This is a genomic window from Oscillospiraceae bacterium (assembly GCA_031265355.1).
Lineage (GTDB): Bacteria > Bacillota > Clostridia > Oscillospirales > UBA929 > JAIRTA01.
Window position 1 is genome coordinate 1 of record JAISCT010000045.1, and the last position, 57,671, is coordinate 57,671.

54 protein-coding genes (1 of these 54 running past the window's edge) are annotated in these 57,671 nt (G+C 61.1%); 36 read left to right on the forward strand and 18 right to left on the reverse strand.

Annotated features, from left to right (window positions below):
• Positions 1-119: 119 nt before the first annotated feature.
• The 19 genes from LBK75_06370 to LBK75_06460 all read left to right on the forward strand — a co-directional run bounded on the left by LBK75_06370 (position 120) and on the right by LBK75_06460 (position 20,854).
• Complete coding sequence (locus LBK75_06370; protein ID MDR1157917.1) at positions 120-689, forward strand: AraC family transcriptional regulator; 570 nt, start codon at positions 120-122, stop codon at positions 687-689.
• A 299-nt stretch (positions 690-988) separates the two neighbouring features.
• The gene (locus tag LBK75_06375) at positions 989-2,497 is read left to right on the forward strand and encodes a sugar ABC transporter ATP-binding protein (protein MDR1157918.1); all 1,509 of its coding nucleotides are present in this window, start codon (positions 989-991) and stop codon (positions 2,495-2,497) included.
• Positions 2,494-3,474: an ABC transporter permease gene (locus LBK75_06380; protein ID MDR1157919.1), complete on the forward strand. Its 981-nt coding sequence runs from the start codon at positions 2,494-2,496 to the stop codon at positions 3,472-3,474. Before LBK75_06375 ends, LBK75_06380 begins: the two co-directional genes overlap by 4 nt.
• Positions 3,471-4,571 carry an ABC transporter permease gene (locus LBK75_06385; GenBank protein MDR1157920.1) on the forward strand — a complete coding sequence of 367 codons (1,101 nt, stop codon included), beginning with the start codon at positions 3,471-3,473 and terminating at the stop codon, positions 4,569-4,571. Before LBK75_06380 ends, LBK75_06385 begins: the two co-directional genes overlap by 4 nt.
• A gap of 45 nt (positions 4,572-4,616) precedes the next feature.
• Positions 4,617-6,446: a substrate-binding domain-containing protein gene (locus tag LBK75_06390; GenBank protein ID MDR1157921.1), complete on the forward strand. Its 1,830-nt coding sequence runs from the start codon at positions 4,617-4,619 to the stop codon at positions 6,444-6,446.
• A 222-nt stretch (positions 6,447-6,668) separates the two neighbouring features.
• Positions 6,669-8,207: a bifunctional phosphoribosylaminoimidazolecarboxamide formyltransferase/IMP cyclohydrolase gene (gene purH, locus LBK75_06395; GenBank protein ID MDR1157922.1), complete on the forward strand. Its 1,539-nt coding sequence runs from the start codon at positions 6,669-6,671 to the stop codon at positions 8,205-8,207.
• Positions 8,208-8,289: 82 nt separating this feature from the next.
• On the forward strand, positions 8,290-9,540 hold the full coding sequence (purD, locus tag LBK75_06400) for a phosphoribosylamine--glycine ligase (GenBank protein MDR1157923.1): 1,251 nt from the start codon (positions 8,290-8,292) through the stop codon (positions 9,538-9,540).
• Between the two features lie 92 nt (positions 9,541-9,632).
• Complete coding sequence (locus LBK75_06405; protein ID MDR1157924.1) at positions 9,633-10,424, forward strand: hypothetical protein; 792 nt, start codon at positions 9,633-9,635, stop codon at positions 10,422-10,424.
• On the forward strand, positions 10,388-10,570 hold the full coding sequence (locus tag LBK75_06410; GenBank protein MDR1157925.1) for a hypothetical protein: 183 nt from the start codon (positions 10,388-10,390) through the stop codon (positions 10,568-10,570). The genes LBK75_06405 and LBK75_06410 overlap by 37 nt, the downstream gene beginning before the upstream one ends.
• Positions 10,571-10,917: 347 nt before the next feature.
• On the forward strand, positions 10,918-11,937 hold the full coding sequence (locus LBK75_06415) for a DUF1385 domain-containing protein (GenBank protein ID MDR1157926.1): 1,020 nt from the start codon (positions 10,918-10,920) through the stop codon (positions 11,935-11,937).
• An 88-nt stretch (positions 11,938-12,025) separates the two neighbouring features.
• On the forward strand, positions 12,026-12,925 hold the full coding sequence (gene prmC / locus LBK75_06420; protein ID MDR1157927.1) for a peptide chain release factor N(5)-glutamine methyltransferase: 900 nt from the start codon (positions 12,026-12,028) through the stop codon (positions 12,923-12,925).
• Between the two features lie 54 nt (positions 12,926-12,979).
• Complete coding sequence (gene recA, locus LBK75_06425; protein MDR1157928.1) at positions 12,980-14,110, forward strand: recombinase RecA; 1,131 nt, start codon at positions 12,980-12,982, stop codon at positions 14,108-14,110.
• 71 nt (positions 14,111-14,181) lie between these two features.
• Complete coding sequence (locus LBK75_06430; GenBank protein MDR1157929.1) at positions 14,182-14,676, forward strand: recombination regulator RecX; 495 nt, start codon at positions 14,182-14,184, stop codon at positions 14,674-14,676.
• Between the two features lie 17 nt (positions 14,677-14,693).
• Positions 14,694-16,007 (forward strand): 30S ribosomal protein S12 methylthiotransferase RimO, encoded by a 1,314-nt coding sequence (gene rimO / locus LBK75_06435; GenBank protein ID MDR1157930.1) that lies wholly within the window; start codon positions 14,694-14,696, stop codon positions 16,005-16,007.
• 71 nt (positions 16,008-16,078) lie between these two features.
• Entirely contained in the window at positions 16,079-16,624 is a 546-nt protein-coding gene (gene pgsA / locus LBK75_06440) for a CDP-diacylglycerol--glycerol-3-phosphate 3-phosphatidyltransferase (protein MDR1157931.1), read from the forward strand.
• Between the two features lie 92 nt (positions 16,625-16,716).
• Entirely contained in the window at positions 16,717-18,123 is a 1,407-nt protein-coding gene (cysS, locus tag LBK75_06445; GenBank protein MDR1157932.1) for a cysteine--tRNA ligase, read from the forward strand.
• A gap of 157 nt (positions 18,124-18,280) precedes the next feature.
• Positions 18,281-19,333: an inorganic phosphate transporter gene (locus tag LBK75_06450; GenBank protein MDR1157933.1), complete on the forward strand. Its 1,053-nt coding sequence runs from the start codon at positions 18,281-18,283 to the stop codon at positions 19,331-19,333.
• A 60-nt stretch (positions 19,334-19,393) separates the two neighbouring features.
• Positions 19,394-20,029 carry a DUF47 family protein gene (locus LBK75_06455; GenBank protein MDR1157934.1) on the forward strand — a complete coding sequence of 212 codons (636 nt, stop codon included), beginning with the start codon at positions 19,394-19,396 and terminating at the stop codon, positions 20,027-20,029.
• Positions 20,030-20,242: 213 nt separating this feature from the next.
• Positions 20,243-20,854: a hypothetical protein gene (locus LBK75_06460; protein MDR1157935.1), complete on the forward strand. Its 612-nt coding sequence runs from the start codon at positions 20,243-20,245 to the stop codon at positions 20,852-20,854.
• 13 nt (positions 20,855-20,867) lie between these two features.
• Here the strand turns inward: LBK75_06460 and LBK75_06465 are convergent, their stop codons facing one another.
• Together LBK75_06465 and LBK75_06470 are read right to left on the reverse strand one after the other, a co-directional pair.
• Complete coding sequence (locus tag LBK75_06465) at positions 20,868-21,488, reverse strand: single-stranded DNA-binding protein (protein ID MDR1157936.1); 621 nt, start codon at positions 21,486-21,488, stop codon at positions 20,868-20,870.
• An 83-nt stretch (positions 21,489-21,571) separates the two neighbouring features.
• Positions 21,572-22,120 (reverse strand): hypothetical protein, encoded by a 549-nt coding sequence (locus LBK75_06470; protein ID MDR1157937.1) that lies wholly within the window; start codon positions 22,118-22,120, stop codon positions 21,572-21,574.
• Between the two features lie 299 nt (positions 22,121-22,419).
• On the opposite strand from LBK75_06470, the gene LBK75_06475 reads away from it, so the two are divergent.
• The 17 genes from LBK75_06475 (at position 22,420) to LBK75_06555 (ending at position 42,675) form a co-directional block, all read left to right on the forward strand.
• On the forward strand, positions 22,420-23,265 hold the full coding sequence (locus tag LBK75_06475) for a sulfide/dihydroorotate dehydrogenase-like FAD/NAD-binding protein (protein MDR1157938.1): 846 nt from the start codon (positions 22,420-22,422) through the stop codon (positions 23,263-23,265).
• Positions 23,255-24,646 carry an NADPH-dependent glutamate synthase gene (gene gltA / locus LBK75_06480; GenBank protein ID MDR1157939.1) on the forward strand — a complete coding sequence of 464 codons (1,392 nt, stop codon included), beginning with the start codon at positions 23,255-23,257 and terminating at the stop codon, positions 24,644-24,646. Before LBK75_06475 ends, gltA begins: the two co-directional genes overlap by 11 nt.
• A 46-nt stretch (positions 24,647-24,692) precedes the next feature.
• Positions 24,693-27,125: an endopeptidase La gene (gene lon / locus LBK75_06485; GenBank protein MDR1157940.1), complete on the forward strand. Its 2,433-nt coding sequence runs from the start codon at positions 24,693-24,695 to the stop codon at positions 27,123-27,125.
• The gene (gene yihA / locus LBK75_06490) at positions 27,098-27,721 is read left to right on the forward strand and encodes a ribosome biogenesis GTP-binding protein YihA/YsxC (GenBank protein ID MDR1157941.1); all 624 of its coding nucleotides are present in this window, start codon (positions 27,098-27,100) and stop codon (positions 27,719-27,721) included. Before lon ends, yihA begins: the two co-directional genes overlap by 28 nt.
• Complete coding sequence (locus LBK75_06495) at positions 27,718-28,479, forward strand: fumarylacetoacetate hydrolase family protein (GenBank protein MDR1157942.1); 762 nt, start codon at positions 27,718-27,720, stop codon at positions 28,477-28,479. The genes yihA and LBK75_06495 overlap by 4 nt, the downstream gene beginning before the upstream one ends.
• A gap of 109 nt (positions 28,480-28,588) precedes the next feature.
• Positions 28,589-29,890 carry a diaminopimelate decarboxylase gene (gene lysA, locus LBK75_06500; protein MDR1157943.1) on the forward strand — a complete coding sequence of 434 codons (1,302 nt, stop codon included), beginning with the start codon at positions 28,589-28,591 and terminating at the stop codon, positions 29,888-29,890.
• Positions 29,891-29,942: 52 nt separating this feature from the next.
• Complete coding sequence (locus tag LBK75_06505) at positions 29,943-30,353, forward strand: Asp23/Gls24 family envelope stress response protein (protein ID MDR1157944.1); 411 nt, start codon at positions 29,943-29,945, stop codon at positions 30,351-30,353.
• Complete coding sequence (nusB, locus tag LBK75_06510) at positions 30,350-30,799, forward strand: transcription antitermination factor NusB (protein ID MDR1157945.1); 450 nt, start codon at positions 30,350-30,352, stop codon at positions 30,797-30,799. Before LBK75_06505 ends, nusB begins: the two co-directional genes overlap by 4 nt.
• Positions 30,796-31,752: a hypothetical protein gene (locus LBK75_06515; protein ID MDR1157946.1), complete on the forward strand. Its 957-nt coding sequence runs from the start codon at positions 30,796-30,798 to the stop codon at positions 31,750-31,752. Before nusB ends, LBK75_06515 begins: the two co-directional genes overlap by 4 nt.
• Positions 31,753-31,795: 43 nt before the next feature.
• Complete coding sequence (gene xseA, locus LBK75_06520) at positions 31,796-32,998, forward strand: exodeoxyribonuclease VII large subunit (protein ID MDR1157947.1); 1,203 nt, start codon at positions 31,796-31,798, stop codon at positions 32,996-32,998.
• A gap of 20 nt (positions 32,999-33,018) precedes the next feature.
• A complete protein-coding gene (gene xseB, locus LBK75_06525; GenBank protein ID MDR1157948.1) occupies positions 33,019-33,267 on the forward strand; it encodes an exodeoxyribonuclease VII small subunit in 249 nt (82 codons plus the stop codon).
• A gap of 2 nt (positions 33,268-33,269) precedes the next feature.
• Positions 33,270-34,163, forward strand: coding sequence for a polyprenyl synthetase family protein (locus LBK75_06530; protein ID MDR1157949.1), 894 nt, complete (start codon positions 33,270-33,272; stop codon positions 34,161-34,163).
• A 501-nt stretch (positions 34,164-34,664) separates the two neighbouring features.
• Complete coding sequence (locus tag LBK75_06535) at positions 34,665-39,677, forward strand: glycoside hydrolase family 3 C-terminal domain-containing protein (protein ID MDR1157950.1); 5,013 nt, start codon at positions 34,665-34,667, stop codon at positions 39,675-39,677.
• Positions 39,678-39,699: 22 nt separating this feature from the next.
• Complete coding sequence (locus tag LBK75_06540; GenBank protein ID MDR1157951.1) at positions 39,700-41,106, forward strand: hypothetical protein; 1,407 nt, start codon at positions 39,700-39,702, stop codon at positions 41,104-41,106.
• A 229-nt stretch (positions 41,107-41,335) separates the two neighbouring features.
• Positions 41,336-41,608, forward strand: a complete 273-nt coding sequence (locus LBK75_06545; GenBank protein ID MDR1157952.1) for a type II toxin-antitoxin system RelB/DinJ family antitoxin — start codon at positions 41,336-41,338, stop codon at positions 41,606-41,608.
• The gene (locus LBK75_06550) at positions 41,598-42,017 is read left to right on the forward strand and encodes a PIN domain-containing protein (protein ID MDR1157953.1); all 420 of its coding nucleotides are present in this window, start codon (positions 41,598-41,600) and stop codon (positions 42,015-42,017) included. Before LBK75_06545 ends, LBK75_06550 begins: the two co-directional genes overlap by 11 nt.
• Positions 42,018-42,231: 214 nt before the next feature.
• The gene (locus LBK75_06555) at positions 42,232-42,675 is read left to right on the forward strand and encodes an S-layer homology domain-containing protein (GenBank protein MDR1157954.1); all 444 of its coding nucleotides are present in this window, start codon (positions 42,232-42,234) and stop codon (positions 42,673-42,675) included.
• Here the strand turns inward: LBK75_06555 and ispF are convergent.
• The 16 genes from ispF to LBK75_06635 form a co-directional block, all read right to left on the reverse strand.
• On the reverse strand, positions 42,642-43,151 hold the full coding sequence (gene ispF, locus LBK75_06560; protein MDR1157955.1) for a 2-C-methyl-D-erythritol 2,4-cyclodiphosphate synthase: 510 nt from the start codon (positions 43,149-43,151) through the stop codon (positions 42,642-42,644). The two genes, LBK75_06555 and ispF, sit on opposite strands and share 34 nt — an antisense overlap.
• Entirely contained in the window at positions 43,148-43,879 is a 732-nt protein-coding gene (ispD, locus tag LBK75_06565; GenBank protein MDR1157956.1) for a 2-C-methyl-D-erythritol 4-phosphate cytidylyltransferase, read from the reverse strand. The genes ispF and ispD overlap by 4 nt, the downstream gene beginning before the upstream one ends.
• Before the next feature lie 143 nt (positions 43,880-44,022).
• Complete coding sequence (locus LBK75_06570; GenBank protein MDR1157957.1) at positions 44,023-44,499, reverse strand: CarD family transcriptional regulator; 477 nt, start codon at positions 44,497-44,499, stop codon at positions 44,023-44,025.
• Positions 44,500-44,898: 399 nt separating this feature from the next.
• Positions 44,899-45,435, reverse strand: coding sequence for a 2-oxoacid:acceptor oxidoreductase family protein (locus tag LBK75_06575; GenBank protein ID MDR1157958.1), 537 nt, complete (start codon positions 45,433-45,435; stop codon positions 44,899-44,901).
• On the reverse strand, positions 45,428-46,201 hold the full coding sequence (locus LBK75_06580; GenBank protein ID MDR1157959.1) for a 2-oxoglutarate oxidoreductase: 774 nt from the start codon (positions 46,199-46,201) through the stop codon (positions 45,428-45,430). The genes LBK75_06575 and LBK75_06580 overlap by 8 nt, the downstream gene beginning before the upstream one ends.
• On the reverse strand, positions 46,201-47,265 hold the full coding sequence (vorB, locus tag LBK75_06585; GenBank protein MDR1157960.1) for a 3-methyl-2-oxobutanoate dehydrogenase subunit VorB: 1,065 nt from the start codon (positions 47,263-47,265) through the stop codon (positions 46,201-46,203). Before vorB ends, LBK75_06580 begins: the two co-directional genes overlap by 1 nt.
• 10 nt (positions 47,266-47,275) lie before the next feature.
• Positions 47,276-47,482, reverse strand: coding sequence for a 4Fe-4S dicluster domain-containing protein (locus tag LBK75_06590; GenBank protein ID MDR1157961.1), 207 nt, complete (start codon positions 47,480-47,482; stop codon positions 47,276-47,278).
• 89 nt (positions 47,483-47,571) lie between these two features.
• On the reverse strand, positions 47,572-48,249 hold the full coding sequence (locus LBK75_06595) for a hypothetical protein (protein MDR1157962.1): 678 nt from the start codon (positions 48,247-48,249) through the stop codon (positions 47,572-47,574).
• Between the two features lie 149 nt (positions 48,250-48,398).
• Entirely contained in the window at positions 48,399-48,641 is a 243-nt protein-coding gene (locus LBK75_06600) for an IreB family regulatory phosphoprotein (GenBank protein MDR1157963.1), read from the reverse strand.
• 174 nt (positions 48,642-48,815) lie between these two features.
• The gene (gene pheT / locus LBK75_06605; protein MDR1157964.1) at positions 48,816-51,185 is read right to left on the reverse strand and encodes a phenylalanine--tRNA ligase subunit beta; all 2,370 of its coding nucleotides are present in this window, start codon (positions 51,183-51,185) and stop codon (positions 48,816-48,818) included.
• A gap of 117 nt (positions 51,186-51,302) precedes the next feature.
• On the reverse strand, positions 51,303-52,322 hold the full coding sequence (gene pheS, locus LBK75_06610; protein MDR1157965.1) for a phenylalanine--tRNA ligase subunit alpha: 1,020 nt from the start codon (positions 52,320-52,322) through the stop codon (positions 51,303-51,305).
• Between the two features lie 51 nt (positions 52,323-52,373).
• Positions 52,374-52,667 carry a chorismate mutase gene (locus tag LBK75_06615; protein ID MDR1157966.1) on the reverse strand — a complete coding sequence of 98 codons (294 nt, stop codon included), beginning with the start codon at positions 52,665-52,667 and terminating at the stop codon, positions 52,374-52,376.
• 465 nt (positions 52,668-53,132) lie between these two features.
• A complete protein-coding gene (locus tag LBK75_06620; protein ID MDR1157967.1) occupies positions 53,133-53,759 on the reverse strand; it encodes a stage II sporulation protein R in 627 nt (208 codons plus the stop codon).
• 83 nt (positions 53,760-53,842) lie between these two features.
• The gene (gene ispE / locus LBK75_06625) at positions 53,843-54,727 is read right to left on the reverse strand and encodes a 4-(cytidine 5'-diphospho)-2-C-methyl-D-erythritol kinase (GenBank protein MDR1157968.1); all 885 of its coding nucleotides are present in this window, start codon (positions 54,725-54,727) and stop codon (positions 53,843-53,845) included.
• Between the two features lie 67 nt (positions 54,728-54,794).
• Positions 54,795-56,567, reverse strand: a complete 1,773-nt coding sequence (locus LBK75_06630; protein ID MDR1157969.1) for a GGDEF and EAL domain-containing protein — start codon at positions 56,565-56,567, stop codon at positions 54,795-54,797.
• A gap of 491 nt (positions 56,568-57,058) precedes the next feature.
• Positions 57,059-57,671: the 3' portion of a hypothetical protein gene (locus LBK75_06635; GenBank protein MDR1157970.1), read on the reverse strand. It continues 215 nt past the right edge of the window; only the last 613 of its 828 coding nucleotides appear in the window; its start codon lies beyond the right edge, outside the window — the gene reads right to left on this strand; it ends in the stop codon at positions 57,059-57,061.

Sequence of the window (57,671 nt, forward strand, 5' to 3'; positions counted from 1 at the left end):
GGAATAATGCTTCAGCATAAAAAGCCTTACAGTGCGATATTTCAACTGGCTTTAGCCTGAAAATACGACTTTCAGTCGTTTACCATCCCCTGCACTTCAGTGCAGGTGTGGTTGAGTGGATGCACATCAACTGTCAAAACTGCGACTATTACTACGAGAGTCTCTTTCCAGACGGATTCTCTCTCCTCACCCCTGGCATGGATTACGAGATGAAAGAGATGTTTGAAACACTCATCGCATCCTACGACGACACACACCCAGATGCGCTCTGCTTTATGAGCAATCATGTGAGCGGATTGCTGACAAAAATGCTCACATACCGAGACATTCAGAAAAGGCAAGACTCTGAACATCGAGATATTATCGATGCGGTTGTGACCTATATCAAAGAGCACTTTCACCAGCCAATTGACGTGGAGGATATGGCACAGCGAGTCGGTTTGTCCAAGTATTACTTCATCAAACTGTTTCGGGAACGACTGCACACTACGCCCTATCAATACCTGCTGATCCATCGCATCAATGAATCCAAAAAGATGCTGATCTCGACGGAACGTAAGATTTTAGAGATTGCGTTTGCTGTGGGATTCTCCGAGAGCGGACATTTCAGCAGGACATTTCGGCGTGTCACTGGGGTCGCGCCCTGCGAGTATCGGCGGCAGTGGCGCGACCAAAACGAGAGACTGTGAGGAGTGCCGTGTGTCTCCCACCAAGGAAGATGGTGTGTATGCGCGCTTCAACAGTATTTGGCATATATGTTGCTGTAAAAGTAAGAAAGAGGAGAAACACCCCGTTTTTTGGCGTCGATGAGGCGGCGCGCAGCCAAGCGTCGGCATCGGCGCTACATGGAGCAAACAGAGATGACGAGGGAGGTGTGTGTCCGGCGGTGTTTTATTTTCTACATCAAAAGTGTTTACTATTCTCCATTTACTTTTGCGCGAAATACTTTACAATAAAATAGAGAAGAGGAGGAGGTGACTGCGGTAGTATGGCAGCGATAGAGGCGAGAAAGATATGTAAAATATTTCCAGGCGTCAAAGCCCTTTCCGATGTGACACTGTCGGTAGAAAAGGGTGAGGTGCATGCGGTGGTTGGCGAAAACGGCGCGGGTAAGTCGACGCTCATGAAGATTTTGGGCGGACTGTACAGCATGGATAGCGGCCAGATTTTGATCGGCGGCAAGGAGTGCGAGATCAAAAATATCGCGGATTCACTGCGGCATGGCGTCAGCGTTATCTATCAGGAATTGAATCTCATGCCAGCACTGACAGTGGCGGAAAATATTTACATAAGTGGACTGCCGGGCCGGGCGGGCTGCGTCAATTACCGAGAACTGAATCGTCGTACACAGGCGCTGATCGACAGTCTTGGTTTGCAAATTCGGCCGGCAGATTACGTGAGTGCACTGAGTGTTTCCCAGCGTCAGATGGTGGAGATTCTCAAAGCGCTTTCGCACAATTCCGAGATCATCATCATGGACGAACCGACGGCGGCGCTGAACAATCAGGAGGTGGAGACGCTCTACGGCATCATCCGGAGACTCCGCGCCGACGGCAAGACCATCATCTACATATCCCACCGTCTGCGCGAGGTCTTTGACCTGTCCGATCGGGTGACGGTCCTGCGGGACGGCCAGTATATCGGCACCCGCGCCATCGGCGAACTCGACGAGCGCAAACTGGTCGAGATGATGGTGGGCCGCGATATCTCCCAGCTTTACCAATATGCCGTCCATCCGCTGGGCGATACGCTGCTGGCGGTCAAAGATCTGGGCAAGGAGGGGGTCTTCTCCGATGTGTCCTTTACTCTCCGGGCCGGTGAGGTGGTCGGCATGGCCGGGCTGATGGGTTGCGGCCGGGAGGATATCGTCAAAGCCATCTACGGCCTCGTGCGCCACGACACTGGTTCGGTGACCGTGAACGGCGAGACAGCCGACATCCGTCGCCCCACTGACGCCATCAGGAAGGGCATCGGGTTTGTGACTGACGATCGCAAGGACGCCGGTATCTTCGCGCTGATGACCGTCCGAGAGAACATCACCATCAATATCCTGCGCATAATCTCCAAGTTCCGGTTGATCTCCGCCAAAAAGGAACGCGAATTGTTGGCATCGTACACGAAAAGCATGAACATGAGGTACGCAAACGAGATCCAGCGCATCATGAGCCTGTCGGGCGGCAACCAGCAGAAGTTCGTGCTGGCCCGCGCGCTGGCGTCCGGCTGCAAGGTGCTCGTCCTCTGCGAGCCGACCCGCGGCATCGACGTGGGCGCGAAGGCCGAGATCTATCAGCTGCTATCCGGGCTGTCCGAGCAGGGGTACGCCATTTTGGTGATCTCTTCCGAACTGCCGGAGATTATGTCCATCTGTTACCGTACACTGGTGATCTTCCAAGGCCGCGTCACCGGTAACATTCTGCGGGACGAGATGGATGAAAACCTTATCATGCGGTGCGCCACAGGCGGCGAGACTTATTTCAGCGAGGGGGCGGTGTTATGATGAGCAGACGGGCGAACATGTTTTGGCATTGCTGGGAAAAATTCGGAATCTTGGCCATTTTGGTCGTGGCGCTCATCGTCTTCGCCATCCTCACACCCAGCATCCTGGCCGCCGGTAACCTGCTGAACGTACTGGCCCGTTCGGCCATCGTGGGCATCCCCGCGCTGGGCATGACGTTCGCCATCTGTTCGGGTGGCTTCGACCTGTCGGTCGGCAGTATTGTGGGTCTGTCCACCTGTGTCTGGGCCTCTGCCTTGCCCGTGATGGGGCTGTTTCCCGCCACGCTGCTGACGCTTGCCGTGGGCGCCGTCTGCGGTCTGCTCAACGGGCTTGTTATCACCAAGCTGAAAATTGTGACCTTCGTGGCCACCTTGTCTATGAGCATGATCTTCCGGGGCGTCGCGCTGGTCTACACCGACGGTTCCAAGCAGATGCTCAACCGCTCGGAGCACCCCGAGGCCAAGTTCTTCTCCCAGAGCGTGAATGTGTTCGGCCAGCAAATTCAGCTGACGCAGATGCTTTTGCTGGCGGCGGTGTTCACTGTCGGATACTTCCTCTACCGGTACACCCGCTTCGGCGTCCACACCCGCAGCGTCGGCTCCAACGAGGCATCCGCCCGCACCTCGGGCATCCGGGTGGACCGCACACTGATTCTTGTCTTCGTCCTCACCGGCGCGACCGCCGCGCTGTCCTCATTGATCACGGCCTCCCAGCTCATGCAGGGCGCGGCTACATTGGGTGTCGGCTTTGAATTGGAAGTCATCACCGCCGCGATTTTGGGCGGCACCTCATTGGCGGGGGGGCGAGGAAATGTCTGGGGCTCCCTGATGGCCGCCGTTATGCTTACCCTCACGCGCAACGGATTGAATTTGTTGGGACTGCCTGACGAGTACCAGCGGCTGGCCATCGGCATCATTTTGCTGTTGGCCCTGGCCATCAGCGGCATACAGGAGCTCATGAAGGAGGCGCGCACATGAAAAGCCTTGTCAAGAAAATTGATTTCCGTGAGTTGGGCATCTTTTACGCCCTGATTGTCTTGTGGCTCATTTTGTTTGCTGTGGGCGCGCCGGGGTTCCGGCAATTCTCTACTTACCAGTCCATCCTGCAAAAAGCATCTTTTATGGGCATCTGCGGCGTCGGCATGACGCTGTGCATCGCATCCAAGCACTTCGACCAGAGTATCGGGTCCATGTCGGCCTTCCTCGGCTGCACCTTTGTCATGCTGCTGCGGGTCTTCTCCGATCGCCCCCCGCAGGAACAAGTCGGCGTCACGGTTCGTCCGGACGGTGTGGAGTATCTGGGCATCACCTGGGTGGGCATTCTGGCCACTTTTCTCATCATACTGGTGCTGGGCGTGGTGTGCGGCCTGTTCAACGGCGTGCTGGTCGCCAAATTGCGTATCCCAGCTTTTATCGCCACGCTGGGTACCCTCTATGTGCTGCGGGGTTCGGCCTACTTGGTCACCGACAGCCAGCCGTATGTCATCAACCAGCAGATCACCACGGAGCAGTACGCCCTGTTCGATTATCTGGGTACGGGGACCATCTTGTGGCTGCCCTTCTCCTTCTGGGTGATGCTTCTGTGCGCCGCCGTGGGCGGGGTAGTCCTGCGTAAGATGAAATTGGGGCGCGATACGCTGGCCATCGGCAACTCGGTGGAGGCCAGCCGTATCTCCGGAATCAACATCGATAGGACCAAGATTTTGGTGTTTACGCTGCTGGGCGGTTTTGTCGGCATCGCCGCCATCCTTAACACCTGCTATCTGGCCTCGGAGAACGCCGGTATGCTCCAGGGCTTTGAGTTTGACGTCATCACCACCGTCGTGCTGGGCGGCACCGCACTGGCCGGCGGCAAGGGCAACATCTTCAATTCCATGTCGGCGGCGCTGTTCTTCGCGACGCTGACTGTCGGGATGCCGCTCATCGGCATCGGTTCTTACCCACAACGCATCATTCAGGGCGCCATCCTGCTGTTCGCATTTTCTATCAACGAGATTCGCGCCCAAATGGAGAGCCGCCGCGTCAAGGTTGGTGCCCGCCGCGCGGCCGCGCTCAAAGCAGCTTCCCAATCGTGAGCAATTCCATTAATCTATCAAAATTTTGTTAAGGAGAGGTAAAACATGAAAAAACGCATCTTCGCGCTCTTCCTGTGCGCGGCACTGGTCCTCACGCTGGCCGCCTGCGCCACCAACGGTCCCGCCGTCTCGCCCGACGCCAGTACCGACCAACCAAGTGGCGGCGACAAAGGTACCGTCGGTTTCTCGGTCTACGACATGCAATATGAGTTCTTCCAGCTCATGGAGGAGGGTACCCGCACCGAGATCGAGCGGCTGGGCTACCAGTACCAGCTGCACGACCAGAAAAGCGACGAGACCGAAATGGTTACAGGCGCCATCAACCTGATAAACTCGGGCATTCAGGCGCTGATCATCTCCCCCTGCAAGCCGGAGGCGCTCTCCAGCATCGTCGCGGCCGCCAAGGAGAAAAACATCCCGGTCGTCGTGGACGACATCGGCGGCGGTGGCGCCGACTACAACGCCATCGTCATCTCCGACTGTTACCAGGGCGGTCAGCAGGCCGCTGACTACGCCGCCGAATTGCTGACCGGCAAAGAGGGCTCCAAGAATGTCGCCATCATCAAGTGTGAACCGGAGGCCGTCTACGCCATTCGCCGCGGCGAGGGTTTTAAAGCCAATATCACCGCCGCCGGGTACAGTGTGGTGGCCGAAGTCTCCGGCCACTCGAAAAGCGAAGAAGGTTACTCCATCATGCAGGACTTGCTGGCCTCCAATCCGGACATTGTGGCTGTCTTTGCCGAGAATGATCCGATGGCCGTCGGGGCGGCCAACGCTCTGGCCGACGCGGGCCGCAGCGATATCGTCGTCATCGGTTTCAACAACGACCCCGAAGCCGTGGACGCGATGAAGAACGGCATCATGGCCGCAACTGTGGCCCAGTATCCCGGTGAGATGGGTAAATTGACCGTGCAATTGGCCGACAAATTCATCAAAGGCGAGACCGTGACCTATGATAACCCGGACACCCGTGAAATCTTCGCGGAGGTACGGTTGATCAAAGCTGCCGACGTCACCGGCGAGAAGGGTACCATCGGCTTCTCGGTCTACGACATGCAGTATGAATTTTTCCAAATAATGGAAAGAGGAACCCGCGCCGAGATCGAGCGATTGGGATATAAGTACCAGCTGCATGACCAGAAGAGTGATGAAACTGAGATGGTCACGGGGGCCATTAACCTGATAAACTCGGGCATCCAGGCGCTGATCATCTCCCCCTGCAAGCCGGAGGCGCTCTCCAGCATCGTGGCGGCCGCCAAGGAAAAGAACATCCCGGTCGTCGTGGACGACATCGGCGGCGGTGGCGCCGACTACGACGCCATCGTCATATCCAACTGCTATCAGGGCGGTCAGCAGGCCGCCGACTACGCCGCCGAATTGCTGACCGGCAAAGAGGGCTCCAAAAAGGTTGCCATCATCAAGTGTGAACCGGAGGCTGTCTACGCCATCCGCCGCGGCGAGGGCTTCAAGGCCAACATCACCGCCGCCGGGTACAATGTGGTAGCCGAAGTTTCAGGCCACTCCAAGAGCGAAGAAGGCTATTCCATCATGCAGGACCTGTTGGCCTCCAACTCGGACCTTGTGGCTGTCTTTGCCGAGAATGACCCGATGGCCGTCGGAGCGGCCAACGCCCTGGCCGACGCGGGCCGCGACGATATCGTCGTCATCGGCTTTAACAATGACCCAGAGGCCGTGGACGCGATGAAAAACGGCATCATGGCCGCGACTGTGGCCCAGTACCCCGACGAGATGGGCAAGCTGACTGTCCAGCTGGCCGACAAGTTCATAAGTGGTCAGACCGTGACCTACGACGATCCGGCCACCCGCGAGATCTTCGCGGCGGTGAAACTGATCAAAGCGGCCGACGCGCGGTAAATTGCGTACCGTCGGCGCGTCCGCGCGGACGCGCCGACGGTATGTTCCCAGAGATCAATGGAGAACATGACCTCGGGTCTTTTGACGCCCGGGGCATGTTCTTTTTCTTGCTTCTTCTCTCTCTCGTTCCCCGTGTGGTGGGTTGTCAAGCGGGCGCGTTTGTGATATGATATGACACAGAAAGAAATTAGCGAAAACTGACGAATTTGGGGGAAAATTGTTATGAAGCGGCGTGCGTTGTTCAGTGTGTCTGACAAAACAGGCGTGGTGGAACTGGCCCGGCGGATTTCGGCGCTGGGGTATGAGATCGTGTCCACCGGAGGTACCGCAACCGCGCTCCGGGCGGGTGGCATCCCAGTGGTGGGCATCAGCGAGATTACGGGGTTTCCCGAGTGTCTCGACGGCCGGCTGAAGACGCTGCATCCCTTTGTGCACGGCGGTATTCTGGCCATGCGGGACAATCCTGACCATATGGCCCAGCTTGAACTGCTCGGCATCGATCCGATCGACATCGTCGTAATCAATCTCTACCCGTTTAAACAGACGATCCTCAAAGAGGATGTGCAGCTCGCCGAGGCCATCGAAAACATCGACATCGGCGGCCCCACGATGATCCGCTCAGCTGCCAAAAATTGGCAGGATGTGGTGGTCGTCATCGATCCGATCGATTACGACATGGTGGCGGATGCGCTGGAGGAGGGCGGCGTAAGCAGGGAAACGCGGTTTGCGCTGGCCTCCAAAGTGTTTGAACACACGGCGCACTACGACGCGCTCATTGCCGAGTATCTGCGGCACGAGACGGGCCAGCTGTACCCGGAGACGCTGACGCTGACGTTTGAGAAGGAGCAGGCGTTGCGCTACGGAGAAAATCCCAACCAGTCGGCGGCCTTTTATCGGGATGTGGGCCGCTGGGAGGGAACGCTGCCGGCCCTTGAGCAGATCCACGGCAAGGAACTCTCCTACAACAACATAGGCGATCTCAACGGGGCGATCGAGCTCATCCGAGAGTTTGAAGAGCCCTGTGTGGTGGCCGTCAAGCATACGAACCCCTGTGGCGTGGGGCTGGGTCGCACGTTGTTGGAAGCATGGGAAAACGCCTACGCGGCCGATCCCGTGTCCATTTTCGGCGGTATTGTCGCGCTGAACCGCACCTGTGACGCCGAGACGGCCGCGCAGATCCACAAGATCTTCCTTGAGATCGTGGTGGCGCCGGCGTTCACCGACGAGGCGGTGGAGATCTTGAGCGTGAAAAAAAATCTCCGGCTGCTCACATTGGAGCTGATGGGCGACCCTCATATTCCGTTAGACTACGATCTGCGGCGCGTCTCCGGCGGGCTGTTGGTACAGAGCCGGGACGATATTTTGTATGACGAGTCCGTGCCGCGTGTCGTGACCCGCCGCGCGCCCACGAAGGAGGAGATGGCCTCGCTTCATTTTGCCTGGAAGGTGGTCAAATACGTCAAATCCAACGCCATTGTGCTGGTAAACGGCCGCCGTACGGTGGGCATCGGCCCGGGGCAGACGAACCGCGTCACGGCGCTGAGGCTGGCCATCCAATATGCCGGCGAGGCGGCCCGGGGATCTGTGATGGCCTCCGACGCGTTCTTTCCGTTTGAGGATTGCGTACGGGAGGCCGAGAAGGCCGGCGTCAGCGCGATCATCCAGCCGGGCGGTTCGGTGGGCGATCAGAAATCCATCGACGCGGCCGACGAGGCGGGCATCGCGATGCTCTTCACCGGAGTCCGGCATTTTAAACATTGATGAACGTCGATGGTTCAGGTGTCAGAAGTACGTCTGACACCTGAACCATCGTGCCGTTAAAGGCAGGGAGGAGAGGGTGCCCATGAGAGTGCTTGTCGTTGGGTCCGGGGGGCGCGAACATGTTCTGTGCTGGAAGCTCGCGCAGAGCGGCAGCGTCACGAAATTGTACTGCGCGCCGGGCAACGCCGGCATCGCCCGGCTGGCTACGTGCGTGCCGGTGCGCGCCGCCGACGTGGACGGCATCGTCGCGTGGGCCAAGCGGGAAAAGATAGATTTTGTCGTCGTGGCGCCGGACGACCCGCTGGCGCTGGGCTGTGTCGACGCGCTGGAGGCGGCCGGGGTTCCGGCCTTCGGTCCGCGCCGCGCGGCGGCGGAGATCGAAAGTTCTAAGATCTACGCCAAGACGCTGATGCAGAAATACAACATCCCCACGGCGCGGTGGTGCGCCTTCGACCAACCGGACAGGGCGATCGACTACATCCGCGCCCAAGGTGCGCCCATTGTGGTCAAGGCCGACGGGCTGGCTTTGGGCAAGGGCGTCGTCGTCGCACGCACGGAGGACGAGGCGGTGCGCGCCGTGCGGGATATGATGGAGAACAAACGGTTCCGTGAGGCGGGCGCGCGGGTGGTCGTCGAGGAGTGCATGACGGGGCCGGAGGTCACCGTGCTGGCCTTTACCGACGGTAAGACCGTGGTACCCATGCCTTCTTCGCGTGACCACAAGCCCGTGTTTGACGGCAACCAAGGCCCAAACACCGGCGGTATGGGCGCGGTCTCGCCGGCCCCCGGCTACACGCCGGCGCTGGCGGCGCTCTGTGAGGAGACCATCTTCACGCCCACTGTCCGGGCGCTGGCCGCCGAGGGGCGGCCCTTCCAGGGCGTTTTGTATTTTGGCCTGATGCTGACAGAGCAGGGGCCGCGCGTCGTGGAGTACAACGCCCGCTTTGGCGACCCGGAGGCGCAGGCGGTGCTGATGCTGCTGGAGAGCGATCTTCTGGACATCCTGCTGGCCGTGCGCGGCGGCACGCTGGCGTCGGCGGACATCCGCTGGCGGCCGGAGGCCGCCTGTTGCGTCGTTCTGGCGAGCGGCGGCTATCCGGGCGCCTATCCGACGGGGCTGCCGATCACCGGTCTGCCGGACGACACCCCGGAGCGTGTGGTGTTTCACGCAGGCACGGTGCGGCAAGGCACGGACTGTATAACCGCCGGCGGACGCGTATTGGGTGTGACAGCCCGCGCCCCAAGCCCAGAGGAGGCCCGCCGTCTGGCCTACGAGACGGCGGACGCCATCCGCTTCGAAGGCCTCCACATGCGCCGGGACATAGGGCTGTGAAGTTGACTTGAATCGCTGAATCAGCACGATATGGTGTGGTGCTGTAAGAGTTGATTCGGATTTATATATCAAAAAGAAGGGAGGCTGTGAATATGAAAAGATTTTTCAGTTCGATCACTTGTTGCACAATTTTTGGTATTGTTTTCTTCGCCGGATGTACTGTAACAGATGTCTCACCGCAGACATCTGTCAGTGAATTGCCGGAGAGCACTGCTGAGACTACAGGGCATTATCTTGACGCATACTTGCCTTGGCAGATTGAAACCGCCAAGGCGCAGGGGATACGGGATGAGATGCTGCAAAGGAATATGGAAGAGTCCCTGGGGAATCTGGAAAAATTTATGACATCATTAAACGCGCCGCTGCCGCCGCAAAGTGCAAATGATAAAATTTTACTGGACGCTTTACTGGAAGAAAAGTTCAGCTCTCCCTTGGGACTGCGAAGCGAAATGGCTGTTTTGCTAACCGAGCAAAGGGGTGAAATATATTACAGTTATGTCATGTCTGCTACCGTTGAATATGGAGGTTCGTACGTTGTCGCCTGGGAATGGGACGGGGACAATGTTCGTATCTTAGATAGAAAGGCTGATAACCAGCCGCATAGTGCGGTGGTGCAGCCAGCGGTTGAGGAAATAGCGGGCGAACACGTCATCTTTGGCACATTAAGCAATGATGTATGGTATGGGGACGACCGATATCCTGCGCATTGCGGGACATTCAGCGTGACGATGGAAAATGGCGATATCATCACACAGGACGTATCGAATCTGTCCTGTGTGATGGCATTTTTGCCGAAAAATGAAGAATATACATATTGGTCACTGACGGACACAAATGAGGCGTTGATTTGGGACAGCTTGGGAAGCATGTGGCAGGGAAAATGACTTTTGCAAAAACCGCAACAGACCTCATGCTTACCGAGGATGAGTTTCATGCTGAACTTGAAAAAGGCTATGCGGATATTGAAAAAGGCAATGTTCATCCTGCCGGAGAGGCGCTTGCTGCATTGCGCGGTGAGCTTGGGGTTTGATTTTTGAGAGATAAATTTTAGTTTCAAAAGAACACGGATAGACAGTCGGTGTCGAAGTACAGCGAATCAGTCAATCAGTTCGCCCCCTTCATCCGACCCGTCGAGCCCGTCGCTCCGGGCCGCACGGTGCGCGCCTTCGTCTGGGGAGCTGCCCGTATGCCGCTGGCTGTGCCGGCGGTGCGCGGCAGCTGAGGCCGCGCCGCCGTGCGTCGCTGAAATTTTCGTTGCGCTTGTGCGCGCGGTTTGATATAATGAGACAAAATGCCCGCGGGTGCGCCGGGCCGCCGTGTTTCGGCGGCCCGGCGGTCTGCCCCGAACTTGTGAATCAGAAGAGGAACAAAGCCGTGATGACAGAGAACGCAGCCACAGAGAAGAAAGACAGACAGGACAAGCAACGCAAGAAAAAGGACGAGACCTTCCGCACGATGATCGGCGGACAGGCTATCATCGAGGGGATCATGATGCGCGGCCCGGACAAGATCGCCATGGTGGTGCGCGCGCCGGAGGGAATTGTCACGCAGGAGAAAGAGATTGTGCCCTATAAGGACAAACACCCTGTGCTCGGTTGGCCATTTGTGCGCGGCGTGATCGGTTTTGTGGACTCCATGCGGCTCGGGATGAAGGCGCTCATGTGGTCGGCCGAGTACTACCCGGAGGAGGCGCCGGAGGAGGCGCCGGCCAAGGAGCCGTCCCGATTTGCCAGCTGGCTCGACAAAAAGCTGGAGAGCGAGGCGGCTCAGAAGGCAGTACTTACATTTTCTATGGTGCTGGGCGTTGCGCTGGCCGTCGGGATCTTCATGTTGCTGCCCGCTTTTCTGACGGGTCTCATCGGTCGGGACGTGATCGGCGGTGTGTGGCGCAATCTGCTGGAGGGTTTGGTCCGTCTTGTCATCCTGCTCGGGTACTTATTCCTCGTCTCCCGCATGAAGGACATCCAGCGCGTCTTTTCCTACCACGGCGCGGAGCACAAGACCATCGCCTGCTACGAGGCAGGTGCGGAACTCAGTGTAGACAACGTCCGGCGCTACCCCCGTCTGCACCCGCGCTGCGGCACCAGCTTTTTGTTCACGGTGGTTATCATCAGTATCTTCGTATTCTCCGTCATGGTGCCGTTTGACAACATGTGGCTCCGACTGGCCTCGCGGCTTGTGCTGTTGCCCGTCGTAGTCGCCATCAGCTACGAGGCCAACCGGTGGGTGGGGCGGCACGACAATGTCTTCACCCGTGTGATCCGCGCGCCCGGGCTGTGGATGCAGCATCTGACGACGAACGAGCCGGACGACACCATGATCGAGGTGGGGATCGAGGCGTTGCAGCGCGTGCTGCCCAAACAAGCCGGTGACGACGAATGGGGCAAATACAATTGACGATATCCAGACGCCGGACGGCGCGGGGTGTCGCCTGTAAAGATCTGCTTAGCCGTTCTTACATTGATCCCTCTCAGGAGATGAGGCTGTGGCGAGGACCTACAACGATCTGTATCTGGATATGAGACAGCGCTTGCTTGGCAGCGGCGTCGCTATGGCGTCACTGGAGGCGCGGGAGATCATACGTCACGCAACCGGACGGAATCGGGCGGCCCTCGCACGGGACCGTCATTTCTACGTCCCCCCCGAGGCGGAAGCGGCGGCGATGGTCCTGTTGGAGCGCCGGCTGGCCGGCGAGCCGATCGCCTACATCGTCGGCGAGTGGGAGTTCTTTGGGCTGACTTTTGTGGTCAACCCCGACGTGCTCATCCCCCGTGTGGACACAGAAGTGTTGGCGGACGCGGCCATCGCCGCCGCGCGGGCGTGCGGTCCGGGTGCCCGCGTGCTCGATTTGTGCGCCGGCAGCGGCTGTGTGGGCCTTGCCGTGGCGGTGTATGCCGCCGGGTGCCGCGTGGTGCTCGGCGATGTCTCCGATTTGGCGCTCAAAGTGGCGCGCCGCAATGTGCGCCGGCATGATTTGTCGGCCCGGGTGGCCTGTATGAACGTCGACGCACTTGCCTCCGCTCCGGCGTCTCTCGGCGCTTTCGACGTCCTCGTCTGCAACCCGCCCTATGTCCCGGACGAAGAATGGAAAAATTTAGATCATTCGGTGCGCGACTATGAGCCGCGCCTCGCGTTGGAAGGCGGGCCGGACGGCCTGCAATTCTACCGCTCGGTGGTCGCCGGTTGGCGGCCTGCGCTGCGGCGCGGTGGGCGGCTGCTTTTTGAGTGCGGCGTGGGGCAGGCGGAGGCCGTGCGCACTCTTTTGTATCGGGAGGCCTACGGCGGCATCGAAACGTTGCGCGACACGGGCGGCATTGAACGTGTCGTCATGGGTTCGCCCGTGTGGAACGAAGCCATCCGCGAGGGGATCGCGGAAATCGGATAAAGGGCGCCTCGCACGAAACGGTGAGAGGTGTTATAAAGAAAAAGGATGATGAAAATGGCGAATCTGCCCCGTTACGAGGCCCCTGTGGACAACAAAAATTCTGACAACCGCAAAAAAGCGCTGGAGACGGCAATGGAGCAGATCAACCGGCAGCACGGAAAGGGCGCTGTTATGCGTCTGGGCGACAACGCCGGTATGGCCGTCAGCGCCATCCCCACCGGGTCGCTGTCACTCGACCTTGCATTGGGGATCGGCGGCGTCCCGCGGGGGCGGATCGTCGAGATCTATGGGCCGGAGTCCTCCGGCAAGACGACGCTGGCCTTGCACATGATTGCCTCGGCCCAGCGGGGCGGCGGCGAGGCCGCCTTTATCGACGCCGAGCATGCGGTGGATCCGGAGTATGCGCGCGCGCTCGGGGTGGATACGGACAGTCTGCTCATCTCCCAGCCGGACAGCGGCGAGCAGGCGCTTGAGATCTGTGAGGCACTGGTGCGCAGCGGCGCGCTGGACATCGTTGTCATCGACTCGGTGGCGGCGCTTGTCCCGCGGGCGGAACTCGACGGCAACATGGGAGAGGCCGTGGTCGGGCTGCATGCCAGGCTGATGAGCCAGGCGATGCGCAAGTTGGCCGGGGCGCTTTCAAAGACCAACACGGTGGCGGTGTTCATCAACCAGCTCCGCGAAAAGGTCGGCATCACCTACGGCAATCCAGAGGTGACGACCGGCGGCCGCGCGCTGAAATTTTACGCCAGCGTGCGTATCGACGTGCGCAAGGGGCAGACCATCGAAGTGGGCGGAGAACCGGTCGGCAGCCTCACGAACATCAAAGTGGTTAAAAATAAGACCGCGCCCCCGTTTCGATTTTGTACGGTGGAGATCTTATACGGACAGGGCATCTCCCACGCGGGAGAACTGCTGGATCTCGGTGAGCGGTTGGACCTGGTGCAAAAGAGCGGCGCTTGGTATTCTTGCGGGGAGGTCCGGCTGGGGCAGGGGCGAGACAACGCGCGCGCCTATCTCGACGCGCACCCGGAGATGGCGGAGGAGATCGAAGCGGGCATCCGAGACAACGCGCTGTCGCTCGTCATGACAAAGGCGGCCAGCAAGAAGGCTGGCCGCGCGCTGACACCGGCAGGCAAGGGCGTCAAAGTGTCGGTCGACGACGAGAGTGACGGGGAGGATTGACTTCATATCCCATAAAATGTAAGATAAAGAAGAAGCAATTGAACCATTGATGGAGAAAGAGGTGCGTTCGGGTGTGTGAATCTCCCCCTGTGAGGCTTGCGGTCGATCGACAGAACACGTCCGTACGAGAGGCGGCGCTGCGGCTGCTTGGCCGCCGGGCTTATGGCGCGCGGGAGCTGTTTGGCAGGCTGGTGGAGCGGGGATTCTCCGAAAAGCGCGCGCGTGAGGCGGTTGAGTGGCTGCTCTCGCTCGGATACCTGGACGACAGCCGGTATGCCGAGGCGCTGGTGCAGTCGTACACCGCGCGGAGTTGCGGCCCTCATCGGATCCGGCGGGAACTGCATCGCCGGGGGGTGGACACGGAGACGGCCGAGGCCGCGCTGATGCAGGCGCCGCCGCCTGAAGGGGTGATCGACGCCTTTTTGGCGCGTCTGCCGTTGGATGGGCCGCTCGATGACAGCCAGCGGCGGTGGGCCGCCAACGCGCTCTACCGCAAGGGGTTTGATTGGGACGACATTCATGCGGGGCTGCTGCGGCTGGCGGACGAAGGGGAGAGACTGTCTTGAACGGGCCCAAAGTCGCCATGGTGTCGCTCGGATGTGCGAAAAACCTGGTCAGCAGTGAACAGATGCTGTGGTTGCTCTCCGACATGGGCTGTCGCATCGTGCCGGAACCGTCTGGCGCCGATGCAGTGGTGGTCAACACCTGCGGGTTCATTGAGAGCGCAAAGCGGGAGGCCATCGAGACGATTTTGGAGATGGCGGCGCTCAAGAGCGCAGGCAAGCTGGGAAAAATTTTGGTGGCGGGCTGTTTGGTTGAGAGGTACCGCGGCGAAGTGCAAGATGAACTGCCGGAGGTGGACGGTCTTCTCGGCTGCGGCAGTTTCCACGAGATCCGGGAAGTATTGTTCGAGGCGCTTCAGGGCAAAACGCCAGCGCGCTTCGGCGCGCTGGCCGAGGAACCGCTGGATACGCCGCGGCTCGTGACGACGCCGATTCACACCGCCTACCTCAAGGTGGCTGAGGGTTGCGACAACCACTGTGCGTACTGCGTCATCCCGTCGTTGCGCGGTCCGTTTCGCAGCCGTCCGATGGAATCGCTCCTTGAGGAGGCGCGGCGGTTGGCGGCGCGCGGCGCCAAGGAACTCATCCTGATCGCGCAGGATACGACGCGCTACGGTCTCGATCTGTATGGCGAACGCCGGCTGCCGGCGCTGCTGGATGAGCTGTGTCGCATCGAACCGCTGCACTGGCTGCGGTTGCACTACCTTTACCCGGACGCGATAGACGACGCCCTGATCGAGCGGATCGCCCGGGAGGAGAAGATCGTAAAGTACCTGGACATCCCACTCCAGCACATCAGCGACAAACTGCTCACGGCGATGAACCGTCGGGGCACGCGGCGCGATATCGAGGCGCTGATCGGGACACTGCGCGCGCGCATTCCGGACCTTGTGCTGCGTACATCCTTGATCGTCGGCCTGCCCGGCGAAAGCGAGGATGAATTTGAGGAGCTGTGCGTCTTTTTGCGCGCGGTCCGGATGGAGCGGGTGGGCGTATTCCCTTATTCGGCGGAGGAGGGCACGCCGGCGGCCGGGATGCCGGACCAAGTGCCCGAAGAGGTCAAAAAACGCCGCGCCGAGGTGGTAACGGAGATACAGACGGAGATCATGGACGACTTCAACGCCGCGCTGCAGGGACGTATTCTCACAGTGCTCACGGAGGGATATGACCGCTACGCGGGCTGCCACATCGGCCGCTCCTGGGCCGACAGCCCGGATGTGGACGGCAAAGTGTACTTCACGGCCCGCGGCCGGGTGCCCGAGGGGGAGATGGTCCGGGTGCGCATCACCGGTACGCTGGAAGGGGACCTTTTCGGGAAGGCCCGCGGCGTCTGAATCGACGTCCGTCGTTCGGGCGCCGTACAGTGCCGTCTCCGGTTGACTTTCGACGAAGGGACTGACAAGCCTTGACTGTCGCCAGCAGCATCACTTTGGCGCGTATCGCCCTGATCCCTGTGTTCATGTGGGCTATGATAAATCCCTTCCCTTACGCCGGCCTTCTTGCGCTGATCATTTTCATGGTGGCGAGCCTCACCGATGCGGTCGACGGGTACATCGCCCGGCGTATGAACCAAGTGACCAATTTTGGAAAGTTTGTGGATCCGCTGGCCGACAAGCTGCTGGTGACATCGGCGCTGCTCATGTTTGTGCAGCGGGGCGAGATGTCGGCCTGGGTGGCTATGATCATCGTGGCGCGGGAGTTTCTCGTCACCTCGCTGCGTATGGTGGCCGTGGCCGAGGGGCGCGTCATCGCGGCCGGCTGGGCCGGGAAGATCAAAACCGTAGTGCAGATCCTCTGCATCGCCTTCCTGCTGACGGGCGAGGGCGTGGTAGAAATTTGGTCGGGGGTCACACTGGGCGCCGTGGCCGTGTGGCTGATGGCGGCCGCGGCCATCTGGTCGGGGGCCGTGTACATCGTGCGACACCGCGATGTATTGAAGAGCGCCCGGTAGGCGTGTATGACGCACAAAGTGGGGGCAGGTGCGAATCCGAGCCCGCAAAGACGGCGCCGCAGCGCCAAAGGGGGAGCACAGGGGGAATGCAGATGGAGATCTATAATACGCTGACCCGCCGCAAAGAGACGTTTGTCCCGCTTATACCCGGCCGCGTTTTGATGTACTGCTGCGGCCCTACGGTGTACAATCGGATCCATGTGGGCAACGCCCGGCCGCTCATCGTGTTCGATGTGTTGCGCCGTCATCTGGAAAAAAAGGGATACCTGGTGACGTTCACGCAGAATTTCACCGACATCGACGACAAGGTCATCGGCAAAGCGCTGGCGGAGGGCGTTTCGTACGACGAAATCGCCGCACGCTATATTGAGGAGTACAAAGCGGATGCCCACGGGCTTGGCGTCCGTGACCCGGACATCGCGCCCCGCGCCACCGACAGCATGGACGCCATCTTGGCGCTCATCGGCCGACTGGTCGAGAAAGGGTATGCCTATCGGACGCCGGACGGCGTGTACTTCCGCGTAAATAATTTTCCAGAATATGGAAAATTATCCCAGCAGTCACTGGAGGATCTCTCCGCCGGCGCGCGGGTGGGGGTGGACGAGAGCAAGGAAAGTCCGTTCGATTTTGCGCTGTGGAAGGCGGTCAAGCCGGGAGAACCGTCATGGCCCTCCCCCTGGGGGCCGGGCCGTCCCGGCTGGCACATCGAGTGCTCGGCCATGTCGGCGGCGTACCTCGGGGAGACGATCGACATCCATTGCGGCGGGCAGGACCTTATCTTCCCTCACCACGAGAACGAGATTGCCCAGTCGGAGGCCGCCTATGGCGTCCCGCTGGCCCGCTACTGGATGCACAACGGATTTTTGAGCATCGACAATAAAAAGATGTCCAAGTCGCTGGGCAACTTCTTTACCGTGCGCGACGCGGCGGCGGTCTACGGCTACGAGACGATTCGCCTGTTCATGCTCTCCGCGCACTACCGCAACCCGCTGAACTACTCCACGGAGTCACTGGAGCAAAACAAGGCGGCGCTTGTACGGCTGCACACCACGAACGACCATCTCATCTTCCTCGTCAAGCAGTCCCGCGAGGAGGCGATGACCCACGAGGAGGCCGGATTCGCCGAGCGCGTGCAGGGCTATGCCGCTCGGTTTGAGCGCGCGTTGGACGACGATCTCAACACGGCCGACGCCGTCGGCGTCCTCTTTGAGGCGGTGCGTGAGATCAACATCCGCACAGCCGGGCAGACCTCCCGTGCTCTGGCGGCGGCCCTCGCCGAGACGTTGCGAGGGATGACCGATGTGCTCGGTCTCTTGGCGTCCGAGGAAGAGGAGACGCTGCTGGACGCCGGTGTCGAGGAGATGATCCGGGCGCGGCAGGAGGCTCGGGTGTCCAAAAATTTTGTCGAGGCCGATCGCATCCGCGATGAACTGCGGGCGCGGGGTATTTTGCTTGAGGATACGCCTCAGGGCGTCAAATGGAAGCGAGACCGAGGTTGAGGCCGGCCGTATTTTTCGTGACATTGGCGGCGAAATATGGTATGGTGACAAGGAAGAGTCCTGTCGGACAGAACCGCCGCGTCTGCGGGACGGGCAAGCCCGGTCACGGACCGGTCCAATCTGTACCGGCGCAGCCCGCGACGGAAGGGAGACGCTCATGAGCATCGAGATCGGCGATTTTCTCTCCCAGCTGACCAGCAACCCCATGGTGGCTGTGACGGCCCTGCTGACGATGGGGGTCATCCTTGTCAACGGGTGGACGGACGCGCCCAACGCAATTGCCACCTGTATCTCCACGCGGGCGATGAAGGCGTCCTCCGCCATCGCGATGGCGGCCGTGTGCAATTTCTTCGGTGTGCTGCTCATGACCCTTGTGAACTCCCAGGTGGCGATGACTCTCTACCACATGGTCGATTTTGGCGCCAATTCGTCGGAAGCCTCCGTGGCGCTGTGCGCGGCGCTGTTCGCGATCGTCGTCTGGGCGACGGTCGCCTGGAAATTCGGCATCCCGACAAGCGAGAGTCACGCGCTGATCGCCGGTCTCTCCGGCGCGGCCATCGCGCTACACGGCAGTTTGGAGGGGATCAACCCGGAGGAATGGATCAAAGTCGTCTACGGGCTGCTGCTGTCCACGATCCTCGGCTTCGGGTCCGGGTTTGGCGCAGTCCGGCTGATTGAGCGCATTTGCCGCCCGATGGACCGTCAGAAGACAGTCGGCTTTTTCAAACGGGCGCAGGTCTTTGGGGGTGCGTCTATGGCGTTTATGCACGGCGCGCAGGACGGGCAAAAGTTTATGAGCGTCTTTATGCTCGGGATTTTCCTTGTAAACGGCTCCAGCCATGTGACGGATTTCTCCATCCCCATATGGCTCATGCTGCTGTGTTCGGCCGTCATGGGGCTCGGTACCTCGGTCGGGGGGTACCGCATCATCAAAGCGGTCGGACTCGACATGGTAAAGCTGCAGACCTACCAGGGTTTCTCCGCCGACCTCGCCGCCGCCGGTTGTTTGCTCTTCTCTTCGCTGACGGGCATTCCTGTCAGCACGACGCACACAAAAACCACGGCTATCATGGGTGTGGGCGCGTCCAAACGGCTCTCCGCCGTCAACTGGAGCATCGTGCGGGAGATGGTGCTGGCCTGGGTTCTCACCTTCCCCGGCTGCGGGTTGCTGGGGTATATTATGACCAAGTTTTTTATGTATCTCTTCTGAGCGGCGCCGGCGCCCGCCGTGGGGCGCGGACATCCGCCAGGGACCGAAAGGAGACAAGGCATGGGAAAAGTACGGGGAGAAAAATTCGATTACTTCGCCTACTTTTACGCCTGCGGCTGCGCCGCACTGGAGGCCGCCACGTACCTGCATGAGACGTTTTCATCCTTCGACCCCGCCGCGCTGGCCCGGCAGGTGGACGAGCTGCACAAGATCGAAAACGATGCGGACGGCTTAAAGCACGATATGTTGCGGCATCTGGCGCACGAGTTCATGACGCCGATCGAACTGGAGGACATCATCTCGCTCTCGCAAGATCTCGACAATGTGGTGGATTCTATCGACGATGTGATGCAGCGTGTGAATATGTACGCGGCCAACATCCGGACGCTGCGCCCGGATGTGCTGTCTTTCACGTCGCTCATCGTGCGCTGCTGCCAGGCGCTGGAGACGGCGCTGAAAGAGTTCAAACATTTCCGCAAGTCGAAGACCATTATCTCCCTGCTGATTGAGATCAATACCATTGAGAGCGATGGGGACGCGCTCTTCGCGAAGAGCATGAAGCAGCTCTACACCGAGGACGCAGACATGCGTCACGTCATCATCTGGACCAACATCTTCGAGTGTCTTGAGAGCTGCCTTGATTTCTGCGAGGACGTGGCCGACATCATCGAAGGCGTGATCATGAAAAACACCTGACGCCGCCGCCCGCGGCGAGAGGCGCAACGGGACCGGACCCCAAAAACGGACGGCTCTGCGCCGTCCGTTTTGTCCGCAGCGAGGGGCTGCGGCCCGTCTCGCTGAAAAAGACGATCCCGGCGCTCTACGAGGCCTTTGCGGTGCAGATGCATCCGCCCGCCGGTTGATCATCCGGCACGGCGCCGGGCATCAGGCGCTGTGAGAGGTGCGCAGATGAACATTTCAATCTTGTCTCCAAAGCTGCTCTCGGTGACGGCGCCCGACGCCGTGTACATGGGCGGTTCGCAGGAGTGGTACGAGGGGGCCTGGCAGCGGCGGGCCGGCTGCGGACCGACTGTCGCTTCGGGCCTCGTGTGGTATCTGGTCCGCTCGCGCCCGCGCCTCGCGCCGCTGTGTGACGTGGGGGACGCCGGACAGGTACGTTTTTTGGCGCTGATGCGTGATATGTTCGATTGCGTCACGCCGGGAAGCCAGGGTGTGAACACCGCCCGGCTCTTTTCGGACGGCGTGCGGCGCTATGGGGCGGCGCGCGGCGTGCCGCTCGCCGTGCGGACGCTTGAGATCCACCGGCGCGGCCCGGGCGCGTTGCGCGACTTCGCGGCGCGTTGTCTGCGTGACGATTTGCCAATGGGTTTTTTAAACCTCTCAAACGGCGCGCTGCGCAACCTAGACAGTTGGCACTGGGTGCTCCTGTCGGCCTTGGAGACGGAGACGCTGACCGCCGAGATCTGCGACCAGGGACACGTGAAAGAGATCGACATGGCGATGTGGATGCGGACCACGCTCCTTGGCGGCGCGCTGGTTGCCTTGGAGGCGGAGGCCTGAGCCGGCGCGCGTCTTACGGCGCCGCGGACTCCGGCAACAGAGTGCTCACCGATACTTCAAAAGCGACGCGCCGGACCTGGGTGTCGTCATCAAGCACCTTTATGTAGGTTCGGCTTTGGATGCGCCCCTCAAGAGCCAGACGGGTTCCCACCCGGCGGCCGGCGCATTGGCGCGCGCCCGCGCCCCAGGCGATGCAAGGCAGATAATCGGACCGCCCATAGGAGCGGCCGACTGCCAGAATGAGGTCGCAGATCTCGCGCCCAAGCGGCGTTTTGCGATAGATCGGCGTTTTGCAGAGTGCGCCCGACAGGAAGACTTTGTTTTCGTGGGCGTCGTGGCTCGGCGACAGCGTGTGCGCCAGCACCGTAATGACCAGTTTGCTGCCGATGCCCGTTCTGTTGTTAAAAGAGCGCAGGGACCCTTCCGCCGCGAGGAAACGCCCCGGCGTGCAATCGCAGGCGTGTAGCGTCTCTCGGCTGACCAGTACGCGGACGACGTCGCGCGTGCCGGACAGTCGCTGGATGCCGAGCGTCAGCAGAAAATAGGAGCGGCCGTGACTTTCGTGTGAGAAAATCGGGGGGGACTCAACGAATCCCCGGAGGTACACGCTGTTGTGGGTCGTCTGTGTGGACATGGCAGGACACTCCCGTACAGAAGTTCATTTTGTGTTTTCAGAGGCCCGGTTTTGTGAGGCGCGGTGCGTCCGGCGGCTTTTTCTCATATATATGCGGCGCCCTGCGCGGCTATGCCGGCGCCGCGCCGCGCGAACAGCGGCGGCAGTCGGGCCGGCGCCACCCCCGCCGCGAGGAGCGTTCCCACGCAGGCGAGGCACTGCCAGAGTTCCAGGCGCGGCGGGCGTCGCAGCGTGATCTCCTGCCGGTCGACGCGCCGCCCTGTGACGTCGACAATCTCGCGTTGGACGGCCAGGGCCAGACGATCGTCCGCCGCGCTGGACAGTGTGAGCGTGTCCCGCGCGGACAGTCCGTAAGTGATTACCTCACCGGCCCGTATCCGCCAAGCGCCCGCGTCCGTGCCGGGCAAAATCGCGATACGACTCTCAAAGCCTCTGTCCGTGCGAAAGCCGGGGACGGCGACCAGTGCGTCCGCACGGTAGTATGCGCCGTCCGGGTGCGGCCGGAGGGCGCGGCGTCCGGGCAGAAGAGCCACGGCCCGCCCCGCGGCGGCCTGTGCCAGCATCCGGCGCAACGCGTGCCGGATAGGGCAGACGCCGGGTTCTAAAATACCCACGGTCCATATGGGTTTCATGTGAACTCCTCCTTTGGCGCGCGGGGCGTTTCGCCGGCGGGACATCCGGTCGCGCGGCCGTTATCTATTCGCTGTGATTCGGGCGTGCCCGTGTGTAGTGTGCGCCGTTTTTGTGTTCCGATGCACGCGCCGTGCGCGCATCGCGCGGTAAAATTTTATCCCGGCGGGCGTGCAATATGGGTCATAGGACCTTGCGAATCGAGAGAGTTTTCTATATAATAATGTTTTGGATCCACGACATAGATATTTAGGGGCATCCGGTCGCGGGTTTTTGATTGGGATATACGGAGGTATGTGTCATGTATCGGATTGTCGAGGCGCAGCGGTACAACCCGCAGGTCAAACGGTTGACCGTTGAGGCGCCCAGGGTGGCCCGGCGCGCGCGGCCGGGCCAGTTTGTCATGGTGCGCGTGGACGAGCGCGGCGAGCGCATACCCTTGACCATCGCGGACAGTGACGCCGCTTCGGGCTGTGTCACTGTCATCTTTCAAGAGGTGGGCTGCTCCACCGCGATGTTGGGGGCTCTGGAGGCGGGCGACACCATCGCCGACGTCGTCGGACCGCTCGGCGTCCCCTCGCATCTGGAGGGGCTGGGACGCGTGTGTGTGGTCGGCGGCGGGCTCGGCTGCGCCATCGCCTATCCGCAGGCCAAGGCGCTGTTTGGTATGGGTGCCCACGTCGACATCGTCGCCGGATTTCGCAGTGCGTCGCTGATCTTCTTGGAGGAGGAAATGCGCGCCGTCTCGCACAAACTCACGGTCTGTACGGACGACGGCTCCAACGGGTGCAAAGGACTTGTCACCGACATCTTGAAGGCCGCTTTGGAGGAGACCGTTTACGATGCGGTCATCGCCATCGGGCCGCTGGTAATGATGAAGTTTGTCTGCCTGACCACCAAGCCGTATGCCGTTCCCACGATTGTCAGCATGAACCCGATCATGGTGGACGGTACCGGCATGTGCGGCTGCTGCCGCGTGACAGTGGGCGGAGAAGTCAAATTTGCCTGCGTGGACGGGCCGGATTTCGACGGCCATTTGGTGGATTTTGACGAGGCCATGCGGCGCAACACGATCTACCGGACACAGGAACAGCGGAGCCTGCAAGAACACATCTGCCGAGGGGAGGAACGGCTCCATGCTCAATAAGTCGACGACAAAAACGCCCATGCCGGAACAGGAGCCGGCGTTGCGCGCCCGCAACTTTGAAGAGGTGGCGTTTGGCTACACACAGGCGCAGGCCAAGCGGGAGGCGGAGCGCTGTCTGCGCTGCAAGAACAAGCCCTGCGTGTCCGGCTGTCCCGTCGGGGTCGATATTCCCTCCTTTGTGGGGTCCCTGGCCGAGGGGGATACGGCCGCCGCGGCCGATGTGATCCGACGCGCCAATGCGCTGCCCGCTGTCTGCGGTCGGGTGTGCCCCCAAGAGACACAGTGCGAGCAGTTCTGTGTGCGAGGCCGAAACGGCGAACCGGTGGCCATCGGCCGGCTGGAGCGCTACACCGCCGATTGGGCCATGGAATACGGCGAGGACGAATCCCCCACCGACCCAAACGGTGTCCGTGTGGCGGTGGTCGGCTCGGGTCCGGCGGGGCTCACCTGTGCCGGCGCGCTTGCGCGCCTCGGTTGTGCGGTGACGGTTTTTGAGGCATTCCATAAGCCGGGCGGCGTGTTGGTGTACGGGATTCCCGAATTTCGTCTGCCAAAGGCCATTGTGGCCCGCGAGATTGCCCAATTGGAGGCGCGGGGCGTCGCCATCGAGACAAACTGCGTCGTGGGGCGCACGGTGACGGTGGACGAGCTCCTGACCGAGGGGTATCGGGCCGTGTTTGTGGGCTCCGGGGCCGGGCTGCCCACATTCATGGGTATCCCGGGGGAAAATTTAAATGGAGTCTATTCGGCCAACGAATTTTTGACGCGCGTCAACCTGATGCGCGCCTTTGAAAAAGGAGCGCAGACCCCTATTCAGCCGGTGCGCCGCGTCGCCGTAGTCGGCGGGGGCAACGTCGCGATGGATGCTGCGCGCTGCGCGTTGCGCCTCGGCGCCGAATTGGTGAGCATTGTGTACCGCCGCGGCGAACAGGAGATGCCGGCCCGGGCGGAGGAGATTCACCATGCCCGGGAGGAGGGCATTGCGTTTCATCTGCTCGTAAACCCGGTGTCGCTCGTCGGAGATGAACAGGGCTGGGTACGGGAGATAGTCTGTGTGGAGATGGAACTCAGTGAACCGGACGAGAGCGGTCGCCGCCGGCCTGTGCCCAAGGAGGGCAGCCGAGTGACGCTCCCGGTGGACGCCGTCGTCATGGCGATCGGTTCGTCGCCGAACCCCCTGATCCGGCAGACGACGCCCGACTTGGCCGCCAACCGGTGGGGCTGCCTTGTGGCCGACGAGACAACGGGCCGTACCGCGAAGCGCGGTGTCTACGCCGGCGGTGACGCAGTGACAGGCGCGGCCACCGTCATTCTGGCGATGGGCGCCGGCCAGGCCGCCGCCCGCGCGATCTACGAGGACGTCACAAGCGGACGTATCTGAACAAATTCTTGCCGACCGCGCTGGTTGGCGGAGGGGAGGCCTGTCTGTGAGCGAGGCTGTGCGGCAGCAGATGCCGCTTTTGGCCCTGCGGGGTATCACGGTATTTCCCAAAATGCTGATCCATTTCGACGTGGGCCGGGAAAAATCGGTCCGCGCATTGGAGAGAGCCCTGTCGTCCGGACAGCTTATCTTTCTTGTGTCGCAGCGGGACATGGGCGCGGCCGACCCCACGTTGGCCGACCTCTACGAGGTGGGTACGGTCGCGCGCGTCTGCCAGATTTTGCGCCTGCCCGGCGAGAACATGCGGGTCCTCGTCGAGGGCCTGACGCGCGCGCGCGTCGTCGACATGGTGCAGTTTGAGCCGGAGTTCATTGTCGAGGTGCTGACGCTGACTGTTTCCCGGCGGCGCGCGTCCGTGCAGAAGCAGCAGGCGTCCATGCGCGCGGTCCGGGAGCTCTTTGAGACATATGCGCGGCTCACCGCTCGGATCGCGCCAGATGTGCTGACGAGCGCGGACGGGACACAGGACCCGGGGTACATGGCCGATTACATCGCCCAAAACATGGCTGTCCGCCACGAGGAGAAACAGGCGATCTTAGAGCAGCTCCACGGGATGCGGCGGTTGGAGCAGGTGATGTCGCTGCTGCAACAGGAGATTGAGATTCTGGAGATTCAGAGAGACATCCAGACCAAGCTGCACCAGCAGCTCGAGCAGCATCAAAAGGAGTATTACCTGCGGGAGCAGATCAAAACCATTCAAACCGAGCTTGGAGAACGGGAGGATCTGGCCGACGAGGTGGATGCGTACCGGGCGAAGATCCACGCGTTGCGTCTGGACACGGAGATCGAGGAAAAGCTTCTGCAGGAGACGGGCCGGCTGTCGCGCATGACGCCCGGCTCCTCCGAGGCGACGGTGGTGCGCACCTGGCTCGATGCCTGCCTCGCACTGCCCTGGCGCAAGTCGACCCGGGACCGGCTCGACATTGCCGTGGCGGAGCGCCGGTTGAATGCCGATCACTACGGGCTTGTCAAGGTCAAGGAGCGCATGCTGGAATTTTTGGCGGTGAAAGCGCTGACGCCGCATCTGCAGAGCCAGGTGCTCTGTTTGGTCGGCCCGCCCGGTGTCGGCAAGACCTCCGTGGCCCAGTCGGTGGCGCGGGCCATGGGACGCAAACTGGCTCGGCTGTCGCTGGGCGGTGTGCGCGACGAGGCGGACATCCGCGGGCACCGCAGGACCTACATCGGCGCGATGCCGGGGCGCATCATGAACGCGCTGCGGCAGGCAGACAGCCGCAATCCGGTGCTGGTGCTCGACGAGGTGGATAAGATGGGCCACGACTTCCGGGGCGATCCGGCGGCGGCCTTGCTGGAGGTGTTCGACCCGGAACAAAACGGGACTTTCCGCGACCACTACTTGGAGCTGCCGTTTTCGCTGTCGGAGGTCCTGTTTATCACGACGGCCAACACGACGGAGACCGTCCCGCGCGCGCTGCTCGATCGCATGGAGGTCATCGAGCTCACGAGTTACACCGGTGAAGAGAAAGTGCAGATCGCGTCACACCACCTGCTGCCCAAGCAGTTGGCGCGCCACGGACTCAAACGGACGCAGCTTCGGCTCTCCGACGACGCGCTGCGCGAGATCATTGCCGCTTATACGCGGGAGTCGGGTGTGCGCGAATTGGAACGGATTTTGGCGGCGCTTTGCCGCAAGGTGGCGCGACAGATTGTGGCGGACGATGTGAAGCGGCGTTCACTCGGGGTCGGAGATCTGATAGCGCTGCTCGGTGTGCAGCGCTATCGGACCGATCGTCTGCGCCGCGCCCCCGAGGTGGGCGTCGCCTCAGGCCTCGCGTGGACGCATGTGGGCGGCGAGCTGTTGGAGGTTGAGGTGGGCGTCGTCGACGGCAGCGGGAAGATCGACTGCACCGGTAATCTGGGCAATGTGATGAAGGAATCGGCCCGGGCCGCGCTGACATACATCCGCAGCCGCAGTGTCGCGCTCGGCATCGAGGCGGATTTTTATAAGACCCGCGACATTCACATCCACTTTCCCGAGGGAGCCACGCCGAAGGACGGTCCCTCCGCCGGCATCACCATGGCGGTTGCCATGGTGTCGGCTCTCACGGGCGCGCCCGTGAGAGCCGAGGTAGCCATGACGGGGGAGATCACGTTACGCGGTCGGGTGCTGCCCATCGGCGGGCTGAAGGAGAAGACCATGGCCGCCTTCCGGGCGGGCGTGCGTACGGTGATCCTTCCGCGTGAGAACGAGAAGGACCTGCAGGACATCGACCCCACCGTGCGCGGCGCGCTGCAGTTTCTGATGGTGGAACATATGGACGCGGTGCTCACCGCCGCACTGGACATGACATTGCGGGAGGGGCGGTCCCTGCGCAAGACGGCGCCTGTTCTGCCGGCCATGCCGCCGCTGGCGATGACGGCGGGGGAGGACATATGCCCACACGGCGAACCGGTGTGTTGAAGAGGCTCAATCTGCACCGGGCGGAGTTCGTTCTCTCTGCCGCCGCGCCGTCGCAGTTCATCCGGGACGGTCGGCCCCAGTTCGCGTTTGCCGGGCGGTCCAATGTGGGCAAATCCTCGGTCATCAACCGGCTCTTAAACCGCCGCAATTTCGCGCGGGTGGGGGACACGCCGGGCAAGACCGTGCACGTCAACTACTTTCTGATCGACGAGGCGGTCTATTTTGTGGACCTGCCCGGCTACGGCTACGCGCGGGTTTCCCACGGGGAGAAGCGCCGCTGGGCCGCGCTGATGGAGTCGTTTTTTACCGAGGCGCCCCTCACGATGGGACTGATCATCGTGGACATCCGACACACGCCCACCGCCGACGACAAGACGATGACGGGTTATTTTCAGCAGACATGCGCGCCCTTCGCCGTGATCGCCAACAAGGCGGACAAAGTGAAGCCTTCGCAGAGAGCGGCGCGGCTGGAGGACGTCCGCGCCACCCTGGTGCTTGACCCGGCGGTGGGGCTGATTCCCTTCTCGGCGCGGACAGGGTGGGGCCGGGACGAGGTACTCGCCCTGATCGACAAAACGAGGGAGGCAGCCCCATGAGATGGATCCGTTGCGCGCATCCCAGACACCGTGGCTGGGCGGTGGTCGAAGGGGCGTTGGTTCGTCCGCTCGACCGGGCGCCGTGGCTGCATCCGGCGCCGGGCACCGAGACCATTCCGTTGCGGGAGGTCAGGTTGTTGGCGCCTGCCGAGCCCTCCAAAATTGTGGCGGTGGGGAAAAATTACTCCGAACACGCGCGGGAACTGGGCGGAGAGGTGCCGGAGCACCCGATTCTGTTCTTAAAGCCGCCCACCGCCATCCAGGACCCGGACGCGCCCATCGTGTACCCCCGTCTCGCGCGGCGGGTGGATTACGAGGGGGAATTGGCGTTCCTTGTCGGCCGGACGGCGCGCCATGTGCCGGCCGCGCGGGCCGCCGATTACATTGTCGGATACACCTGTTTCAACGACGTGACGGCGCGGGACATTCAAACGGCGGACGGACAGTGGACAAGGGCCAAGGGCTTTGACACCTTCGCGCCCGTCGGGCCCTGGCTCGTGGGCGGCCTTGACCCCGCCAACCTGACGCTCACGACGCGGCTGAACGGGGTGGTGCGGCAGCGCGCGTCCACGGGGCAGTTTTTGTGGACAATTCCGGAACTGCTCGCGTTCATCACCGCCGGCATGACGCTGCTGCCGGGCGACCTTGTTACGACGGGTACGCCGGTGGGCGTCGGCCCCCTGTTGCCCGGCGATACGGTGGAGGTGGAGATCGAAGGCATTGGGCTGCTGCGCAATCCGGTGGAGGCGGAAAAGTGAGATAGTACCTTGTTGCCGCGAAGCGGCAACAAAAAACAAGAATTTGGGTTGTGGGTTGCAGGTGCAACCCACATTAGATGAGATAGTATGGGATGTAAGGAGGATGGCCATGAGCCTTTTCAGCGAATCTTTGGGTGTGGATGCAAAAGGGCATTTGACGCTGGGCGGAGTGGATGTGCCCGCGCTGGCCCGGAAGTACGGAACGCCGTGTTACCTGATGGATGAGGATGGGATTCGAAAGACCTGCCGTGCTTTCAACGAGGCGATGCGGGCGCACTACGGCGGTGAATTTTTGATAGCTTACGCCAGCAAGGCGTTGTCCGTCTCCCATCTGTACCGGGTCATGTACGAGGAGAAGATGGGTTTTGACGTCGTCTCCGGCGGCGAACTCTACACGGCTCTGCGCGCCGGCGTCCCGGCCTCGGCTCTCTATTTCCACGGGAACAACAAGACGGAGGCGGAGATCCGCATGGGCCTTGAGGCGGGTGTGCGCCGTTTTGTCGTCGACAACCGGGAGGAGCTGGCGGCCCTGCACCGGCTGGCGGGGGAGAGCGGACTTCGGCCGGACATCTCATTTCGCATCAAGCCGGGCGTGGAGGCGCACACGCACGAGTTCGTCCAGACGGGCCGGATCGACTCCAAATTCGGCTTGGCGCTGGAGACGGGAGAGGCGGAGGCGGTCATCGGCGAGGCGTTGGCGCTGCCCCATGTGAACCTCGTCGGACTTCACTGCCATATCGGGTCTCAGATCTTTGACGCCGAGCCTTTCACCCATACGGTGGCCGTCATGATGACGTTCATGGCCGCCGTACGCGACAAATTCGGCCACACGCTGACGGAACTCAACCTGGGAGGCGGGTTCGGTATCCGCTATCTGCCCTCCCACCGGCCGCGCTCCCTTGAGGAAGTCGTATCGCTCACGGCCGGGGCCGTGACGGAGCACGCGCGGCGCCTCGGTCTGCCCCTGCCGGCGTTGGTGCTTGAACCGGGCCGTTTCCTGGTGGGGCCTTACGGGATCACCGTGTACACGGTGGGGTCGGTGAAAGAGATCCCGGGGGTGCGCACCTATGTGGCGGTGGACGGCGGCATGACGGACAATCCGCGCTTTGCGCTCTACGGCGCCGAATATGAGGTCGTGCTGCCGGAGCGGATGGAGGACCCGCGCGACACGGTGGTGACGGTGGCCGGCCGCTGCTGTGAGTCGGGCGACCTGTTGGCCCGCGACGTCGGCATCCCCGCGCCGCGGGCGGGGGAACTGCTGGCCGTGCTCGGTACAGGCGCGTACAATTACTCGATGGCGTCTAACTACAACCGTGTGCCCAGGCCCCCGATTGTCGCGGTGTCGGGTGGGACAGATCGGGCGATCCTGCGCCGCGAGACTTACGAGGATCTCGTGCGCAACGATCTGTAAAATTACGGCGGGGGGAGAATCTCCGGCCGTTAAGACAAGGAGGGTGTCCACCATGAGTGAAAAATCCGAAAATATCATCCACACCGACGAGAACGGAACCATCCACATCTCGGAGGACGTCGTCGCTTCGATCGCGGCGCTGGCCGCCACGGAGGTGGAAGGCGTGGCGTCGCTGTCGACCGGCACGGAGTGGCTGGGCCGCAAGAACCTGACCCGCGGCGTGAAGATCGTGCTGGAGGAGCGCCGGACTAGCCTGACCGTTTCGCTGTCGGTGCGCTACGGTTTCCCGGTGCAGACGGTGGCGCGCCAGGTGCAGGAGAAGGTGCGTGAGGCCGTGGAGTCCATGACCGGCCTTACGGTGACCGGTGTGGACGTCAACGTGAGCGGCGTCAGCTTTGACAAGTCCGCCAAAGAGCCGAAGGCGCCCAAAGCGGCGGGGCGCCCCCCCAAAGCGACGCCATGACGAGGTCGGCCGCGCGCGAGATCGCCGTGCAGATTTTATACGCGCTCTCCTTCGAGGCGCAGACGGCGGAGGAAATCCTGACGGAGTGGCTTGCCGCCGCGTTTTATGAGCGCCTGGCCGAAGAGGACGAACTCTACGGCAGCCCGCCGGGGCCGGAGGAGGCGGAGTATATCCGCACGCTGGTGTTGGGGGTTGTGAACCACATGCCGGAGATCGACTCCTACATCGAGAAGTATTCGATTGGTTGGGAGTTTGGCCGGATCCCCCGGACGGCGTCCATGGCCATGCGCGTGGCCATGTATGAGGTGCTCTACCGGCCCGATGTGCCGAACGCCGCCGCGATCAACGAGGCGGTGGAGATCGAAAAGCACTACGACACGCGCGAGGTTGTCTCCTTCGTCAACGGGATCCTTGGCACGTTCTCCCGTTCGGAGACCGTGCCGTGAGCCGCCGGTACCTCGGGATCGACACCAGCCACTACACGACGTCGTTGGCGCTGTACGACGCCGGCGCGGGCGAGATGCGTCAGGCGCGCCGCCCGCTCGCGGTGCCTGACGGGCAAGTTGGTCTGCGGCAGAACGAGACGGTGTTTCAGCATATGAGCGCGCTGCCGGGGCTGCTGGACGAACTGGCGGACGGAGCGGCGGCCCTGCCGTCGGTTGCTGCCGTCGGTGTGTCGGACCGTCCGCGCGACGTCGAGGGCTCCTATATGCCCTGTTTCACGGTCGGGTTCTCGGCGGCCCGCCTGCTCGCGCGAGGGCTCGGCGTGCCGGTGCGGACTTTTTCGCACCAGGCGGGGCATGTGGCGGCCGCGCTGTGGTCGGCGGGGCGGGAAGTGCTTGCGTCGGAGCCGTTCTTGGCCTGGCATGTCTCGGGCGGCACTACGGAGCTGTTGCTGGCGCGGCCTGACGAAGCGCGCGTATTTGCGCTGGAGAAAGTGGGCGGCACCGAGGACCTGGCGGCCGGGCAGCTCGTCGACCGCGTGGGGCGGCGGCTGGGGCTTTCGTTCCCGGCCGGGCCCGCGCTGGAGGCGCTGGCGGGGGACACCGTCTGGCGCGGACGGACGCCGGCGGTCTCGGAGGGGTCGTTTTCGCTCTCCGGCCTGCAGAACCGGGCCGAGAGGATGATTGACGAGGGCGCGGCGCCTGAGACAGTGGCGGCCTTTGTGTGCCATGCGCTGGCGCGGACGTTGTTTGAGGCCACCGTCCGATTGCTGGCGCGTCACCCGGGTTTGCCCGTATTGGGCGCGGGCGGCGTGATGGGAAATCGGATCATCCGGGACGCGATGCGCCCATTGGGAACAGCGTTCCCAACTGTTGAATATACGTCGGACAACGCCGCGGGCCCCGCGCTGCTGGCGGCTTGGACGGACGGTGAATCCAACCGCGCGGCGGGATAGAGACGTCCGTGCGGTGCGCCCGGCGGGGCGGGGAGGGGCGGAGATGACACAGCCCATTTTGTCGGTATCCGACATCAACCAATACATCAAGGCGTGGATGGACGGGCAGCCGGTGCTGGCCCGCGTTTTGGTGCGCGGCGAGGTGTCGAACTATCGGAAGTATCCGTCCGGGCACCATTACTTCACCCTGAAGGACGCCGGCGGGGTGCTGCGCGCCGTCATGTTCCGCACCGAAGCCGCCTCGCTCCGGTTTGTGCCGGAGGACGGAATGACGGTGGTGGCCGGCGGGCGTGTGAGTGTCTTCCCCCGCGACGGACAGTACCAGATCTACTGCACGACGCTGTCGCCGGAGGGGATCGGAGACCTGACACTGGCCTTTGAACAGCTTAAAAAGAAGCTGCTGACGGAGGGGCTGTTTGATGGCGCCCACAAAAAGCCGCTGCCCCGGTTTCCCCGGATGGCGGCGCTGATCACGTCGCCGGTGGGTGCGGCGGTGCGGGATATGCTCCGCATCATGGAGCGCCGTTGGCCGCTGTGCCGGGTGTTGGTGGCGCCGGTGCGCGTGCAGGGTGAGGAGGCCGCGCCGGAGATCTGCCGGGCGATCGCTTATGTAAACAGACACCGGTTGGCGGACGTGATCATTGTCGGGCGCGGCGGCGGCTCGATGGAGGATCTGTGGGCTTTCAACGAGGAGAGCGTGGCCCGCGCCATCTTTGCCTCGGAGATCCCGGTGGTCTCGGCCGTAGGGCACGAGCCGGATGTGACCATTGCCGACTTTGTGGCTGATGTGCGGGCCGCCACCCCCACGCACGCCGCCGAGCTGGTGACGCCGGACCAGTCGGAGTGGCGGGTCTACGGAAGCACCTGCGCCGCGCGGCTGAACCAGACGGTCGGCGCATTGCTGCGGACCCGGCGGGAGCGGCTTGCGTCACTGGCCGCCAAGCGGGTGCTTACAAGCCCCGCCGTCTATGTGCAGGACAGGCGGATGCTGCTCGATCTCACACACCAGCGGCTTGTGGGCGCCGCGTCGGAGGTGCTGCACAGGCGTAAGCAGGGCTTTGTGGAACTTGTGGCCAAGCTCGATGCGCTAAGTCCGCTGTCGGTCCTTACGCGCGGCTACGCGATTGCCACGGGGCCGGACGGAAGGGTATTGAAGGAGGCCGGCGCCGTACGCCCAGGGGACCCCATTCGCCTGCGCCTCATGCGCGGAGAAGCCCATTGCATTGTGCAAGATACAGTGCAATAAGAGCGGGGGAGGAAGTCCGAATGGAAAAGACAAAAAAAGAAAAAACACCGTCTTTTGAGAAGGCGGTGACGCGGCTGGACGAGATTGTGGCCAAGTTAGAGAAGGGTGATGTTCCCCTGGAGGAAGCGCTGGCGCTGTTCGAGGAGGGGACGAAGCTTGTCGCGCTCTGCGGCGGTCTCCTTGACAGCGCGGAGCAAAAAGTCAGGATGCTGGCCCGCGCCCAGGAGGAGGACGATCCGGCCTTTGTGCCATTTGAACCGGAGGAATGACGATGCCTGTGGATTTTCAATCTCAGTATGAGTCGTACCGCCAGATGGTGGAATACGGGCTTGCGGAATATCTGCCCAATACGCAGATCGCGCAGGCGAAGCTGCTGGACGCCATGCTCTACAGCGTCTTCAGCGGAGGTAAACGCATCCGGCCGGTGCTACTGTTGGCCTTTTGCGAGACGGCCGGCGGCGACACACGGGCGGCACTGCCTTTTGCCTGTGCGCTGGAGATGATCCACACCTATTCGCTCATCCACGACGACCTGCCCTGCATGGACGATGACGACATGCGCCGCGGCCGCCCGGCGAACCACCGGATGTTCGGTGAGGCCAGCGCTGTACTGGCCGGCGACGCCCTGCTCTCCGCGGCGTTTGAGACGATGCTGGACGCCGACTATGTGGAGGATACGCCGCCCGCTGCGGTACTGTCGGCCGCCCAACGCATTGCGTGGGCGTCCGGCCTGTACGGTATGGCGGGTGGGCAGCTTTTGGATCTGGAGACAGAGACGTTTGACCAGAGCGTCGAAGGAATCACGGCGCGGCACCTGCTCAAGACGGGTGCGTTGATCGAAGCGGCGGCGGAGGTCGGCTGCGAACTGGCCGGCGCCTCCCGGGAGCAGTTGGCGGCGGCGGCCAGCTTTGCCCGCTGCCTCGGACTGGCGTTTCAGATCCGAGACGATTTGTTGGACGAAGAGGGGGACCCGATGATCACTGGCAAGCTGACGGGTGTGGACCGGGAAAACAACAAAGTCACCTTCCTCAGCCTCCTGGGCCGTGACGAGTGCGTTCGGATCATCGACGACCTGACGAGGGATGCCATCGGTTACCTCACCCCATTTGAAGACCGCGCTTTCCTAACCTGGCTGGCCGAGGACCTGGCCCACCGAAAAGGGTGAGACCCCGCCGTTACCGAAAACGCCGCGGTACTCCGCGCCACGTTTTGTCACGTTAAAGCATGTGTGAAATCAAGTGAAATTTACCAAAATATCCCTGGCCGCCTATTGACTTTGATGAAAAATTATAGTATTCTAAAAAAGAAGAGTTTTGTTTTTTGCGTGTCAAAGATATGACAACACCGATTTATGGCTGTGAAAAACGTCGACTTGTGTGAAAAAAGCTGGTTTTTGCCGGCTTTTTGTTGCGGTTATGCTTTTATGGAGGTGATTGCAGACATAAAATCGCGGCGGTGAACGGAGAAACGCTCGATCCCGTAAGTGCCCTGCCATTTTGCGGCGTGGCCGGTGCAGCGGTCGCGCGGGTGCCGATCTCTCGGCGCGACGCTTGCGGTTTTGGGATTGGCGACCCCCGCCCCGCAGGGGAACAACACGTTTGGAGCGGAGGGAGTGTCCCACGAGATAGGTGAGTTTGGAATACATAAATTCAGGAAGGATGTCAAGATGTATAAGAAGAGAGGCAAGTTTAGGAAATTTCTGGCTGTCTGTCTGGCGTTGACGGTGGTCTTGGCGCCGTCGTTCGCTTCACCCGCGATCGTCGTCGCCGCGCCTGCCGAGGGCAACCCGGAGCTTTCCCGCGCCATCGGGCCGGAAGGCATGGTCCTGCTCAAAAACGACGCGGGCGCCGACGGCGCGCAGGTGCTGCCGCTGAAATCAACGGACAAGATTTCGGTTTTCGGCGGCGCGCAGATCAATACGATCAAGGGCGGTACGGGTTCCGGCGACGTCAACGTGCCCTACAACAGGAACATTCTCTACGGGATACGGCAAAAAGTCACCGCCGGCAAAGTCGCTCTCGACACGGCGACGTCCGCCCAGTATGAATCCGACACCGGCTACACGGCCACGGACGATTTCGTCCAGACGGCCAAAGACGCCGGCTCGAACAAAGCCGTCGTCGTTCTGAGCCGCAATTCCGGCGAAGGCGGCGACAGAAACGCCGGCAAAGGCGACTATTATCTTTCCGACGCTGAAACGGCGCTGATACAGCGCGTTGCGGCAACATTTGCGGACGTCGCCGTCGTGCTCAACATCGGCGGCGTGATGGATCTGACATGGGTCGATTCTTATCCGCAGGTCAAGTCGGTGCTGCTGGCGTGGCAGGCCGGTATGGAGGGCGGCAACGCCATTGCGGACGTTCTTGTCGGCGACGAGTACCCGTCCGGGCATCTGGTGGATACGTTCGCCAAGTCCTATGATTACTACCCGTCGTCGACGGCAAGCGGTATCGGCGCGTTCGGCGGCGACGGCGACGTCTATTACGGCGAGGACATTTATGTCGGTTACCGTTATTTTGCCACGGCGGACCCGACGTATTCCAGAGTGCAGCATGAGTTTGGGTACGGCCTCGGCTACACGCGGCTCGACACGGTTCCGGCCATCCGCGGTTCCGCGCCGGATTACGGCCCCGTGGCTGTGGAGGAAGGCAGTATCAAGGTTTCGGCGACCGTAACCAACGCTGGGACAGAATACAAAGGCAAAGAAGTGGTTCAGGTCTATTTCGAGGGGCCGAGCGGCGCTCTCAACAAGCCCGCCCGCGAATTGGCGGCTTTCGAAAAAACTGGGGACCTTGCCCCGGGCGCCTCGCAGACGCTCGAAATCAGCTTCCCTGTCAGCGACCTCTCGTCTTACGACGACTTGGGTGTGACCGGCCATAAATCCTGCTGGGTGATCGAGCCGGGGCGTTACTGGGTGTATGTCGGCAATTCGGTGAAAAACGCCGTGAAAGTCGGCTATTACGAAGTCGCGGATCTCATTGTGACCGAAGAGGCGCATGAATATCTCACGCCGTCGGCAGGCTTCGACGTCCTCATCGACCCCACAACCGGCGAGACGCGGCATAACGGCCCGGAAATTCCGCCCGTCACGTTTGCGATAGCAAATAACAAGACGTCTGTCGTCAACGCCTATGAGCCGTCCAAGAGATCGGCGGGGATCTCGTTCCCTGTGGGCACGGCGGCTGGCGTTCCGTCTGTCGTCGGCTTTGAAACGGCTACATGGCTTCAGTACAGCGTGACCGTTCAGCAGGCGGGGGATTATTACTTCTCAGCGACCTATTCCAACGGGAACCCGACCGTGCCCGATTCGTTCGACGTCTTCATCGACGAGGACCCGGTGAAGCTGAACGCGGAAAACGTCGCGCTTCCGAACACAAGCGAGTCGTCGATGTATCAGATGAAGGACAGTGCAAAGTATCTCATCGCGCTTCCGCAGGGCAGCCACGTGATCAAATTGGTTTCGAAGGCGGACAGCAACGGCTATCTCAACTTCCTGAACTTCCAGCCGAGCTGGATCGAGGCCGGTGTCGTCGCGGTCAATGCGCTGACAAGTTCCAAATTGACAATCGCCGACACGTTCCTTGAAAACCTCGTCGGGACTTCCGTGATGGAAACAATCCCGAACGGCGGCGGCGACAAATGCATAGGCGCTTTTCAGACGAACAGCACGCTGACCTACAAGCTGATTGTCGCGCAGGAAAACGATTATGACATCACAATCGACTACGCGAACGGCAATGCGGCCATGACGGACTCGATCCGGTTCTACCTGACCGACAGCACGGACAACGTGACCGCGAACCCGCTTGCGACGACCCCCGCCGCCGTCGCGATCACGCAGACGGCCAGCTCCGGTGCGAACCGTTACTACACGTTCGTGAGCAGCGACCCCTACACGGTGCATCTGCCCGCGGGGACGTATTATTTCACCATCCAGTCACGTACGGGCTCGGCCGGCAACCTGCGTTCGCTTACGTTCAAGCCGTCGGCGTTTGCCGTTTCCAGTGCCCGCACAACGATGATAGGCGCATACCTGGCCTCGGCGATGACGTCGGCGATCAGGGTCGAGACGGTGCCCGCGACGGGTCTTCCGACGGTCGCCTATTTCAATAGCGGTGAGGCGCTGACGTACAAGCTCAGCGTCGAACAGGCAGGGCTTTATAAGTTCCAGCTGAACTACGCCAACGGGCGCGCCGCCATACCCGACCCGTTCGCGATTACCGTCAACGGGAACGCGACGACCGCAAGCGGCGAATCCGCCGACATCAAAGTCGCCATGGCGCAAACCGGCGACGGCAGCGGTGCCGGCGCGTGGTACAATCCGGCGATGAGCGACATCTATCTGTTTGATCTGCCGGCCAGCGCGGTCACGCTGACGTTTACGGCCAAGACGAGCTGCGGCAATCTGAATTACTTCACGCTCCGCCCGGCGAGCCTGCCGGACGGCCTGTTTGAGATCTCGGCCACCGAAACGACGGTCTGCCCGGCGTATCCGCCGACGTCGCTCGTCAAGACGGGTTCGTTCGCGTGGGAGAACGTCCCCGGAACGGAGGATCAGTGCACAGGCAACTTTGACGCCGGCACGACGATAACGTATACCCTTGACGTGGCGGAGAGCGGCGCGTACAATCTGGTTTTCCGCCACGCGAACTATGCCGAGCGGCTCGGCGCCGTGGACGTTTCGATCGATGGGGAGAACACGTTCACCGTGAGCTTCTCGCAAACCGCGCCGGCGGGCGCCACCGGGGGCGCGGTGTACTATACGTTCGCCGACAGCGTGCCGTATCCCATCCAGCTGGCCGCCGGAAGGCACACGCTGACGCTGGTTTCCAAGACGACGGGTGCGGGCAACATCAGCGCGTTGAAATTCACGCCGGCGCTTGCCGCCAGCAGCGCGCCCGCCAGAGCGCAAACGGCGCCGCTCGCTTTTGAAGCCGCCGTGTCAAGCCTTGCGCAGGCCGGCGCCGCGCGCGGTTACACCTATGATCCTGCCGGATACACGCCGCTTTATTACACCGACCGCGAAAATTCGATCTTCAATCCGGGCGCGAGCGCCGGTCCGAAGCTCGTCGACGTGTATAACGGCGACATCACGCTTGACGACTTCGTGCAGAATTTCACGCTCGACGAGATGGCCGAGCTTTCCCAGGGGCACGGGGCCGGCGTGCCGAGCGGCACAGGGACCCTGGGCGGCCTTAGCAGGCTTGGCGCGCCGGCGCTCGAAACCGCCGACGGCCCGGCCGGGCTGCGCATCGACAGCGCAACCGCCTGGCCGATTGGGACGATGCTCGCCTGCACGTGGAACACCCCGCTCATCGAGCGGATGGGCGAGGCCGTCGCGGCCGAGATGGTCGCCAACAGGGTGGATATCTGGCTTGCGCCGGGCATGAACATCCACCGCAATCCGCTCTGCGGCCGCAATTTCGAGTATTATTCCGAAGATCCGCTTGTGACGGGCAAAATCGCCGCCGCCCTGACGCGCGGCGTCCAGTCCCGCGACGTCGGCGTGACGCTCAAGCACTACGCCGTAAACAACCAAGAGCAGAACCGCAACGGCGGCTCAAACTCAGTGCTGACAGAGCGCGCGGCCCGCGAGATCTATCTGAAGGGATTTGAGATCGCCATCAAAGAGGGCGACCCGTTCTGCATCATGTCGTCCTACAACCTGATGAACGGCGTCGAAACGTCCGAGCGCTGGGATCTAATCACCGGCATCCCGACCGGCGAGTGGGGCTGGCACGGCATCATGATGACCGACTGGGGCAACGGTTCCAACAATGCCAGAGAAGCCGCAGCCGGAAACGACATCAAGATGGCCAGCGGCAGCCCGTCCACGGTATCGGCGGCTGTCGCCGCCGGTACGCTCACGGAGGAGCAGCTCCGCGAGAATATGAAGGACATCCTCTATACGACCCTTCGTTCGCGCAAGCTGTTTGTCGAGGAGGAAATAAAAGTCGCGCCGATCCCGGCGGCCGGAACCATCCGTATCGAGGGCGAGGATTTCAACGAGAAAACCGGGAGTCCTCAGGCCGAGGGCGGCACAAATGCCAGCGGCGGCAGGGATCTCGGCTATATGGACGCGGGCGGCTCCGTGACGTACTACATTGACGTCGCGAGAAGCGGCGCATACGAGTTCCTGTTCCGCTACGCGGGCAACAGCGGCGACGGCGGGCGTCTGGATATAGCCGTTGACGGGGTCGTCGTCTCCGCCTTCCAGGGCGGCCTGACAGGCGGTTGGCAGAATTGGGTATGGGCGGCAAGCCCGGTCACGGTTCCGCTGACGGCCGGTGAACACAGGCTCAGGCTCAATATCACCGCGAGCGGCGGCAACGTTGACTGCTTCGACGTCACACGCGCGCTCGCGCCGAACCTCTCCATCGACGACGGCTATCGGATCTATCAGTCGGCGGCCACAGTCGAGGCCGGCCAATATTCGCCGGAGTTCGCGATCATCAAGAACGATCCGGCGCCGGCTGGCGACGCGCTTCTGATCGCCGCCAGTTACGACGCCGCCGGCAGATTGATCGGAATTGACACAACGCCAGTTCCGGCTGCTGCAACAGGTTACACCATGGCCGTCGCGGCGCTCGCCAAACCCGAGGACGCCGCCAACTGTAAGTTCTATATCTGGGACGGTCAGTACAGGCCGCTGACAGATCTGAATACGCTCGCCGAGTAAAGTGAATCATAGTTGACAAGAAATGCCAAAAATCCGGACGTCTATCTTTTTTGATAGACGTCCGGATTTATTTGTAAACGCTGTCAAATGGCTCAAAACTGTCAAAAAGTATGCCTATGACAGGCTTATGCCGAACGCGACAAACGCGGAAAGGCTCGCATACTATCCGATGGCCACGGCCCAGGCCACGGAATTCTGGCGTGCCAGCCGATTCTATGCCGGTATCCAGCAATTCTGTGGGCTTGGCTATTCAAAGCCCGGCCAAAGCGGCGCCACAAGCGACGTCTTAAGTCCCGACCTGACGGTACCGGTTATCCGTCCCGGAGTCAAGCAGTGGTTCACAAGTGCGTTCGCGCCGCTTGGCATAATCATTGAGCAATACGGCGATACGATAAGGCTCGAATGGGGCGAAAGTAAACCTATATCCGTTTCACTGATCAATGATCTCAATGAGGATATCGTCGATTTGCCCGTAACGCTTGCCGTTTACGGCGACGACGGTGATGTCCTTTACTCGGAGACAAAACAGTACAGCGTCCGCGAGGCGGGCTCGGCCAATCAGAGCGACGTGAACAGGGATGTCTTTCACTTGAGGCTGACGTCGCCAGGTCTGGAAAACGGCGACTCGCTGCGCCTTGTCGCGTCTTATGAACGCGGAGGCGTAACCGTGACGAGTGTGAGGACGCTTGTGATGTCGAGTTCTTCAAAATCAGGATTTTTCGCTGCGACAGACGAGGCGCTCATAACAGGCGACTCTGCGAAAACAGTTTCAGTTGGTACGCTGCTGGAAAACTATCAGGAAAAGGAACAGCAGTGCGTGATTACACTGGCCATTTATGACGCTGACGGACGGCTTGCCGTCATTGACAGTAAAATCTTGAATCTTGAAATTCATGAATCTGAGCGCTTAACGAACGCCATCGCCGGAATCGTGCTCCAAAAGGGCTATACCGCTAGCGTCTACATTTGGGACAATGGTTACGTACCCCTTGCCGCCGCACAGGGCTTGCCTTTAAGTCAGCGTGAAGAGACAATCTACAGCGCGGCGAATGCGGAATTCGGCGGAGGAGTACGCCTTACTACAAACACCGCGTCGCCTTCTGGATACGAATTGGGGTATATTGATCAGGCTTCTTCATTTTTCCAATGGAAAAACGTCATAGGCGGCAAACCGGGAGATAAATACCTGCTGAAGCTCTATTATGCCACCAATAACAATCCGGGAAGCTATAAAGTATTGGTAAATGGAGAGAATGCGGGCAGTGTTTCTTTCAATAAAACGGGCGGCTGGAGTAATTATTCCGGCATCGCTGAGCTTGAACTGGTTTTAACGTTGAATTCGGATAATACCAACGTGATTCGTTTTGAACGTGTGGCAAGCGAGGCCAACGTAGCTCAAATTTCGCTGGCGGCGATAACAGAGTACTAAACGCCGCAAGGCGCCGATCACAATCAGGCCGATTGTGACGCTATGTAAAAGCGGCTGGCGCCGAGAAAATTGACAAAAATACTAAAAGATCCGGACGTCTATCTCTTTTCGATAGACGTCCGGATTTGTTTCTATAGCCCGTCATCGCCCGGGACAGTGTAAAATCATCGGAATTACCTGTTGACATTGCAATGGATTTGGTATACACTGTAATAAAGAGGTGATCATTGTGGCGCAAATCAGCATACGTATAGACGATGAACTCCGTGAGCAAACAGACAAAATCCTTGGAGAACTCGGCCTTAGCATTTCCGTTGCTGTCAGTATTTTTGCGCGGCAAATTGTAAGGTCGCGCGGGATACCCTTTCAGCTGACACTTTCGGAACAGCGTGCGGTCAATCGACAGGAAGCCGTTCGGAGGTTGTTTGAGAGCGCCGATGCGCATCCTGTCAAACTACCAGATGGTTATCAATTTAACAGAGATGAGTGCTATGACGAATAGGGTTTTTATAGACAGCAATGTTTGGGTATACGCTCTTGCCGAGACAGGGGACAAGCGAGACTCCATCGCTCGTAAATTCATTGACAGCGCCATTCTTGATTCCGCGCCAGTAATATCGTATCAGGTTGTCAATGAAACGATGCGCGTGCTGAGAAAATTGGGAAAATGCGAAAGAGAGCTGCGAGAAATCATCGACAATCTGTTCAGTATTTGCGAGGTTGTCGGATTCACAAAGGAATCCGTATTGCGTGCCTCGGAGTTACGTGAAACAATGTCTGTGTCGTATTGGGACAGCCAGATTGTTGCAAGTGCCCTTCTTGCGGGATGCAGCGACCTTATAAGCGAAGACTTGCAAGATGGCTTTCTCATACAAGAGACGTTGACGGTGAAAAACATATTTAAAGACTGAGGGTTCGCGTGATGCCAAGACAACCCTTCACAATCAAGCCGATTGCGGCGTCGCGGGAATTACCCCCAAATGCCACAAATCCGGACGTCTATCTTTTTCCAATAGACGTCCGGATTTGTTTCTATAGCCCGTCACTGAATACCATTTCCGCTGACGCTTTCGGAACAACCCCTTGCGGAACGGCATGCGGTTAATCGGCAGGATAATGGATATATTGATAAAACCGGATCTGAATTTCGTCCCGCAGGACATACAATTCAAATATACCAAAATCACCACCCGTGCCGAGTTCTGCGCGCTGGTCGTCACGCTCTACGAAACCATCATCGATACGGAAATTACCGGACGCAGTGAATTTGACGATACCAACGACATCAATGTGGAAAAGGCGGCATACATCGGCGTAGTCAACGGCACCAGTCCAGGCAAGTTTGCCACCTACATGTCGTTGACACGGGAGCAAGCGGCCACTATGCTGGCACGTCTGGCCATTGCCATTGGCAAACCGTTCCCGCAAAAAGCCACTACCTTCGGTGATAAGGGCAACATTTCGGATTGGGCGCTGGAGGCCGTCGCTCATGCGCACATACGGGAACACTTATTCTTTCAATCCTTGTTGGAGCATCAAATGCTTGATTGGTATGAGGATATACCCTGATTTTTCGTGTCGAACAGGAGGGCGACGGCGTGGGCGGCGATGCCCTCGCCGGCTCCTGTGAAACCCATCCCTTCCTCCGTCGTGGCCTTGATGCCGATCTGATCGGGGTCGCATCCCAGCGCGCGCGCGAGGTTGCGCCGCATCGCCGCCCGGTGGGGGGCGAGCGCCGGGCGCTGCGCCACCACCGTGACGTCGACGTTGCCGACGGCAAAGCCGCGCGCCGTCAGCATCTCCGAGACACGCCGCAAAAGGTCGAGGCTGCACGCCCCCCGGTAGGCCGGGTCGGTGTTTGGGAACCAGTGCCCAATGTCCTCGAGCCCCGCCGCGCCCAGGAGCGCGTCCATCACGGCGTGGCAGAGCACGTCGGCGTCCGAATGGCCCTCAAGGCCCAGGGGGGATTCGATCTCTACGCCGCCCAGTACGAGCGGCCGCCCGGCCGTCAGGCGGTGTGCGTCATAGCCGTGCCCGATCCTCATGGTGCACCTCCCTCCGGCGCCCGGGCCCGGCGGGTCAGCAGGGCCTCACAGATGATCAGATCCTCGGGCGTCGTCACTTTGATGTTTTCATAAGAGCCCTCGGAGAGGCACACGCTCATGCCCATCCGCTCAAGGGCGGCGCAATCATCCGTGATCTCCCAGCCCTCGCGCAGCGCCCGTGTCAGCGCGCCTTTGATGAGGCCGATGTCGAACACCTGAGGAGTCTGCACGAGCATCAGGCCGGAACGGTCGGGCGTGGAGAGCACCCGGGACAGGTGCACCTCCTTAACCGTGTCCTTGGGCGGCACGGCGGGCGCCGCCGCGCCGGTCTTGGCGGCCAGTCTGACGGTCCTTGAGATGAGAGCCGGCGTCGCCAGCGGCCGCGCGCCGTCGTGGACGGCCGCGAGCGCCGCAGACGGAGAGACCGCCAGGAGTCCGTTTAGTACGGAGTGCGCGCGGCTGTCGCCGCCGTGTACGATGTGGCGCACCTTCGACAGGCCAAAACGCAAAACGAACGCGCTGATTGTTTCAAGGGCGTCCGGGCGTGCGGCGACGACCACCTCGTCGATGTCGGGGCAAGCTTCCAGAGCGCGCAGCGTGTGGACGAGCAGGGGAGCGCCCGCCGCCTCATAAAGAAGCTTGTCCGTTTCTCCCATGCGGCGCGAACGCCCGGCCGCCGGCACCACTGCGGCACAGTGCGGGCGCCGCGCCTGTTTTTGTCTGTTCATGCCATCGATCCGTTTCACGATAAAATATACAATAATTTCCATACCTGCATGGACCTGTTGACAAAAAGAAGCCTCGGTCCGAGGCTTCTTTACAACTGAGGAACTGTTAAACAATTCTTCAAGGAAAGAGAGGACGCGCGGCGTCAAGCCATGGCGGTGTTGATACGCCGCTCCACGTCTTCGTAGCTGACGCTCTGCGCGAGCACGATCTCCGAAATCAAGATCTGCTTGGCTGCGTGCAGCATCTTGCGCTCGCCGGTGGAAAGGCCGCGCTGCCGCTCCCGCGACATGAGGCCCTTGACCACTTTGGCCACTTCCATGAGATCGCCGCTCTTGATGCGAAGCATGTTCTCACGGTAGCGGCGGTTCCAGTTTTGCGTCATGTCGATCTCGATGCCGGACATCGACTCGATGATCTCTTCGGCGCTCTCCGAGTCGATCACGGGACGCACACCAATTTCGTCACTGTTGTTGATAGGAATCATCACAAGCATGCCGCCCAGCGGCATCTTGATCACGTAATATTGCCTGTAGATACCATCCACTTTTTGGCTGATGATATTGTCCACGACCCCCGCGCCGTGCATCGGGTGGACAATCTTGTCTCCCACAGAAAACATGACCCTTCCTCCCAGCTCTTCGTATTCCGTACTCCTCCAAACAAAACAATTTAACCGGCCCGGGACCGCAGGCGCCCGGACCCCGTACTGCGTTCGACATCTTGTCGCCGCCACCGCATGCGGACAATAAGATAGGGTAGGTATGGGGGTAGGCAGAAGAAAATAATCTTTTTCTATTTCTCTCTTGACATTCACCCACTTATATTATAAATTATTCAGTTGAATTTTTCAAGCCCGATTGGTAAAAAAGATACAACTTTTTAAAATGAATTTCCACATAAGTGACAAAAGGAGGCAAAAACCCACCTTAAATGGCCAACGTGGGCCGGTGAATGACGCCAAAAGAGGAAAAAACTACCCCCGAGGGCGGGGGTAGTTTTTGCAAAAAACGGTGGTTCTTCAGCCGGGAAAGGCGGCGCCCACCTGCAAAGCCTGGATGTTTTTGTCAAACAGAGCCCGTTTGCGCTCGGGCACCACCTTGCCCATCGCGACCGGGAGATCCTCCGGCCGGCACAGGCCGCAGTCGGCGATGACCTTGCCCAACATAACCATGTTGGCGAGTCCGGGCAGACCGTGTGTGTCCGCCAGCTGCGTGGCGGGGATGTAGACGCTGGTGACGTCCTCCCGCGCGACCCGGCGCGTGATCAGCGCACTGTCCACGAAGATCCGGCCGCCGGGCGCCGTGGCCCCCTCGAATTTGTCCAGCGAGGGCAGGTTCATCGCGATCAGGATGTCGGGGGTGTCGACAATGGGAGATCCGATGGGCGTGTCACTCAAAATGACGCTGCAGTTGGCCGTGCCGCCGCGCATCTCCGGGCCGTAGGAGGGGAGCCAAGAGACCTCCTTGCCGGTCAGCATGTTGGCGTAGACCAGGAACTTGCCGGCAAACAGAATGCCCTGCCCGCCGAAGCCGGCGATGAGGATCCGCTCATGCATCGCCGCTCACCTCCCCGGCCGCCGCGTCTCTCTCTTTGTCCTTGTATACGCCCGGCGGGTAGTAGGGGATCATGTTCTCGCGCAGCCAAGAGAGCGCCTGCACGGGGTCTAGGCCCCAGTTTGTGGGGCAGGTCGACAGCACCTCAACAAGGGAGAAACCGCGCCCCGCCAATTGGGTCTCGAAGGCGCGGCGTATGGCCTTCTTGGCCGCCCGCACGTTTTTCACGCTGTCGACGGACACCCTCTCGGCGTAAGCCACGCCGTCGACGGAGGCGAGGATCTCGCAGATGCGCAGCGGGTAACCGGCTACCGACACGTCGCGGCCGTATGGGGAGGTCTGTGTGACCTGCCCGGGGATCGTCGTGGGCGCCATCTGCCCGCCTGTCATGCCGTAGATGGCGTTGTTTACAAAGATGACGGTGATGTTTTCCCCGCGTGCGGCGGCGTGGATGGTTTCGGCGGTGCCGATGGCGGCCAGGTCGCCGTCTCCCTGATAGGTGAAGACGACGCAGTCCGGACGGGCGCGTTTGAGACCCGTCGCCACGGCCGGCGCACGGCCGTGGGCCGCCTGTACCATGTCGCAGGCGAAGTAGTTGTAGGCCATTACGGCGCAACCCACCGGCGCGACGCCCACCGTGCGGCCGGTTGTGTCCAGCTCATCGAGCGTCTCGGCCACCAGGCGGTGGATGATGCCGTGCGTACAGCCTGGGCAGTAGTGTAAAATGGCGTCCGTCAGGCCGGGGGTTTTCTCAAACACAGTTTGCATCACCGCACACCTCCCGCGATTTCTTCGATTTTGGCCAGGATTTCTTCGGGCGTCGGCACCATGCCGCCCACGCGCTTGCAGAGGGCGACGGGTCGGCGGCAGCGGATGGCCAGTTCCACATCCTCGATCATTTGACCCATGCTCATCTCCACCGTCACAAAGGCGCGTGCGGTGTCGGCTGCAGCGGCGAAGGCCTTTTTGGGGAACGGCCAGAGCGTGATGGGGCGCAAAAGGCCGGCGCGGATCCCGCGCGACCGGGCGGCCAGAATCGCATTTTTGGCGATGCGTGCGCATGCGCCGTAGGCGGCGATCACAATCTCGGCGTCGCTCAGCATGAAGGCCTCATAGCGGGTCTCATGGGTCTCGATGCGCGCGTAGCGGTCATAACGCTCAAGGTTGGTCCGCTCCAGTTCCTCCGGCTGAAGGAACAGAGAGTTGACGATGTTGTGAGGCCGCGCGCCGCCGGTGCCTGTGGTGGCCCAGTCTTTGGGCGGCAGGTCTGCGGCGTCCGGCTTCGAGAGAGAGACGGGTTCCATCATCTGACCCAGAATGCCGTCGGCCAGGATCATGGCGGTCATGCGGTGACGGTCGGCCAGATCAAAGGCGGCGTGGGTGAGGTCGACCATCTCCTGCACGGAGCCTGGCGCCAATACGATCAGGTGGAAGTCGCCGTGGCCTGTGCTGCGCGTGGCATGGAAGTAGTCCGCCTGGGAGGGCTGGATACCGCCGAGGCCCGGCCCCCCGCGCTGGATGTTGATGATCACGGCCGGCAGGTCGCAGCCGGCCAGGTAAGAGAGTCCCTCGCTTTTCAGCGCGATGCCGGGGCTCGAGCTGGACGTCATGACCCGCCGGCCGGCCGCCGACGCGCCGATGACCATGTTGATGGCGGCGATTTCACTCTCCGCCTGAAGATACAGACCGTCCACTTTCGGCATGCGGCGGGCCATGTAGGCCGCGACTTCCGTCTGTGGCGTGATGGGATACCCGAAAAAGAAACGGCAGCCCGCCTGAATCGCCGCTTCCGCAATGGCTTCGTTGCCTTTCATCAATACTTTTTCCGTCATATTCTCCCCCTCACTTTTCTACTGTGATGACCGTGTCCGGGCACATCATCGCGCAGAACGCGCAGGCAATGCAGGCGTCCTGGTCCACGATCACGGCAGGGTGAAAGCCCCGCGCGTTGAGCGTGTGCTCGGAGAGGGCCAGAATCTTTTTGGGACAGGCCGACACGCACAGAGAACACCCCTTGCAGCGGTCGGCGTCAAACGTCACCTTTGACATCGTTTTCCTCCTTCTTTTCCCAACATCATATATAAAACGCGCCGGGGGCCATCCGGCGCGCAGTTTGCCAGGACATGGCATCCAAAATTTTATAGCACCCACTCGGGTTTGTGAAAGATGTGCAGCGGAAAGGGGTTTGGCACGAGATCCGCCACCGCGGGCAGCAAGTCCGCCCGCACGGCGGTCAGGACGATGGGCAGGCCGGTCTCCCGCGCGAGCGTCTCGGCATAGGGCAGGGAGGCGGTCACATCCTCCGGCGTCGTCTCCGGGCCGAGATTTGCGTTGTTCACAATTCCGGTGAAGCATATATGACCGGCCGCCTCGATCTCCTTCATGACGGCGAGGGCGTCGTCGGTGTGACCCGTGAGCGGGCGGTAGGGGTTGACGACCCACAACACGGCTCGGTCCTGCAGCGCGGCGATCCGGCCGGCGTAACGGCCAAGCGCCAGCGCACCCCGGTCGTCGCCGCCCACGTCGACGACGGCGCACAACGTGTCGTCGTCGAAAATCTGCCCCATCTCGGGGGGAACGGCAGGAGCGTCCAGGTTGGAACCGGCAAAGGCCGAGGAGATCAGGCGGACGTCCGCCTCGCGCAGCCAGGCGGACGCGTCCTTGGCCCGGTAGTAAGGGTTTACGATGTCCAGGTCCGCCAGCGCCACCGGGGCGCGGACCGCGCGCCACCGGAGCGCCAGATTGACGGCGAGGTGCGTCTTGCCGCTACCGTAATGTCCAGCCAGGACGATGAGCCGCAGAGAGGAGAAATCCATGCCATCACAGCCTATGGGTGTTTGTATTTTATGTTCCGTTCAACAAATGCCCCTCCACAAAACGTCGGGGGTGTGGAGAGGCGGTTGCGCGCGGAAGCGGCGCCTCAGGGAGTCCGCGCCAAATGACAGGAGGGTTTTTTCTGAACCATTCAGTCGAGGTAGTGCTTCACAAGCTCCTGCAGCAATTCATCTCTATCGATCTTGCGGATGAGGCTGCGGGCGCCCAAGTGATTTGTGATGTAGGTGGGGTCCTCTGACAGAAGATACCCCACGATCTGGTTGATGGGATTATATCCCTTTTCCTGCAGAGCGTTGTACACGGTGGTCAGGGTTATTTTCATCTCCTTTGCGAGGTCGTCCACAACGGTGAATTTGCGTGTGTTGTCGTCCAAACCAGTCGCCCCTTTCCATCGTCCGCCCGCGATCCGGCCACCCGGTCCGCATACTTTCTTTTGTCTATCGTACAACAGTTGTTTCCGTTTTGTAAAGGTTTTTTTTTGGAGGTCGACGCCCGGGCGCCCGACAAACAAGCATTCGCGAGTTGTTGTTTAGCAGTTTCTTATTCCTCAGTGCCGCAGAGAGACCCCAAAGGCAGTCTGCAGCGCGTCGAGCGCGCGGCACAGCAACACATCGGCCTCTTCGTCGGTCAGTGTCCTGTCGCCGGCCCGCAGGGCCAGCGCGAAGGCTACGCTCTTCTGCCCGGCAGGGATCTGGCTGCCGGTGTAGACGTCAAAGACACGGCAGTCCACCAGCAGCGCGCCGATGCTCCCGCGGATCACCGCCGCAAGTTCGGCCGCCGGCGTCTCGGCGGCGCACACGACGGCAAGGTCGCGCGAGACGGCGGGGAAGCGCGGCAGGGGGGTGAACGTCTCCGCTTGCGTTTGTACGGAGAGCATGGTCAGAAAATCCAGCTCGGCCGCGACGGTTCGCTGAGAGAGGCCAAAGGCCTCCGCCACCGTCGGGTGCACCTCGCCCAATACGCCCAGCGTGACGCCGTCCGCGCGTACTTCGGCGCAGCGGCCCGGGTGGTAAGAGGGGTCACAGGCCCGCGCAAAGGAGACGTTCGGGAGCCGCAGACCGTCTAAAATTGTCTCCACCGCGCCTTTGAGCGCGAAGAAATCCCGGTCTCCGTAGGCGCCCAGTGTCAGGATGGGGCGCTCTTCCGGAAGAGCGGCGTCGGCGGGCCGGTAGGTCTGCGCCAGCTCGAAGAACGCCACCTGCCTATTGCGGCCGGCCTCGTTGCGCCCCAGCGCGTCCAGCATGGAGGGGAGGGCGGTGGTGCGCATGACGCCGGTGTCCTCTCCCAGCGGGTTTTCGATCCTCACACAGCGGCGGCGCGCGTCCGATGCCGGGAGGGCCAGCTTGTCAAACCAGGACGGACTGACAAACGAATAGGTCAAAATCTCGCTGTACCCCGCGGCGCGGCAGAGCGATCGCGTCAGGCGTTCTCCACGCTGCTTCTCGGTGAGCAGGCCGAGCGATCCCCCGGGCAGCGGCGCCGGCGTGATGGCGTTGTAACCGTAAAACCGGGCCGCCTCCTCGGCCAGATCGGCCGTGCCTTCCACATCGGCACGCCAGGACGGCACCGTCACCGTTTTGTCTTGCACGGAAAACCCGAGCCGGGTCAGATAGGCGGCGATCTCGCCGGCGGAGAGCTGCGTGCCCAGCAGGGCGTTGATCCGGCTGGGGTCAAGCGGCAGCACGCGGGGTGCCGTGTCCACGTGGCAAACGTCGATCCGTCCGTCGCAGACCGTACCCGCGCCCAGCTGCTCGACCAGCTCGCAGGCGCGGTCGACGGCGGAGATGGTGGACGTGGGGTCAAGGCCCTTCTCAAAGCGGGACGAAGCGTCCGTACGCATGCCGAGCGCCAGCGCGGTGCGGCGCACCGAGGGGCCATTGAAGTTGGCGGATTCGAATACGATGTCGCGCGTCTCCTTCGTGATCTCACTGTTCGCGCCGCCCATGACGCCGGCCACGCCGACCGGGCGCTCGGCGTCGGCGATGAGCAGCATGGAGGTCTCCAGCGCCCGGGCCCGGCCATCCAGCGTCTCCAATGTTTCCCCGGGCTGGGCGCGCCGCACGACGAGCCGGCCGTTTTCCAGGCAGGCGTAATCAAACGCGTGCATGGGCTGGCCGTATTCCAGCATTACATAGTTTGTGATGTCCACGATGTTGTTGATCGGGCGCACGCCGGAGGCGCGCAGGCGCTCCCGCAACCAGCGGGGCGACGGGCCGACCTTCACGCCGCGCACCATGCGCGCCGTGTAACGCGGGCAGAGCGCGGCGTCCTCGACGAACACCGACAGGAGCGCCCCGATGTCGCCGCCGCCGCCCGCGACGGCGGGGTCGCGGAGGGAGAGCGGTTTGTCAAAGGCGGCGGCGCTCTCACGCGCCAGACCGATCACGCTCAGACAGTCGGACCGGTTGTTCGTGATTTCAAATTCCACGACATATCCCGCCAGCCCCAGGACCGTCCGGATGTCCTGCCCGGGCGTCCCGGGTTCCTCGACCAGGAAGATGCCGTCCTCCCGGGCGTAAGGAAAGTCGTTCAGTGTCAGGGACAACTCCGACAGGCTGCAGAGCATCCCCTCCGAGGCGACGCCGCGCAGCTTGCCCGTGCCGATCTCCTTTCCGCCCGGCAGCCGCGCCCCGTCCAGGGCCACGGGTACGAGGGCGTCCGGCGTCACGTTGGAGGCGCCGGTCACGATCTGTACCGGGGCTGCCCGGCCCACGTCCACCTGGCAGATGGAGAGGCGATCGGCGTCGGGGTGCGGCGTCACGGAGAGCACCCGCCCCAGTACCACATGTTGGATCTCGGCGCCGAGCTCCTCCACCGTCTCCACTTTGGAGCCGGAGAGAGTCATCGCCTCTGCGTATTCCTTGGGCGAAACGGCCGTGTCGACAAATTCAGACAGCCATTCCAGCGAAAGTTTCATCCTGCATCCATTCCCTTCTCCTAATGTGGGTTGCACCTGCAACCCACAACCCAAATTCTTGTTTTTTGTTGCCGCTTCGCGGCAACAAGGTACTAATGTCAATCGCCTGACGGACCCTTAGAATTGCCCGAGAAAGCGCATGTCGTTTTCAAACAGGAGCCGCATGTCGTCGATGGAGAACCGGCCCAGCGTGATGCGCTCCAGCCCGATGCCGAAGGCAAAACCGGAATAGACGTCCGGGTCGATGCCGCAGAGCGACAGGACCTTCGGGTGTACCATGCCGCAGCCGAGCAGCTCAATCCAGCCCTCGCCCTTGCAGACGCGGCAGCCGGCTCCGCGGCACATGTAGCAGCAGATATCCACCTCCGCCGAGGGCTCGGTGTAGGGGAAGTGGTGCGGCCGGAGGCGCGTGCGCGTCCCGGGGCCGTAGATGGCCTTCATCAGGGTATCCAATGTGTGCCTCAGGTGGCCCATCGTGATGCCGCGGTCCACGACAAGGCCCTCAATCTGATGGAACATCGGCGAGTGGGTGGCGTCCACTTCATCTTTGCGGTACACGCGGCCCGGCGAGATGATACGGATCGGCGGGCGATTGACCAGCATGTGGCGGATCTGTACAGACGAGGTCTGGGTGCGCAGTACGATGTCGTCCGCGATATAAAAGGTGTCTTGCCGGTCCCGTGCCGGGTGGTTCTCATCTGTATTGAGCGCCGTAAAACAGTGCCAGACGGTCTCTACCTCCGGCCCCTCGACCACGCAAAATCCCATGCCGAGGAAGATGTCCTTGACGTCGTCCAGCACGCGCGTCATCGGGTGGACACGGCCCAGCGGCGGCGCTTGCCCCGGTAGGGTGACGTCCAGAGTCTCCGCCAGCAGGCGCTCGGAGAGCTGCGCCCGCTGCAACTCTTCCAGCCGCGTTTTGAGGAGGGCGTCGATCTCCTGCCGAATGACGTTGGCAAGCTGCCCAACCGCCGGCCGCTCCTCGGGAGACAGGCTGCCGAGCCGCGCGAGCTGCGACGTGAGCGCGCTCTTTTTCCCTAAAAATCGGATACGCAGAGCCTCCAGTTCTTTCGAGTCCCCGGCCTGCGCCAACGCGGTGAGCGCCTCGCTTCGGATCTGCTGTAAAGCCTCTCTCATAAGTTCTCCCCCTGTGATAATGCACAATGGACAATTGTTTGCCGTGATGGGTCAGTTTGCCGGTTCGCAGTGGCCGGACAGACCCGTCTCCCGGCGCTGGTAGGCGCGGGAGAGCTGCCCCAGACAGGCCTGGAGCAGACGGGCCTCCTCGGCCAATTCGGGCGGTACCCGCGCCGCGGCGGCCTCCATCAAAAAGGCCTCCCGCTCTTGATCGAAGATCGGCTGGCCGAGTATGGCCTTGACGCGCGCTATCTCCGCAGACAGATGCATACGATATGTAAACAGCCCAAACAGGGCGCCGTCGATTTTGTCGATCTCGTCCCGCAGATCATTCAACGTAGGCATAGGACCTCCTTCCGCCCTGCTCTGCAGGGCCGGACCACCACCCGCCCGAGTCATAGTGCCTTCCATTATAACGCTTTCTTCGTCCAGAATCCAGCCCCAAAAGAAAAAAACAAAAAGGCCACCCTTCAAATGGCGGCATTGGCTCCAGACGGCGCGCAGCGCCGTCAAAAAAAGGCCACCCTTCAAATTGCGGCATTTGAAGGGTGGAAGAATGAAGAAGAGAAAGGGTAGTGGGGTAAATTGTTTAGAGTCCTCTCCGGAATGGGAAGTTCCAAACTCACCTCATCATACAATTCCGCTCGCGCGGTACTGGAGAGACCTCTCACCCGCAGTGTACCACGTCTCCACCACCCAATGCTACTACCCATATGGGTAGATTTTCCCATTTATTCTATATAATGGGAACAACAAGATGAGGTTTGGAAGCTTTTCCCTACCCGTACGGGTAGGGAAACCAATATTTCCCTAATTGGAGAAAAAAGCCTGACAGGCCGCCCACCATTCGAGGCATTTGAATTTGAACACGCAGGATGCGTCCCGGCCGGTGATCAGATCCGTTTGCGCCGGGGTCAGCCCGCCCGTCAGCGCGGTTTGTGTGACGGTCTCGCCGGAGGCCGCGAGACACAAGGGCGGGAAGACGACGCACCACCAGTTTTGACCGTTGCCGTCGCCCAGAGTGACGCGCAGCGCGTCGTAAGACCCGGCCGGCAGGGAAAAGCCGGGGTATGTTTTGGTGGGAAAGAACATCTCTGTGAGCTCCGCGCGCGCTGGCAAATCGAAACCCTCCGCGCGCAGTACGGCGCGCGCCTCCGCCTCCAGGGCGGGCAGATGTACTCGCAGCCGCGCGGCGGCCTCCTCCGGATCGGCCGCGCCGGCCACCAGCGGCGCCGCGCAGGCGAGTACGCGGTCCCGCACTTTCAGTTTCACGGCCTGGTCCGCCGGGTCGTCTGTGTGGGCCACGACATGCAGCCGCAGCACATGCTCCGACAGCGCCGCGGCCTCTCGATCCAGCAGATGCCCCGTCGTCACGGCCAGCACGAGGCCGACAGCCAGCGCGATCTCCCAAGGGCGCGCCCGTGTGCGGTGTCTCATAAAAAAATCCCCCTGTCCTCTCAGTTTTTCTCTGAAAGTATGGACAGGCGGCGGGTTTTTTATACAACGACTTTGAATGGATTTCACGGCGCGCCGTCGTCGGACAGGGCGGTCAGCGGACGGGCCAAAAAGGTCTCCGGGTACTGGGCGCGCAGGACCTCGTGGACGGCGTGCGCCGCGCCGGCGTCAGAAAACAGGCCGTACACGGTGGGGCCGCTGCCGCTCATCAGCGTGCCCAGCGCGCCGGCGTCGAGCAAGATGCTGCGGATGTCCGCAATCTCCCGCCGCCCGTGAGGGATCAAAGATTCGAGCACGTTGAACAGTCGCTGGGACAGTGCCCGCAAATCGCCCTCCTGCAGCGCCCGCAGCGCGCCGTCATGGTCCGGACGCCAAGCGAGGCGGGCCGCGGACACCCGGGAGAAAACCGTGGCCGTCGAAAGGGAGAACAGCGGTTTGCACAGGACGATGTGGCATGCGGGCAACGGTGGGACAGGGCGCAACCGCTCGCCGCGCCCCTCGGCCAACTGGGTGCCGCCGCGCACGCAGAAGGGCACGTCGGAGCCCACCTGAGCCGCCAGCGTTTCTAAGTCGTCGTGGGACAGTCCGGTCTGAAAGAAGCGGTTGAGGAGCCGCAGCGCCGCCGCGGCGTCCGCGCTGCCGCCGCCCATACCGGACCCCACGGGGATGTGCTTCTCTAGGTGGAGGTGGAGGCCGGGCGGCGTGAGCCTGCTGCGGGCAAAGAACGCCGCCGCCGCCGTATGAACCAGATTGCGCCGGTCGGTCGGCAGGAAACGGAGGTTCGACGTGATGCCGAGACCGGGCTGCTCCCGCCGGGTGAGCGTGAGTTTGTCGCAGAGAGAAATAGACTGCATCAGCGTCCGCAGGTCGTGAAAACCGTCCGGGCGCCGCCCCAATACATCCAGAGTCAGGTTGATCTTGGCTGGAGCCCGCTCCGACATGGCCGCCATAAAAAGTCCTCCCACACACAAGAGGGGCGCCGCGCGCCCCTGAATACCAAAATATGGAAAAACAATGTTACAGATCTTTCACGTATCCCTCGTTGCCGGCGTAGTAGTAGGGGACAAAAGACTTCTGAAAGGTCTCGGGAGAAGTGGGCCGCCCAAATAGGAAACCCTGCAATTTGTCGACTTTTAAGTCGCGCAGGGCGTGGTACTGCATCTGCTCTTCGACGCCCTCGGCGCAGATCACCCGCTGCAGGCTGTGCGCCAACTCCACGATGGTGGACACAAAGGACTTGTTATATCCGGTGTCGGCCACGCCCTTCAGAAAAGAACGGTCGATTTTGATCTCGTCAATCGGGAGCGTCTGTAAGTGGCTGAGGGACGAATACCCCGTGCCGAAGTCGTCGAGCGCGATCCGCACGCCCCTGTCCCGCAGGGACTGCAGGATCTCGCAGGCCTCCCCCATGTTGTTGATGACGGAACTCTCCGTGATCTCCAACGAGAGGCTACCCGGCGCGAGCTGGAAGCGCTCTAAGATGGAGAGGATCCGTTCGGGAAGCATCCGGTCGAGCAGCTGGTGCGCCGAGAGGTTCACGTTGATGAGGAAATTCTTGTCGGCGTTTAGGCGGAGCCACGCCGTGGTCTGACGCACAGCCGTCTCCAGCACCCACAGCCCCACATGGCTGATGAGGCCGGACTTTTCGAGCAGCGGGACTACGCGGGCCGGAGGGATGTAGATGCCGTCCGGCGTCTGCCAGCGCAGCAGTGCCTCGGCGCCGGTGCACTGCCGGTTCTCGGCGCTGACAATTGGCTGGTAAAACACCTGAAACCCGTGAAAATTGTTCTCCACCGACTGGTGCAGCAGCACATCCAGCTCCAGCTGCTGCATGTAAGTATTGCGGTCCTCAATGGTGAAATAGGAGTAGCCGTCCCACAGCTTGGCCTTGGCTTTGCTGAGGGCGACGTCGGCGCATTTGAGCAGCTCGTCCACATTGCGTCCGTCGTCCGGGAAACAGGCGGCGCCGATGGAGAGAAAATAGCGCACACGCTGACCGCAGACATGAATCGGCTGTTCGGAGATCCGCAAAAACTCCTCGACGAATTTGTCCACCGCGGCGCGGCGCGACCAGGGCCACACCGCTGCGAATTCATCACCGCCGAAGCGGTAGAGCCGCGCGAGCTGAGGCAGCTTGTCCCGCATCAGCGCGGCAAGCTCGGTCAGGATCATGTCGCCCAACGAGTGGCCGTACATATCGTTGATATTTTTGAAATTTTTGATGTCGATGATGATGATGGTGCTCTGGATGCTCTGGCTCATCAGTTCTTTCATGTCGCTGTAAAAGGAGAGGCGGTTCGGCATGCCTGTCAGCGGGTCGATGAGGGACTGCTGCCGGAACAGCTGCGCGTAGCTGTCGATCTCGCCCTGTGCGGCGGACGTGAGCTCCTCGGTGATGTTGCGCACCGAGCCGCACAGGAGCAGAGGCTTGCCGTTTTGCAGATGCAGACCCTCGCCGGTGCAGCGCACCCACAGGTGGCCGCCCTTGTGCGCCGGGAGGCGGAAGTCGCAGGAGATGCGCGCCGTCTGCCCGGATTCGAACCGGCGTAGCGCGCCCAGCCAGACGTCGAGGTCGTCGGGAAAAATTACATTGGAAAAGCTTGAGACTGGTGTCCATTCGGCCGAAGGGAGCGGAACCATTTCCAGGCACTCCTGCGAAAAAGTCAGCGTGTCCATCTCATAGTCGAGTGTAAAATGACAGACGGAAACGGCCTCGGAAATCAAGCGCCATTTGACGAGCTCAAAATCCTGACCGGCAAAGCGCGTAGACAAGCTGCATATCGTCTTCAATGTACCAGTCCTCCAGTACATGGACAAGGGGAAAGAGTTCTCAAAGTCCACTGAAATTCCCTTCGAAGCGGCCGCGGACAAGTTAAGACATATTTAGATTATATCGGCTTGTTCCTCACATTGCAACCATGTTTGTCCGGTCGATATTCTAAGAATGTATAATTTGCACAATTCAGATGCGTTCGCAGGCTTTTCGAGAAGACTGAAATTTCCATACAAAAGGGAATGTTTTTATATTATTGAAAAAAATACCCGATATATCAAGCAAATTTTTATGCATAAAATTTCTATTTGTCATGTAAATTGACGCGCTTCCAGAAACTTCAGATTGAATTTTTATCGAAATCGTCAATTGTTGAGAATCTACGGTTCTTTCTCTGAAGATGTGCGGCAATGGCGTCTTATCGGTATCGTATACCGGACAAGACGCCATTGCCAAATACAGGTCGGCGATATCGATCAGCTGCGCCGGCGGTGGCGCGGCAATTGACCTATGGATAGACGGGCATATCCTGCGGTCTGTAAGCGGTTTTGGCGTGCGGCGGGAAAAATTCATCCACCGGAAATTGGATGCGTTCAAACAGTTCACAGGGGGAGTCGTCGAGGGAACAAATGGATTCTTTTTCCGGTATGCAGAAGTCGTAGCACGGGACAACAAGCTGGTTGTCGCGTTCCAGGCGAATGATGGAAAACTGCCCCAGGGTGACGCAGATGAACGGCCGTCCGGTTTGATCCAGCAATTCGTCGTCGAAGAACCCACAGATAAACGGAGGGATGTCGCATATCCGAGTGCTGCGGTAGGACACGGCCTGGCAGCTGGGGTCCACCAGTTTGGCGTCGAGCAGTATGGGGTCCACCACTTCGCAGACGGCGGTCGGCATTTTGGCCGAGCGGACTGTCTCCTCGTCCGCGCAGCACAGCATCATTTTGGAGCTGTAAATCTTTGAGTTGCCCTCGCTGCCAAACAGGATGACGCGTTTGTCGAAGGTGCCGAGACCCGTCACCAGGACAGGTTTTCCGATGCAGGTGAAGACATGCACGGCAATGCGGTAAAAGAATCTCACGTCCACGGCGTAAAAGCCCTTGTTGAACGGGACGGGGTCC

Excerpts from the sequence above, each read along its gene's own strand:
- LBK75_06370 (MDR1157917.1), top strand. The coding sequence starts at position 120 with ATGCACATCAACTGTCAAAACTGCGACTATTACTACGAGAGTCTCTTT.
- LBK75_06375 (MDR1157918.1), top strand. The coding sequence starts at position 989 with ATGGCAGCGATAGAGGCGAGAAAGATATGTAAAATATTTCCAGGCGTC.
- LBK75_06380 (MDR1157919.1), top strand. The coding sequence starts at position 2,494 with ATGATGAGCAGACGGGCGAACATGTTTTGGCATTGCTGGGAAAAATTC.
- LBK75_06385 (MDR1157920.1), top strand. The coding sequence starts at position 3,471 with ATGAAAAGCCTTGTCAAGAAAATTGATTTCCGTGAGTTGGGCATCTTT.
- LBK75_06390 (MDR1157921.1), top strand. The coding sequence starts at position 4,617 with ATGAAAAAACGCATCTTCGCGCTCTTCCTGTGCGCGGCACTGGTCCTC.
- purH (MDR1157922.1), top strand. The coding sequence starts at position 6,669 with ATGAAGCGGCGTGCGTTGTTCAGTGTGTCTGACAAAACAGGCGTGGTG.
- purD (MDR1157923.1), top strand. The coding sequence starts at position 8,290 with ATGAGAGTGCTTGTCGTTGGGTCCGGGGGGCGCGAACATGTTCTGTGC.
- LBK75_06405 (MDR1157924.1), top strand. The coding sequence starts at position 9,633 with ATGAAAAGATTTTTCAGTTCGATCACTTGTTGCACAATTTTTGGTATT.
- LBK75_06415 (MDR1157926.1), top strand. The coding sequence starts at position 10,918 with ATGACAGAGAACGCAGCCACAGAGAAGAAAGACAGACAGGACAAGCAA.
- recA (MDR1157928.1), top strand. The coding sequence starts at position 12,980 with ATGGCGAATCTGCCCCGTTACGAGGCCCCTGTGGACAACAAAAATTCT.
- rimO (MDR1157930.1), top strand. The coding sequence starts at position 14,694 with ATGGTGTCGCTCGGATGTGCGAAAAACCTGGTCAGCAGTGAACAGATG.
- cysS (MDR1157932.1), top strand. The coding sequence starts at position 16,717 with ATGGAGATCTATAATACGCTGACCCGCCGCAAAGAGACGTTTGTCCCG.
- LBK75_06450 (MDR1157933.1), top strand. The coding sequence starts at position 18,281 with ATGAGCATCGAGATCGGCGATTTTCTCTCCCAGCTGACCAGCAACCCC.
- LBK75_06455 (MDR1157934.1), top strand. The coding sequence starts at position 19,394 with ATGGGAAAAGTACGGGGAGAAAAATTCGATTACTTCGCCTACTTTTAC.
- LBK75_06460 (MDR1157935.1), top strand. The coding sequence starts at position 20,243 with ATGAACATTTCAATCTTGTCTCCAAAGCTGCTCTCGGTGACGGCGCCC.
- LBK75_06465 (MDR1157936.1), bottom strand. The coding sequence starts at position 21,488 with ATGTCCACACAGACGACCCACAACAGCGTGTACCTCCGGGGATTCGTT.
- LBK75_06470 (MDR1157937.1), bottom strand. The coding sequence starts at position 22,120 with ATGAAACCCATATGGACCGTGGGTATTTTAGAACCCGGCGTCTGCCCT.
- LBK75_06475 (MDR1157938.1), top strand. The coding sequence starts at position 22,420 with ATGTATCGGATTGTCGAGGCGCAGCGGTACAACCCGCAGGTCAAACGG.
- gltA (MDR1157939.1), top strand. The coding sequence starts at position 23,255 with ATGCTCAATAAGTCGACGACAAAAACGCCCATGCCGGAACAGGAGCCG.
- yihA (MDR1157941.1), top strand. The coding sequence starts at position 27,098 with ATGCCCACACGGCGAACCGGTGTGTTGAAGAGGCTCAATCTGCACCGG.
- LBK75_06495 (MDR1157942.1), top strand. The coding sequence starts at position 27,718 with ATGAGATGGATCCGTTGCGCGCATCCCAGACACCGTGGCTGGGCGGTG.
- lysA (MDR1157943.1), top strand. The coding sequence starts at position 28,589 with ATGAGCCTTTTCAGCGAATCTTTGGGTGTGGATGCAAAAGGGCATTTG.
- LBK75_06505 (MDR1157944.1), top strand. The coding sequence starts at position 29,943 with ATGAGTGAAAAATCCGAAAATATCATCCACACCGACGAGAACGGAACC.
- nusB (MDR1157945.1), top strand. The coding sequence starts at position 30,350 with ATGACGAGGTCGGCCGCGCGCGAGATCGCCGTGCAGATTTTATACGCG.
- xseA (MDR1157947.1), top strand. The coding sequence starts at position 31,796 with ATGACACAGCCCATTTTGTCGGTATCCGACATCAACCAATACATCAAG.
- xseB (MDR1157948.1), top strand. The coding sequence starts at position 33,019 with ATGGAAAAGACAAAAAAAGAAAAAACACCGTCTTTTGAGAAGGCGGTG.
- LBK75_06530 (MDR1157949.1), top strand. The coding sequence starts at position 33,270 with ATGCCTGTGGATTTTCAATCTCAGTATGAGTCGTACCGCCAGATGGTG.
- LBK75_06535 (MDR1157950.1), top strand. The coding sequence starts at position 34,665 with ATGTATAAGAAGAGAGGCAAGTTTAGGAAATTTCTGGCTGTCTGTCTG.
- LBK75_06540 (MDR1157951.1), top strand. The coding sequence starts at position 39,700 with ATGCCAAAAATCCGGACGTCTATCTTTTTTGATAGACGTCCGGATTTA.
- LBK75_06550 (MDR1157953.1), top strand. The coding sequence starts at position 41,598 with ATGACGAATAGGGTTTTTATAGACAGCAATGTTTGGGTATACGCTCTT.
- ispF (MDR1157955.1), bottom strand. The coding sequence starts at position 43,151 with ATGAGGATCGGGCACGGCTATGACGCACACCGCCTGACGGCCGGGCGG.
- ispD (MDR1157956.1), bottom strand. The coding sequence starts at position 43,879 with ATGAACAGACAAAAACAGGCGCGGCGCCCGCACTGTGCCGCAGTGGTG.
- LBK75_06570 (MDR1157957.1), bottom strand. The coding sequence starts at position 44,499 with ATGTTTTCTGTGGGAGACAAGATTGTCCACCCGATGCACGGCGCGGGG.
- LBK75_06575 (MDR1157958.1), bottom strand. The coding sequence starts at position 45,435 with ATGCATGAGCGGATCCTCATCGCCGGCTTCGGCGGGCAGGGCATTCTG.
- LBK75_06580 (MDR1157959.1), bottom strand. The coding sequence starts at position 46,201 with ATGCAAACTGTGTTTGAGAAAACCCCCGGCCTGACGGACGCCATTTTA.
- vorB (MDR1157960.1), bottom strand. The coding sequence starts at position 47,265 with ATGACGGAAAAAGTATTGATGAAAGGCAACGAAGCCATTGCGGAAGCG.
- LBK75_06590 (MDR1157961.1), bottom strand. The coding sequence starts at position 47,482 with ATGTCAAAGGTGACGTTTGACGCCGACCGCTGCAAGGGGTGTTCTCTG.
- LBK75_06595 (MDR1157962.1), bottom strand. The coding sequence starts at position 48,249 with ATGGATTTCTCCTCTCTGCGGCTCATCGTCCTGGCTGGACATTACGGT.
- pheT (MDR1157964.1), bottom strand. The coding sequence starts at position 51,185 with ATGAAACTTTCGCTGGAATGGCTGTCTGAATTTGTCGACACGGCCGTT.
- pheS (MDR1157965.1), bottom strand. The coding sequence starts at position 52,322 with ATGAGAGAGGCTTTACAGCAGATCCGAAGCGAGGCGCTCACCGCGTTG.
- LBK75_06615 (MDR1157966.1), bottom strand. The coding sequence starts at position 52,667 with ATGCCTACGTTGAATGATCTGCGGGACGAGATCGACAAAATCGACGGC.
- LBK75_06620 (MDR1157967.1), bottom strand. The coding sequence starts at position 53,759 with ATGAGACACCGCACACGGGCGCGCCCTTGGGAGATCGCGCTGGCTGTC.
- ispE (MDR1157968.1), bottom strand. The coding sequence starts at position 54,727 with ATGGCGGCCATGTCGGAGCGGGCTCCAGCCAAGATCAACCTGACTCTG.